This window comes from Stenotrophomonas sp. SAM-B (assembly GCF_013387485.1).
Classification (GTDB): domain Bacteria; phylum Pseudomonadota; class Gammaproteobacteria; order Xanthomonadales; family Xanthomonadaceae; genus Stenotrophomonas; species Stenotrophomonas maltophilia_AA.
This window is the reverse complement of record NZ_JABBXB010000002.1, coordinates 727,469-784,167: the sequence shown is the minus strand read 5'-3', so window position 1 is coordinate 784,167 and position 56,699 is coordinate 727,469. Positions and strand designations below refer to the sequence as shown.

49 protein-coding genes (1 of these 49 cut by a window edge) are annotated in these 56,699 nt (G+C 67.1%); 26 read left to right on the top strand and 23 right to left on the bottom strand.

The genetic code is table 11. The features are described 5' to 3' along the window. Positions 1–535: 535 nt before the first annotated feature. Together HH110_RS07695 and HH110_RS07690 are read right to left on the bottom strand one after the other, a co-directional pair. Positions 536–1,963: an amino acid permease gene (locus HH110_RS07695; RefSeq protein ID WP_176989109.1), complete on the bottom strand. Its 1,428-nt coding sequence runs from the start codon at positions 1,961–1,963 to the stop codon at positions 536–538. Positions 1,964–2,031: 68 nt separating this feature from the next. Then, on the bottom strand, positions 2,032–3,510 hold the full coding sequence (locus tag HH110_RS07690) for an amino acid permease (protein ID WP_176989108.1): 1,479 nt from the start codon (positions 3,508–3,510) through the stop codon (positions 2,032–2,034). A 185-nt stretch (positions 3,511–3,695) separates the two neighbouring features. Between HH110_RS07690 and HH110_RS07685 the strand changes: the two genes are divergently transcribed. Further along, entirely contained in the window at positions 3,696–4,277 is a 582-nt protein-coding gene (locus tag HH110_RS07685; RefSeq protein WP_176989107.1) for an NUDIX hydrolase, read from the top strand. 42 nt (positions 4,278–4,319) lie between these two features. On the opposite strand, the gene serA is transcribed toward HH110_RS07685, so the two are convergent. Further along, complete coding sequence (gene serA, locus HH110_RS07680; protein ID WP_176989106.1) at positions 4,320–5,561, bottom strand: phosphoglycerate dehydrogenase; 1,242 nt, start codon at positions 5,559–5,561, stop codon at positions 4,320–4,322. A 204-nt stretch (positions 5,562–5,765) separates the two neighbouring features. Here serA and HH110_RS07675 point away from each other — a divergent pair, with 204 nt between their 5' ends. The 3 genes from HH110_RS07675 to HH110_RS07665 all read left to right on the top strand — a co-directional run bounded on the left by HH110_RS07675 (position 5,766) and on the right by HH110_RS07665 (position 9,326). Then, positions 5,766–7,154 carry an FAD-binding oxidoreductase gene (locus HH110_RS07675; protein ID WP_176989105.1) on the top strand — a complete coding sequence of 463 codons (1,389 nt, stop codon included), beginning with the start codon at positions 5,766–5,768 and terminating at the stop codon, positions 7,152–7,154. A 61-nt stretch (positions 7,155–7,215) separates the two neighbouring features. Beyond that, positions 7,216–7,509, top strand: coding sequence for a DUF2388 domain-containing protein (locus HH110_RS07670; RefSeq protein ID WP_176989104.1), 294 nt, complete (start codon positions 7,216–7,218; stop codon positions 7,507–7,509). Next, complete coding sequence (locus HH110_RS07665; RefSeq protein ID WP_176989103.1) at positions 7,509–9,326, top strand: DUF4105 domain-containing protein; 1,818 nt, start codon at positions 7,509–7,511, stop codon at positions 9,324–9,326. Before HH110_RS07670 ends, HH110_RS07665 begins: the two co-directional genes overlap by 1 nt. Here HH110_RS07665 and HH110_RS07660 read toward each other — a convergent pair. Beyond that, a complete protein-coding gene (locus tag HH110_RS07660) occupies positions 9,304–10,371 on the bottom strand; it encodes an ATP-binding protein (protein WP_176989102.1) in 1,068 nt (355 codons plus the stop codon). The genes HH110_RS07665 and HH110_RS07660 overlap by 23 nt on opposite strands. After that, a complete protein-coding gene (locus HH110_RS07655) occupies positions 10,371–11,120 on the bottom strand; it encodes a response regulator (RefSeq protein WP_176989155.1) in 750 nt (249 codons plus the stop codon). The genes HH110_RS07660 and HH110_RS07655 overlap by 1 nt, the downstream gene beginning before the upstream one ends. 224 nt (positions 11,121–11,344) lie before the next feature. Here HH110_RS07655 and HH110_RS07650 point away from each other — a divergent pair, with 224 nt between their 5' ends. Further along, a complete protein-coding gene (locus HH110_RS07650; RefSeq protein WP_176989101.1) occupies positions 11,345–11,740 on the top strand; it encodes a nuclear transport factor 2 family protein in 396 nt (131 codons plus the stop codon). Between the two features lie 103 nt (positions 11,741–11,843). Next, a complete protein-coding gene (locus HH110_RS07645) occupies positions 11,844–12,581 on the top strand; it encodes an MliC family protein (RefSeq protein ID WP_176989100.1) in 738 nt (245 codons plus the stop codon). A gap of 45 nt (positions 12,582–12,626) precedes the next feature. On the opposite strand, the gene HH110_RS07640 is transcribed toward HH110_RS07645, so the two are convergent. The 6 genes from HH110_RS07640 to HH110_RS07615 form a co-directional block, all read right to left on the bottom strand. Beyond that, positions 12,627–13,082: a hypothetical protein gene (locus tag HH110_RS07640; protein WP_176989099.1), complete on the bottom strand. Its 456-nt coding sequence runs from the start codon at positions 13,080–13,082 to the stop codon at positions 12,627–12,629. Beyond that, positions 13,072–13,638, bottom strand: a complete 567-nt coding sequence (gene yeiP, locus HH110_RS07635) for an elongation factor P-like protein YeiP (protein ID WP_121036675.1) — start codon at positions 13,636–13,638, stop codon at positions 13,072–13,074. The genes HH110_RS07640 and yeiP overlap by 11 nt, the downstream gene beginning before the upstream one ends. 68 nt (positions 13,639–13,706) lie before the next feature. Next, positions 13,707–14,477, bottom strand: coding sequence for an SDR family NAD(P)-dependent oxidoreductase (locus HH110_RS07630; RefSeq protein WP_176989098.1), 771 nt, complete (start codon positions 14,475–14,477; stop codon positions 13,707–13,709). Between the two features lie 52 nt (positions 14,478–14,529). Then, positions 14,530–17,118 carry an EAL domain-containing protein gene (locus HH110_RS07625; protein ID WP_176989097.1) on the bottom strand — a complete coding sequence of 863 codons (2,589 nt, stop codon included), beginning with the start codon at positions 17,116–17,118 and terminating at the stop codon, positions 14,530–14,532. Continuing rightward, a complete protein-coding gene (locus tag HH110_RS07620) occupies positions 17,115–18,008 on the bottom strand; it encodes a hydroxymethylglutaryl-CoA lyase (protein WP_176989096.1) in 894 nt (297 codons plus the stop codon). The genes HH110_RS07625 and HH110_RS07620 overlap by 4 nt, the downstream gene beginning before the upstream one ends. A 180-nt stretch (positions 18,009–18,188) precedes the next feature. Next, on the bottom strand, positions 18,189–18,977 hold the full coding sequence (locus HH110_RS07615) for an enoyl-CoA hydratase-related protein (protein ID WP_176989095.1): 789 nt from the start codon (positions 18,975–18,977) through the stop codon (positions 18,189–18,191). 114 nt (positions 18,978–19,091) lie between these two features. Between HH110_RS07615 and HH110_RS07610 the strand changes: the two genes are divergently transcribed. Genes HH110_RS07610 through HH110_RS07600 form a run of 3 tightly spaced genes read left to right on the top strand, consistent with a single transcriptional unit; the run spans position 19,092 to position 21,459 of the window. Beyond that, the gene (locus HH110_RS07610; protein WP_176989094.1) at positions 19,092–19,349 is read left to right on the top strand and encodes a FeoA domain-containing protein; all 258 of its coding nucleotides are present in this window, start codon (positions 19,092–19,094) and stop codon (positions 19,347–19,349) included. After that, positions 19,346–21,205 carry a ferrous iron transporter B gene (locus HH110_RS07605; protein WP_176989093.1) on the top strand — a complete coding sequence of 620 codons (1,860 nt, stop codon included), beginning with the start codon at positions 19,346–19,348 and terminating at the stop codon, positions 21,203–21,205. The genes HH110_RS07610 and HH110_RS07605 overlap by 4 nt, the downstream gene beginning before the upstream one ends. Beyond that, entirely contained in the window at positions 21,205–21,459 is a 255-nt protein-coding gene (locus HH110_RS07600; protein ID WP_176989092.1) for a DUF6587 family protein, read from the top strand. Before HH110_RS07605 ends, HH110_RS07600 begins: the two co-directional genes overlap by 1 nt. A 131-nt stretch (positions 21,460–21,590) precedes the next feature. Here HH110_RS07600 and HH110_RS07595 read toward each other — a convergent pair whose 3' ends face one another. The 4 genes from HH110_RS07595 to HH110_RS07580 form a co-directional block, all read right to left on the bottom strand. Next, the gene (locus tag HH110_RS07595) at positions 21,591–22,073 is read right to left on the bottom strand and encodes a DUF4304 domain-containing protein (protein WP_176989091.1); all 483 of its coding nucleotides are present in this window, start codon (positions 22,071–22,073) and stop codon (positions 21,591–21,593) included. An 84-nt stretch (positions 22,074–22,157) separates the two neighbouring features. After that, on the bottom strand, positions 22,158–22,451 hold the full coding sequence (locus tag HH110_RS07590) for a hypothetical protein (protein ID WP_176989090.1): 294 nt from the start codon (positions 22,449–22,451) through the stop codon (positions 22,158–22,160). Positions 22,452–22,665: 214 nt separating this feature from the next. After that, complete coding sequence (locus HH110_RS07585) at positions 22,666–23,247, bottom strand: NAD(P)H-dependent oxidoreductase (protein ID WP_176989089.1); 582 nt, start codon at positions 23,245–23,247, stop codon at positions 22,666–22,668. Between the two features lie 54 nt (positions 23,248–23,301). Continuing rightward, positions 23,302–23,703 (bottom strand): MerR family transcriptional regulator, encoded by a 402-nt coding sequence (locus tag HH110_RS07580; protein ID WP_176989088.1) that lies wholly within the window; start codon positions 23,701–23,703, stop codon positions 23,302–23,304. 187 nt (positions 23,704–23,890) lie between these two features. Between HH110_RS07580 and dapB the strand changes: the two genes are divergently transcribed. From dapB to HH110_RS07540, 8 genes are all read left to right on the top strand, one after another. Further along, positions 23,891–24,631 (top strand): 4-hydroxy-tetrahydrodipicolinate reductase, encoded by a 741-nt coding sequence (dapB, locus tag HH110_RS07575; protein ID WP_176989087.1) that lies wholly within the window; start codon positions 23,891–23,893, stop codon positions 24,629–24,631. Between the two features lie 240 nt (positions 24,632–24,871). Next, positions 24,872–26,002, top strand: coding sequence for a glutamine-hydrolyzing carbamoyl-phosphate synthase small subunit (carA, locus tag HH110_RS07570; protein ID WP_176989086.1), 1,131 nt, complete (start codon positions 24,872–24,874; stop codon positions 26,000–26,002). Then, positions 26,002–26,556 carry a hypothetical protein gene (locus tag HH110_RS07565; RefSeq protein WP_176989085.1) on the top strand — a complete coding sequence of 185 codons (555 nt, stop codon included), beginning with the start codon at positions 26,002–26,004 and terminating at the stop codon, positions 26,554–26,556. Before carA ends, HH110_RS07565 begins: the two co-directional genes overlap by 1 nt. A 54-nt stretch (positions 26,557–26,610) precedes the next feature. Then, the gene (gene carB, locus HH110_RS07560) at positions 26,611–29,853 is read left to right on the top strand and encodes a carbamoyl-phosphate synthase large subunit (RefSeq protein ID WP_176989084.1); all 3,243 of its coding nucleotides are present in this window, start codon (positions 26,611–26,613) and stop codon (positions 29,851–29,853) included. A gap of 8 nt (positions 29,854–29,861) precedes the next feature. Then, positions 29,862–30,326: a transcription elongation factor GreA gene (gene greA / locus HH110_RS07555; protein WP_026069738.1), complete on the top strand. Its 465-nt coding sequence runs from the start codon at positions 29,862–29,864 to the stop codon at positions 30,324–30,326. Positions 30,327–30,331: 5 nt separating this feature from the next. Further along, positions 30,332–31,252: a phosphoglycerate mutase gene (locus HH110_RS07550; protein WP_176989083.1), complete on the top strand. Its 921-nt coding sequence runs from the start codon at positions 30,332–30,334 to the stop codon at positions 31,250–31,252. A gap of 277 nt (positions 31,253–31,529) precedes the next feature. Next, on the top strand, positions 31,530–33,194 hold the full coding sequence (gene recJ, locus HH110_RS07545) for a single-stranded-DNA-specific exonuclease RecJ (protein WP_241696441.1): 1,665 nt from the start codon (positions 31,530–31,532) through the stop codon (positions 33,192–33,194). Beyond that, positions 33,187–33,876, top strand: coding sequence for a hypothetical protein (locus HH110_RS07540; RefSeq protein WP_176989081.1), 690 nt, complete (start codon positions 33,187–33,189; stop codon positions 33,874–33,876). Before recJ ends, HH110_RS07540 begins: the two co-directional genes overlap by 8 nt. A 28-nt stretch (positions 33,877–33,904) precedes the next feature. Here HH110_RS07540 and HH110_RS07535 read toward each other — a convergent pair whose 3' ends face one another. Further along, positions 33,905–34,954, bottom strand: coding sequence for a DUF1176 domain-containing protein (locus HH110_RS07535; protein WP_176989080.1), 1,050 nt, complete (start codon positions 34,952–34,954; stop codon positions 33,905–33,907). A gap of 148 nt (positions 34,955–35,102) precedes the next feature. Here HH110_RS07535 and HH110_RS07530 point away from each other — a divergent pair, with 148 nt between their 5' ends. Continuing rightward, positions 35,103–37,982 (top strand): VIT domain-containing protein, encoded by a 2,880-nt coding sequence (locus HH110_RS07530; RefSeq protein ID WP_176989079.1) that lies wholly within the window; start codon positions 35,103–35,105, stop codon positions 37,980–37,982. Positions 37,983–37,986: 4 nt separating this feature from the next. Here the strand turns inward: HH110_RS07530 and HH110_RS07525 are convergent, their stop codons facing one another. Further along, on the bottom strand, positions 37,987–39,213 hold the full coding sequence (locus HH110_RS07525) for an acyltransferase (protein ID WP_176989078.1): 1,227 nt from the start codon (positions 39,211–39,213) through the stop codon (positions 37,987–37,989). Between the two features lie 175 nt (positions 39,214–39,388). Between HH110_RS07525 and HH110_RS07520 the strand changes: the two genes are divergently transcribed. Then, positions 39,389–40,258 carry a LytTR family DNA-binding domain-containing protein gene (locus tag HH110_RS07520; protein WP_176989077.1) on the top strand — a complete coding sequence of 290 codons (870 nt, stop codon included), beginning with the start codon at positions 39,389–39,391 and terminating at the stop codon, positions 40,256–40,258. A gap of 50 nt (positions 40,259–40,308) precedes the next feature. Here HH110_RS07520 and HH110_RS07515 read toward each other — a convergent pair whose 3' ends face one another. Further along, positions 40,309–41,058, bottom strand: a complete 750-nt coding sequence (locus tag HH110_RS07515; protein ID WP_176989076.1) for a M48 family metallopeptidase — start codon at positions 41,056–41,058, stop codon at positions 40,309–40,311. Between the two features lie 205 nt (positions 41,059–41,263). Here HH110_RS07515 and prfB point away from each other — a divergent pair. The 4 genes from prfB (at position 41,264) to HH110_RS07495 (ending at position 47,550) form a co-directional block, all read left to right on the top strand. Next, a protein-coding gene (prfB, locus tag HH110_RS07510) for a peptide chain release factor 2 (protein WP_121036696.1) occupies positions 41,264–42,389 on the top strand; the annotation gives its coding sequence in 2 pieces (ribosomal slippage) (positions 41,264–41,338 and positions 41,340–42,389; 1,125 coding nt in all). Positions 42,390–42,515: 126 nt separating this feature from the next. Then, positions 42,516–44,033 (top strand): lysine--tRNA ligase, encoded by a 1,518-nt coding sequence (gene lysS / locus HH110_RS07505; RefSeq protein ID WP_176989075.1) that lies wholly within the window; start codon positions 42,516–42,518, stop codon positions 44,031–44,033. 201 nt (positions 44,034–44,234) lie between these two features. Then, complete coding sequence (locus HH110_RS07500) at positions 44,235–45,374, top strand: two-component system response regulator (protein WP_176989074.1); 1,140 nt, start codon at positions 44,235–44,237, stop codon at positions 45,372–45,374. A 1-nt stretch (position 45,375) separates the two neighbouring features. Beyond that, positions 45,376–47,550, top strand: a complete 2,175-nt coding sequence (locus HH110_RS07495; protein ID WP_176989073.1) for an ATP-binding protein — start codon at positions 45,376–45,378, stop codon at positions 47,548–47,550. Positions 47,551–47,600: 50 nt separating this feature from the next. On the opposite strand, the gene HH110_RS07490 is transcribed toward HH110_RS07495, so the two are convergent. The 5 genes from HH110_RS07490 to acnA all read right to left on the bottom strand — a co-directional run bounded on the left by HH110_RS07490 (position 47,601) and on the right by acnA (position 54,515). Next, positions 47,601–48,470: a crotonase/enoyl-CoA hydratase family protein gene (locus HH110_RS07490; RefSeq protein WP_176989072.1), complete on the bottom strand. Its 870-nt coding sequence runs from the start codon at positions 48,468–48,470 to the stop codon at positions 47,601–47,603. A 158-nt stretch (positions 48,471–48,628) separates the two neighbouring features. After that, complete coding sequence (locus HH110_RS07485) at positions 48,629–50,305, bottom strand: long-chain fatty acid--CoA ligase (protein ID WP_176989071.1); 1,677 nt, start codon at positions 50,303–50,305, stop codon at positions 48,629–48,631. Positions 50,306–50,486: 181 nt separating this feature from the next. Then, on the bottom strand, positions 50,487–51,152 hold the full coding sequence (locus HH110_RS07480) for an AAA family ATPase (protein WP_176989070.1): 666 nt from the start codon (positions 51,150–51,152) through the stop codon (positions 50,487–50,489). Then, on the bottom strand, positions 51,152–51,523 hold the full coding sequence (locus HH110_RS07475) for a type II toxin-antitoxin system prevent-host-death family antitoxin (RefSeq protein WP_176989069.1): 372 nt from the start codon (positions 51,521–51,523) through the stop codon (positions 51,152–51,154). Before HH110_RS07475 ends, HH110_RS07480 begins: the two co-directional genes overlap by 1 nt. A gap of 235 nt (positions 51,524–51,758) precedes the next feature. Then, complete coding sequence (gene acnA, locus HH110_RS07470; RefSeq protein WP_176989068.1) at positions 51,759–54,515, bottom strand: aconitate hydratase AcnA; 2,757 nt, start codon at positions 54,513–54,515, stop codon at positions 51,759–51,761. A gap of 283 nt (positions 54,516–54,798) precedes the next feature. Here acnA and HH110_RS07465 point away from each other — a divergent pair, with 283 nt between their 5' ends. The 3 genes in view from HH110_RS07465 to acnB are tightly spaced (at most 49 nt apart) and all read left to right on the top strand, a layout consistent with a single transcriptional unit that may run on beyond the window. After that, entirely contained in the window at positions 54,799–55,023 is a 225-nt protein-coding gene (locus HH110_RS07465; RefSeq protein ID WP_019182937.1) for an AbrB/MazE/SpoVT family DNA-binding domain-containing protein, read from the top strand. Positions 55,024–55,030: 7 nt separating this feature from the next. Beyond that, on the top strand, positions 55,031–55,429 hold the full coding sequence (locus HH110_RS07460) for a type II toxin-antitoxin system VapC family toxin (RefSeq protein ID WP_176989067.1): 399 nt from the start codon (positions 55,031–55,033) through the stop codon (positions 55,427–55,429). A 49-nt stretch (positions 55,430–55,478) separates the two neighbouring features. After that, positions 55,479–56,699, top strand: partial view of a bifunctional aconitate hydratase 2/2-methylisocitrate dehydratase gene (acnB, locus tag HH110_RS07455; RefSeq protein WP_176989066.1) — the 5' portion only. 1,365 nt of this gene lie beyond the right edge of the window; 1,221 of the gene's 2,586 nt are visible here — the first part of the coding sequence; its start codon is at positions 55,479–55,481; its stop codon lies beyond the right edge, outside the window.

The window sequence follows — 56,699 nt, the reverse complement described above, 5'->3', positions numbered from 1 at the left end:
TCGGGCGGATCAAGGGAGATTCCGGCGTGGGCGCCAAGCTACATGGCGATCGCTCAGATCCAGGCTCGTACGGCGGCCCACGCCGGCTCTCGGCACCTAAGCTGCCAGATTCCGAACAGATAAGGCTTATGTCGCCGCATCCATGCGGCTCATACCCCCTCAAACCCCACCCCGTCCGGCCCTCCACACATCTATGCGCGTGCAGGCATATCAAACCGTGCAAAAAGGGACAGTGGCTATTGGGCGTGGCATTTGCCTTCGGTACCGTCACCTGCCGACTGTCAGAGGCGGGGTGGTGTGGGTTGGAGGGGGTATGAGCCGCATGGGTCGGGCGCATGCGCCCGACGGGCTGGGCAGGAGCCCAGCCCCGGTCTAGCCATATGCGCAGGAAAGCGCATATGAGCGAGCGGCGACATAAGCCTCCAGGGATGGATTCACGGCGTCCCCCGCGAACCCACACCACCCCGCCAAACCGACCGAAACAAGATAGCCGTTGCTTCAGCCGCCGCTTCGGCCGTGGCCTTAAGTGTGATCCTTACTTCCCGCGCAAGCGGCTATGGCGATAACCGTAGCTGAAATAGATCGCGAAACCGCCCAGCGTCCAGAAGCCCATCAGCATCCAGTTGTGCGCCGTCATCGCCGTCAGCAGCGCGATGCAGCTGAGCACGCCCAGACTGCAGATCAGCCACGCCATCGGCATCCGGAACGGACGCGGCAGGTCCGGCTGGGTGCGGCGCAGGATCAGCACGCCCGCGCAGACCGCCGCGAACGCGATCAGCGTGCCCATCGAAGTCAGCTCGCCGAGGACGTCGAGCGGGAACACCGCCGCCAGCAGCGCGATGCCGATGCCCGTGATCACCGTGTTGATGTGCGGCGTGCGGTACTTGGGGTGGATCTTGGTGAACAGCGGCGGCAACAGCCCGTCGCGGCCCATGATCATGAAGATGCGGGGCTGCGCGATCACCATCACCAGCACCACCGACGACAGCCCGATCAGCGCGCCGATCTCCACGACCACGCGCAGCCAGCCCAGTTGCGGATGCGCCGCCACCGCGGTCACCACTGGCTCGTCCGTGCCCAGCAGCTGGTACGGCACCAGCCCGGTCATCACCGCCGCCATGGCGATGTACAGCACCGTGCAGATCACCAGCGAGAGCATCATGCCGATCGGCATGTCGCGCTGCGGCTTGTGCGATTCCTGCGCGGCCACCGAGACCGCCTCGAAACCGATGTAGGCGAAGAACACCATCGCCGCACCGCGCAGCACGCCATCGAAGCCGTACTTGCCCGGGCCTTCGTTGTCCGGAATGAACGGCGTCCAGTTGGCCGGATCCACGTACTTCCAGCCCACCACGATCACCAGCAGGATCAGCGCGGTCTTGAGCACCACCATCGCCATGTTCATGGCCGAGGATTTGCTGATGCCCACGTAGCACAGCCAGGTCAGCAGCAGCACCAGCACGGCGGCCGGGATGTTGGCGATGGCGCCGGTCGGGCGCAGCTGGCCATCCAGTGGCGCACTGACCAGCGCGGCCGGCAGATGGATGTCGAAGTGACTGAGCAGGCTCAGGAAATAGCCGGTCCAGCTGACTGCCACCGCCGAGGCGGAAACGCCGTATTCGAGTACCAGCATCCAGCCGATGAACCAGGCCGAGAGCTCGCCGAACGTGGCATAGGTATAGGTGTAGGCACTGCCGGAGACCGGCACCATCGCCGCGAACTCGGCATAGGCCATCGCGCAGAACGCGCAGCAGATCGCGGCCAGTACGAACGACAGCATGATCGCCGGGCCGGCATGGTTGGCAGCGGCCTGGCCGGTGATCACGAAGATGCCGCCGCCGATCACCGCGCCGATGCCCAGCGCGGTCAGGCCCCAGGGGCCGAGGGTACGGCGCAGGCTCAGCCCGTTGGCGTCTTCATGGGCGGCGTGCGGATGCTTGGTGGCCCACAGTTGCTTGAACATGGTTTGGACTTCTTCTCAGGCGCGACGTATCAAACGACCGGGCCGGCGCTGGGCCGGCCTGGCAGCATTCAGGCGTTCTTCTTGTTCAGCTTGCTGTGGCGGATGCCGTAGCCGAAGTAGATGCACAGACCCAGCAGGGTCCACGCCACGAACAGGTGCCAGTGCACCACGAAGGCCTGGTAGAACAGGAACAGACAGGCCAGCGCGCCCAGCGGGCAGATCACCCACACCAGCGGCACGCGGAACGGCCGTTCCAGCTCCGGGCGCGTGTAGCGCAGGATCAGCACGCCGATGCATACCGTGGCGAAGGCCAGCAGGGTGCCCATCGAGACCAGCTCGCCGAGCACGTTCAGCGGCACGGTGCCCGCCAGGGTGGCGGCGACGGCACCTACCACGATCGTGCTCCAGTACGGGGTGCGGAATCGCTTGTGCACCTTGCCGAATATCTTCGGCAGCAGGCCGTCTCGGGAGATCGTGTAGGCAATGCGGGTCTGGCCCATCATCATCACCAGTACCACCGACGACAGACCGGCGATCGCGCCGATTTCCACTGCGGTCTTGAGCCAGGACAGGGTCGGGTAGGGCTCCAGCGCCGTGGCGACCGGCTTGTCGGTGCCCAGCAGGTGGTACGGCATCATGCCGGTCAGCACAGCACAGACGATGATGTAGACGATGGTGCACACGGCCAGCGAGCCGAGCAGGCCGATCGGCATGTTGCGCTGCGGGTCCTTGGTTTCGCCGGCAGCGGTGGAGACCGCATCGAAGCCGATGTAGGCGAAGAACACGATGGTCGCCGCACGGAACACGCCGCTCCAGCCGAACTCACCCGGCACGCCGGTGTTCTCCGGAATGAACGGGGTCCAGTTCGCCGGGTCCAGATGCGCCGCACCAAAACCGATGAACAGACAGATCACGGTGACCTTGATCGCCACGATGATCGCGTTGACGAACGCCGACTGGGTCACGCCGACGTACAGCAGGCCGGAGACGGCCGCCACGATCAGCACCGCCGGCAGGTTGAACAGCTTGCCGGAGGAGATGAATTCATGGCCGGTCCAGGCGATGGGCGCGGCGCTCAGCGCGTCCGGGAACGGCATGTTGAGCGTGGTGGTGATGAAGCTGATCAGGTACGCCGACCAGCCCACCGCGACCGAGGCCGAGGCGAACAGGTACTCCAGCACCAGGCACCAGCCGATGAACCAGGCCATGCCCTCGCCGAGGGTGGCGTAGGAGTACGAGTAGGCGCTACCGGAGACCGGCATCATCGCCGCGAACTCGGCGTAGCACAGGCCGGCCAGTGCGCAGGCGAAGCCGGCGAACACGAACGACAGCATCACGGCAGGGCCGGCGTGGTTCGCCGCCGCCTGGCCGGTGAGCACGAAGATGCCGGCACCGATCACCGCACCGATGCCCAGCAGGATGAGGTGTTTCGCTGTGAGGGTCCGTTTCAGTGTTGGCTCGCCGTCCAGGCTGCCTTCGATGGGCTCGCCGGCATCGACGTGCGGTGCCGGTGCGACCGGTTTGACCCTCAACAGAGACTTCAGCATGCAGTGCTTCCCTAAATGAACAAAGGTGAGGCGCGCGGTACATTGCCGCACGCCCTGATGGCGACTGGGCGCCCCAGCGGTGCGGGGCCCGCTGTACCTTAGCCAAAGCTGAAGCCGCTGTACAAGCACAATTGCAGCATGGCCGAGCGATAATCGGCCAAATCCGCACGATGCCCGCGCCTGCCATGTCGTTGAACCCCGAATCCATTGCCATTCCTGACGCTGCCCTGCGCAGTCAGCTTGACGCCTACGCCCGCCGACACCCCGGGGACGCGGCGCTCGCTGACGAATTCAGCACATTGCTGGACGATCCGGAAAACCCGTTCCTGCGCGAGCGCCTGGCCGGGCACTTCACCGGCAGTGCGTGGCTGGTCAGTGCGGACGGGCAGCGCGTGCTGCTGACCCACCACCGCAAGCTGGACCGCTGGCTGCAGCTGGGCGGCCATGCCGACGGCGAGCGCGACCTGGCCCAGGTCGCGCTGAAAGAGGCCGAGGAGGAATCCGGGCTGACCGCGCTGGTGCTGGAGGATGGCGAACTGTTCGACATCGACAAGCACTGGATCCCCGAACGCAGGGACGTGCCCGGGCATTGGCATTACGACGCCCGCTACGTAGTGCGGGCGCTGGGCGGCGAGCAGTTCGCAGTCAGCGAAGAGTCGCTGGCGCTGGCCTGGCGCGATATCCGTGACGTGGCCAACGCGGCGATCGAGACCCCGGATGGCGACGATTCCCTCCCGCGCATGGCCAAGCGCTGGCTGGCGCGGTGATTTAACAGGGACGGGGGTAGTTATTAACTACCTCCGTCCCTGTTAATAAAGAACGCGGGTGCGCAGCGTGCCCGGGATGGCCGCCAGCTCGTCGCGCACGGCGCCGGCCTGCGCTTCGCTGGCGGTGATGTCGATCACCACGTAGCCGACCTTCGGATCGGTGCGCAGGAACTGGCCGTCGATGTTGACGTTGTGGCGCGAGAAGATCTCGTTGACCTTGGACAGCACGCCCGGCACGTTCTGGTGGATGTGCAGCAGGCGCAGGCTCTCGGCATGCTCGGGCAGGGTCACTTCGGGGAAGTTCACCGCCGACAGGGTGCTGCCGTTGTCGCTGTAGCGCACCAGCTTGGCCGCTACTTCCACGCCAATGTTGTCCTGCGCTTCCAGCGTGCTGCCGCCCACGTGCGGGGTCAGGATCACGTTGTCATGGGCGGTCAACGGGGAGACGAAAGCATCGCCGTTGCCCTTGGGCTCGACCGGGAACACGTCCAGCGCCGCGCCGCCGAGATGGCCCGAGCGCAGCGCCGCATCCAGTGCATCGATGTCGACGACGGTGCCGCGTGCCGCGTTGATCAGGTGCGTGCCGGGGCGCATCCGCGCCAGTTCATCGGCGCCGATCATCCACTGCGTGGCGGGGGTTTCGGGTACGTGCACGGTCACGATGTCGGCGCGCGCCAGCAGGTCGTCGAGGCTGAGCGCCGCGCGGGCATTGCCCAGCGAGAGCTTGGTTTCCACATCGTGGAAGATCACCTGCATGCCCATCGCCTCGGCCATCACGCCGACCTGGGTGCCGATGTGGCCATAGCCGATGATGCCCAGCGTCTTGCCGCGCACCTCGTGGCTGCCCGCTGCTGATTTGGACCAGCCACCGCGGTGGCACTCGGCGTTCTTCTGCGGGATGCCGCGGGTCAGCATGATCGCCTCGGCGATCACCAGCTCGGCCACGCTGCGGGTGTTGGAGTAGGGCGCGTTGAACACCGGGATGCCGGCCAGTTCCGCCGCCTCCAGGTCGACCTGGTTGGTGCCGATGCAAAAACAGCCGACCGCCATCAGGCGCTTGGCATGCACCAGCACATCCGCGCTCAGCTGGGTGCGCGAGCGGATGCCGACGATGTGGGCCTCGGCGATCCGGGCCTTGAGTTCGTCTTCGGGCAGCGCCTTGCTGTGCAGTTCGATCTGCGAATAGCCGGCCGCGGTGAACACGTCGATCGCGGTCTGGCTGACCCCCTCGAGCAACAGTACGCGGATATCCTGCTTCGGGAACGAGGTCTTTTTCGGCGACATGGGCGGCGTGCGACGTGTGGCGGCGGGAGCCCCCAACTATGCCAGAAGCCGGCGTCGATGGTGCGGTGCGCCAATCGATGGCCAGACAGTTTCAGATGCACCTAATTGGACGGGGCTGGTGGGGGTGATCGATGCCCCGGCGACTGGACGCGGCCCGTAGCGGCTGGCAGGCTTGCGGGCTCCCCCGGCACTGCCAGACGCCCCATGACCGATCCGCGCCTTGATTCGCTGTTGCACGATTGCCCCGGGCTGCGCCTGAAGACCGATCCGGCCGATCTGGAGCACTACGGCCGCGACTGGACCCGCCGCTGGACGCCGGCGCCACTGGCGATCGCGCTGCCGGGCACGGTCGAGGAGGTGCAGGCGATCCTGCGCTGGGCCAGTGCCCGCAACGTGGCGGTAGTGCCTTCCGGCGGCCGGACCGGCCTGTCCGGTGGCGCCGTCGCAGCCCATGGGGAACTGGTGCTAAGCCTGGAACGGATGAACAAGCCGTTGGCCTTCGATGCTGTCGACCGCACCCTGACCGTGCAGGCCGGCATGCCGCTGGAAGCGGTGCACAACGCGGCGCTCGAGCAGGGTCTGATCTACCCGGTGGATTTCGCCGCGCGCGGGTCGTGCTCGATCGGCGGCAACATCGCCACCAACGCCGGCGGCATCCGCGTGATCCGTTACGGCAATACCCGCGAGTGGATCGCCGGCCTGACGGTGGTGACCATGGCCGGTGAGCGGGTCGAGCTCAACAAGGGCCTGATCAAGAATTCCAGCGGCTACGACTTCCGCCAGCTGCTGATCGGCTCGGAAGGCACGCTGGGCGTCATCGTGGAAGCGACCCTGAAGCTCACCGACCCGCCGCCGGCCAGCAACGTGATGCTGCTGGCGCTGCCCTCGTTCGAGGTGCTGATGCAGGTGTTTGCCGCGTTCCGCGAACGGCTGCAGCTGCAGGCCTTCGAATTCTTCACCGACCGCGCGCTCGAGCACGTGCTGGCGCACGGTGCGCAGGCGCCGTTCGATGAGGTTCATCCGTATTACGTGGTCACCGAGTTCGCTGCCGGCGATGAGGCCCAGGAAGCCGCCGCGATGGCCGCCTTCGAAGACTGCATGACGCACGGCTGGGTCAGCGATGGTGTGGTCAGCCAGAGTGATGCGCAGGCTGCGCAGTTGTGGCGGCTGCGCGAGGGCATCACCGAGGCAGTGGCGCGCTACAAGCCCTACAAGAACGACGTCTCGGTGCGGATCTCGGCGATGCCGGCGTTTCTCGCCGAAACCCAGGCGCTGATCGGGCAGGCATACCCGCAGTTCGACGTGGTCTGGTTCGGGCACATCGGCGACGGCAACCTGCACATCAACGTCCTCAAGCCGGACGACACCGCTGACGCCGAGTTCCTGACCCAGTGCGAGCATGTCACCAAACTGCTCGCCGGCGTGCTGAGCCGGTTCGATGGCAGCATTTCGGCCGAACACGGGATCGGCCTGGTCAAGAAGGGCTATCTGGACAGCACCCGCAGCACCGCGGAAATCGCCTTGATGAAGGCGGTCAAACGCGCGTTTGATCCCCAAGCGCTGCTGAATCCCGGCAAGGTCTTCGACCTCTGAGACAAGACAGGCTTTCACGCAGCCTATACGCTCTGTGCTTTCCACCACGAACGACACCCTGATGATGCGTCCGATCCTGCTTCTTGCCGTGCTTGCCCTGCCGCTGTCTGCGATGGCGTCCAGTTTTGCCGGCAGCTCCGCCGGCTCCGCATCCGGCGCGTCTTCGGCCGGTTCGTCCAGCTCGGGCGATGACAAGATCGTGCTCGATGCGCGTGATGATGCCGCAGCCTTCGTGGCCAGCGACGGCGCCATCCGTGGCGCACGCCTGGAAGCGGCACTGCTGCACCTGCGCGAGCAGGGTGCCGCGCAGCAGGCAAGTGACATGGCGCTGGCCAGGACCCTGCTGGCGCGCTGATGCAACCCACCGGTCAGGTCCGCCGCTGGCGCTGGGCGGTCCTGATCGCGTGGCTGGCCGCGCCTTGTGCGCACGCTGCGCTGCAGCTGGAGCTGCAGCCGCAGGGACTGAGTGCGACGCAGATCGTCGCTGCCGAGCGCACCCTGCAGCAGGTGCGCACGCGCCTCCCTTCCGGATGGCAGGCACGGTTCCAGCAGCTGGTCCTGGTCCGCTGGTCGGACACGCTGCCGGCCCACGTGCACGGCCGTACCCGCAACGGCACGATCACCCTGCAGCGCGCCCTGCTCGACAGCGTGCAGGAGGATCAACCACTGCCGCGCCCGCCCGAGGCGGCGCTGATCCATGAACTGACCCACGTGCTGGACCGTTCGCCGCAGGGCGGTTGGTCGCGCGATCCGCGCCTGCGCGATCTGGCCGGCTGGCAACGGCGCCCGTGGAAACTCGGCCGCACCGCCAACGCCTTCAGCGGGCGCAGCCCCGATGATTACGAGCGTGCCAGCCCGGCCGAGTTCCTGGCGGTCAACGCCGAACACCTGCTGCTCGATCCCGATTACGCCTGCCGTCGACCGGCCGTCGCCGCGTGGTTTGCCGACCATCTGGGGCCGACCGCGCACGCGGTCGACTGCGACACCCGTCTGCCGTTGATGCAGGCCGAAGAGGAGGCGGGCGCTGCCACGCTGCTCGAGCTGGATCCAGCGCGGGTTTATGGCGTCGACTACCTGCTCGCCGAGGGCAATGACCAGCTGATGAGCCGCTGGGGCCACAGCATGCTGCGGCTGGTGATCTGCGCACCGGGGCGGCCGCGCGGGCCGGCCTGCCGGATGGACCTGTCCCATCACCGCGTGCTGTCCTACCGCGCCTTCGTCGGCGATGTGCAGATCTCCAGCTGGCGCGGGCTGACCGGTGCGTATCCCTCGCGCCTGTTCGTGCTGCCGCTCAACCAGGTCATCAACGAATACACCCAGCTCGAACTGCGGGGGCTGTCCTCGGTGCCATTGGCGATGGATGAGCAGGAGATCGCCAGCCTGCTCGAGCGTGTCGCGCAGGTGCATTGGAGCTACGACGGTCGCTATCTGTTCGTCAGCAACAACTGCGCGGTGGAGACCGGCAAGCTGCTGCAGGAAGGCGTGCCGCGCCTGGCTTCGCCCGGTTTGAACCGGATCACCCCGCGCGGCCTGCTGACCCGTCTGGAGCGCCTGGGCGTGGCGGATGCCAGCGTGCTGGCCGATCGCGGGCAGGCGACCCGGCAGGGCTACTACTTCGCGTCGGCGGAAGCGCATTACCAGCAGCTGTTCGATGTCGCCCGCCGGCAGCTGCCGCTGGGCACGGCAGACGTCGGCGACTGGTTGCGGCAGCCGGCCAGTCAGCGGGCACGTTGGGTGGAGCAGGGCGATCTGCGCGCCACGGCGGCCCTGTTGTTGCTGGAGCAGGCGGCATTACGCCGCGAAGAACTCCGCGCGCGCGATGTCCTGAAGCGGCTGCTCGGCGATCCGGACACGGGCGATGCCGCGGCGCGCGACACGCTGCGCGCATTGCTCGAGGACACCGGGCAGCTGGTCAGCCCGGCCGCCTTGGTGAAGGGTGGGGGCTACGGGCTGCCCTCCGCCGGTGAGCGCGCCATGGCGACCGAGGCTGCAGCGCAGCTCAGTGTGCAGGGCGCGCCGGCCTGGAAGGCGCTGCAACGGCAGTTGAAGCAACGCCTGCCGGTCCGGCAGCAACGCGAACTGGCCACGATCGACAGCACGCTGGCCCGGCTCGGCGCGCGGATGCGCGAACTGGCCCGCGAAGACGGCGTTACTGCCGCGGCAGTTCGATGACGAAGCGCGCACCGCCCAATGTGCTGGCTGTGCAGGCCACATGGCCGCCATGCGCATCGGCGATCGCCTTGACCACCGCCAGCCCCAGCCCGCTGCCACCGCGCTGACGCGAGCGCGAGCCGTCGCCGCGCAGGAAGGGATCGAAGATATGCTCACGCAACGCCGCATCGATGCCGGGGCCTTCGTCGTCGATGGCGATCTGTACGTGGGTGGCGGTGTCGTGCACGGCGATGCGGACCCTGCCGGGCGTGGCGTAGCGCCGCGCATTCTCCAGCAGCGCCATCAGCGCCTGGCGGACCCGGGTCGGGTCGCAATGCGCCGGATGCTCCTCGCGCGAGGTTTCCAGCTCCAGCACGAAGCCGCTGCCGCGGAAGCCCGGGTCGACCAGGGTCATCACCGACTGCACTTCCTGCACCACATCGTTGCGGGCGCGGCGGACATCCAGGCGGGCGCTGTCGGCCAGGCTCAGTACGCGCAGGTCCTCGATGAGCCGCGACAGCCCTTCGACCTGCGCCAGCAGGCTGCGGAACTGGCTTTCATCCGGGGCGAACACCCCTTCGGCCAGCCCCTGCAGGCGGCCGCGCAGGATGGTGACCGGCGTGCGCAGCTCGTGCGCGATCGCCGCGTGCCACATCACCCGGTCGGCCTCGATGTTCTGCAGCCGGCGCGCCATCGCGTTGAAGTCGTCCACCAGCAGCGCCACTTCGCCGAGCGAGCGATCGCTGACCGTGGCGCGCGCGCCCAGGTCACCATCGGCAAGCCGGCCGATGCTGTCCACCACCGCATTGAGCGGGGTCAGGATGCGCTGGGACAATCGCACCGAGGCGGCGACCGCCAGGGTCAGCCCGATCAGGGTCACGCCCACCATCCAGACCAGCTCGGGGCCGCTGGGCACCCAGCTGACCGGCTCCTCGGCGCCACCGGGGTAAAACGCCACCAGCACGGCATACAGCAGGTAGGAGCTGAGGATCACCATCACGATGACCGCCAGCACCATCATCGACATCGACAGCACGATGTGCCGGCTCAGGCCGGAGCGGCGCATCAATGGTCCGCCGCCAGCCGGTAACCGACGCCGCGCACGCTGGCCGGCACGTTGGCCAGGCCGACATCATCGAGTTTGCGCCGCAGCTTGCTGACGTGGCTGTCCACGGTGCGCTCCAGCGCTTCGCTTTCCGGCAGGCACTCGTGCATGAGTTCGCTGCGGCTGAAGATGCGCATCGGTGCCAGCGCCATGCAGTGCAGCAGCTTGTACTCGGTCAGGGTGAGCAGCAGTTCGTGGCTGTACCCATCGCCTTCGACGTGCACGGTGTGGTGCTCCGGATCGATCACCAAGCTGCCCACGCGCAGGATCTCCGGTGCGCGCGGGCGCGGTGCATTCAAGGTACGGCGCAGCACCGCACGCACCCGCGCGGCGACTTCGGCCGGGTTGAAGGGTTTGACCACGTAATCGTCCGCGCCCATCCGCAGCGCGGTGAGCTTGTCCAGGTCCTGGTCCAGCGCGGTCAACATGATCACCGGCGTATCGCCGCGCTGGCGCAGCGTGCTGAGCACGGTCCAGCCGTCCATGCCCGGCATCTGCACGTCGAGCAGGACCAGGTCCGGCCGCGCGCTGCGATGCAGGGCGAGCGCGCTGAGGCCGTCCTGCGCACGCAGCGTGCGCAGGCCTTCGCGGGCCAGGTAGGCCGCGACGATGTCGGCGATCTCGGGTTCGTCCTCGACGATCAGGACCAGGGCGTTGAGCGAATGATCCCAGCGCGTGGTGGGGGCGCCGGGTGAATCGGAGGCGGGCATGCAGGGCAGGGCCGGAAGGTGCTTGTGCTCCATCGTATCTCCACACTTCCTCCATCGAAACCCCACCGAGGCCGCGCAGACTGCCGCCATCGTGATTTCGGCCGGTGTTCCGGCCCTGTGCTGCGGATGAAGAACTCCAGATGGATGCCCGCCCTTGGGGCGGCGAACGAGACACGGCGCGCGAGCGGCGGGCGTAGGACGCTGCGACGATGGCGGGTGTACCCATGAAGACGCTACTGCAATCGGCACACGTCGAGGCAGCCGAGGCGCGGCTCTGGGATGCGCTGGTCCAGTGGCAGCCGCAGCAGTTGCATGCGCTGCTGTCGCCGGCGCTGTTCCTGACCGACCACGAAGGCCAGCGCCAGGATGCGTCCCCGCTGCTGGCGGGCTGGAACGCGCGGCGCATCCGCATCGCTGCGATCGAGCGGCAGCAGACCGAGCAGCTGGCCTGCGGCGCGATGGTTCTGGTCACCGGCGAGCTGCGCATCCACCTCGATGGCGAGCACGGCAGGCAGCTGCACACGATGCGCCTCCTGCGTGTCTGGACGCGCAGCAGCACCGCGCCCGGCGTGCATCTGCTGTCGATGTGCGTGCTCCCTGCATCGCCACCGCTGCACTGAACCGCGCGTTCAGCAGGGCGGGCGGGGTCAGCGCCGCTTCACCTGTTCCCACGGCGCGGCAGGTACGATCAAGTGTTGTCGACGTTATCGCAAGGAGTTCCTCATGCGCGCATCTCCCTGGTTGTTGAGCCTGGCCGTTACCGGCGTACTCGCCGCCTGCCAACCGGCCACCGAGAGCAGCCCCGCCGCCGACGGCAGCGAAGCGCCGCCCCCCCTCGATGCCTCCACGGCCGATGAGCGCAGCTACGCCTTCCGCTGTGGCGAGCTGGAAGTGCATGCGACCTACCGCGGCCAGGATTCGGCGACGGTGGTGGTGGGCGACCGCACCTTCCCGATGTCGTCGCAGCCGGCCGCATCCGGTGCCAAGTATGGCGATGGGCAGGGCAACGAATTCTGGACCAAGGGCACCACCGACGGGATCCTGATCCTCAAGGGCGAGCCGGACCGCACCTGCACCGGCACCGGCGAGCAGGGCGGCGAAGCGCCGCCGGCGAACGCCACGGCCAATGCGGATGCCGATGCCGCGGGCGGGTTCCGCGCGACCGGGAACGAGCCCGGCTGGCTGGCCCAAGTCGGCCCGGGCGCGACGCCGACGCTGCACATCGAGATGGATTACGGCGAGCGCAAGCTCGAAATTGCCAGCCCCACGCAGGGCCGTGACGGCTGGTCCGGTACCGCTGCGGATGGCACCCCGGTCAAGCTGACCTTCCAGCGCACGGTGTGCCAGGACGACATGAGCGGCCAGGCCTTCGGGGCCACCGCGATGCTGACCGTCGGTGCGCGCCAGTACCATGGGTGTGGCGATTTTGCCGGTGCGCCGTCGCTGGCCGCCAAGCCCTGATCGATCCGTCGTCACCGGATGCGCGTGTGCGCGTCCGGTAAGGCATCACATGCCGCGCGGGCAGGGATTGGGCAGCGCGCGGCTGCGCGTATCCAGGACCAGTTCGTTGCGGGTGCCGAGCAGCATCAGCTCGGTGTGCACCAGGCAATTGTCCGCATGGCGCTGCAGAAGTTGATTGAACAGCGCGGCGCGGTCGTCGCAGTACTCGTGGATCGCATACGCCAGTTCGCGGGCGCGGTCCTCGTCGTAGGCTTCTTCGCCGGCGAAGTGCTGGCAGGCGCTTTCGCGGCCCAGGAACGCCTGGACGTCGCCCGGCATCGCGCAGTACATGCGGATGTCTTCGGCCACGAACAGCTCTGCAGGCACGTCGCAGCGCGCATTGCCGGTGGTATCGACGGCTGCCGGGGCCTGGGGGTCCAGCGTTTCGCTCTCCACTGCCCGCGGCGAGCACGCCGCGAGCAGCAGGAGCAGGACGGTCGGTGCCGACCGCTTAGTCGGCACGGCCGGCGAATTCACCGGTGGTGGTGTTGACCAGCACGCGCTCGCCGTTGGCGATGTACTCCGGCACCATGATCTCGATGCCGGTGCTGAGCTTGGCCGGCTTCGGGCGCTTGGTGGCGGTGCCGCCCTTGAGCTCCGGCGGGGTCTCGACCACTTCCAGCACCACGCTGGTCGGCAGCTGCACGCCCACCGGGGTCTCGTCGATCACCTGCACGTAGATGCCGGTCAGGCCATCGGTGATGTAGCCGGCGTCATCGCCGAGCACGTCCGCGTCGACCATGTACGGGGTGTAGTCCTCGTCGTCCAGGAAGACGAAGGCGTCGCCGTCCATGTACGAGTAGGTCGCCTGGCGGCGCAGCAGTTCGACTTCCGGCAGGTTGTCGTCGGCATCGAAGCTGGAATCGAGCTTGTTGCCGCCGGGCACGCTGTACATGATGAAACGGAAGCGGACATTGCCGCCGCGGCCCTGCGGGGAGCTGCGTTCGATGTCGCGGATCTGGTAGACGCCGTTGTTGAATTCGACGACGTTGCCTTTCTTGATGTCGCTGGCTTTCATGGGAATGAAGGTCGGTTCGTGGAGGTGGCGGGTGCCGGAACCGGGCACCCAGCGGGTTGCGTGCTCGCTTACTTCGGCGCCAGACGCACGGCGCCGTCAAGGCGGATGGTCTCGCCGTTGAGATAGGTGTTGCCCAGGATGTAGGCGACCAGGCCGGCGAAGTCGTCCGGCTTGCCCAGGCGCGGCGGGAATGGGATGGAGGCGGCCAGCGATTCCTGCACGGCCGGCGGCATGCCGTCGACCATCGGGGTCCAGAAGATGCCCGGGGCGATGGTCATCACGCGGATGCCGAAGCGCGACAGCTCGCGGGCCATCGGCAGGGTCATGCTGACCACGCCGCCCTTGGAGGCGGCATAGGCGGCCTGGCCGATCTGCCCTTCATAGGCGGCCACGCTGGCGGTGTTGATGATCACGCCGCGCTCGCCGTCCTCGCCCGGGGTGTTGTGCTGCATGCGGTTGGCGGCGGCCTTGGCGACGTTGAAACTGCCGACCAGGTTGACCATCACCGTGCCCTGGAAGTTGGCCAGCGGCATCGGCGCCTCTTTGCCCAGCACGCGGCCGGCGCCGAGGATGCCGGCGCAGTTGACCGCCACGTTCAGTCCGCCCAGGAAGTCGCAGGCGGCCTCGATCTGCGCGGCCACGGCGGCTTCATCGCTGACGTTGGTGCTGTAGTAGCGCGCATTGGCCTGGCCCAGTTCGGCCACGGCCGCCGCACCCTTCTCGTCATTGAGATCGAACAGGGCCACCTTGGCGCCGTGGGCGACCAGGTGCTGGGCCACGGACAAGCCAAGGCCGGAGACACCGCCGGTGATGACGGCGCGGACAGAAGACAGCTGCATTGCACGATCCCGCTGGTTCAAGAACCGCCGATTCTAACGGAAGCGGTCGCGATCACTGTTGTGCACTGCCCACGGCGACCCTCGCGCGCAGCGCCAGCCGCCGGGCGAACTCATCCGGTGCCAGCCCCGGCGCGAACAGGAAGCCCTGGCCGACCGACACCCCCAGGGTCTGCAGGAACTGGCGCTGGGCCTCCGATTCGATGCCCTCGGCCACCAGTCCCAGCCCGAGGCTGCGGGCGATCCCGCAGACGGCTTCGCAAACGGCCACATCCGAGCGGTTGCCCGGGACCCCCTCCACGAACAGCTGGCTCAGTTTGAGCCCGTGGATCGGCAGCCGGCGGAGGTAGTTCAGTGCGCTGTAGCCTTCGCCGAAGTCGTCGATGGTGAGCAGCACGCCCATCTCGCGCAGCCGCGCGAAGGTGCGCAGGGTGTCCGGTGCGTCCTCGATCAACACCCGTTCGGTGAATTCCAGTTCCAGCGCGCTGCCGGGCAGGTGGAACTCATCCAGCACCGCGCGCACGTGCCGGGCCAGGTCCTCGCCGACGAACTGCCGGTAGGAGACGTTGACCGCCACCCGTACGATGCCGAGCCCGTCGTCCTGCCAGCGGCGTACCTGCTGGCAGGCCTCGCGGAGCACCCACAGGCCGATCCGGACGATGTCGCCAGTGTTCTCGGCATGGCCGATGAAGATATCCGGGCGCAGCTCGCCCAGCTGGGTGTTGCGCCAGCGGATCAGTGCCTCGGCGGCGATCAGCTGGCCGCTGTGCAGGTTGACCTGCGGCTGGTACACCAGATGGAACTCATCGTCGTCCAGCGCGCGGTGCAGGCGGCTCTCGATCTGCAGGCGATCGTGCTGGCGCTGGGCCAGCTCGGGCGAGAATACCTGCCAGCCGTTGCGGCTGCGCCGCTTGCAGTCGTACATGGCGATGTCGGCATTCTGGATCAGCTGCTGCGGACGCAGTCCGTCCTGCGGCGCGCGCGCGATGCCGATGCTGGTGGTCACCGGAAACTCGTCGGCGCCGAAACGGAACGGCGTGCTGAAGGCGCGGGTGATCGCCTCGGCCAGCTGCTCGGGCTGGTCGGCCTGGTCGCGGGTATCGCAGACCACCAGGAATTCGTCGCCGCCGAACCGCGCCAGTAATCCTTCGGTGCCGATCGCGGTGGCGATGCGGCGGGTGGCATCGATCAGCAGTTCGTCGCCGGCGTTGTGGCCGAGCAGATCGTTGACGATCTTGAACCGGTCCAGATCGATGTACAGCACGGCAACCCGGCAGTGCGTCGGGTTGGCCATGCGCGTGGCCAGATCATTGAGTACCGCATCGCGATTCATGATCCCGGTCAGGGGATCGGTGCGCGCCTGGATGCGCAGCGTCTCCTCGGCCTGCTTGCGCGCGGTGATGTCCTGCACGGTGCCGGCGATGCGCGCGGCATCCACATCCCCGGCCTCGGCCTCGCCGATCATGCGTACCCAGAACGAGTGACCGTCGCTGCGCTGGCCCTGCAGTTCCAACTCGAAGGAGACCTGTTTGTCGATCACGTCCAGCAGTGCCTGCTGCAGCTGCGAACGGTCATCCAGGCGCAGGCATTCGAGCAGCTCGGCCATGTCGCGCATCGGCAGCGCCTGGCCGAGGATGCGGGTCGCCTCGTCGGTCAGGTACAGGCGCTGCAGGCCACGATCCCACTCCCAGCCGCCGATATGCGCCAAGGACTGTGCGCGGTCGAACAGGGTGTTGTTCCGTTTGAGTTCGGTGATGTCACTGAACAGCGCGAACACATGGTCCGGTGCATCGCGCCCGTTGCCGTACACCGGCACGTTGGTGGTGGAGATCCAGATCATCCGTCCGCGCGGGCGGTGGTACAGGCCGACGATGGTGCTGCGCACGATGCGGCCGCTCTGCAGCGAGACGCTCGCCGGCCACTGCTCGCGGGTGAGCGGATGTCCGTGCTCGTCCACGCTGATCCAGTCTTCCGGCGCCAGCATCGCCTGCAGGCTGCCGCCATTGCCGGCCGTGCCGAGGATACGGTGCGCGGCCGGGTTGGCCGAGACCACGCGCAGCTGGCGGTCGAACAGGATCACGCCCTTGTCGATCGACTCCATCAGCAGCCGGTAGCGCGATTCGGCCTGCCAGCGGCTGCTCAGGTCCCGGGCGACCGCCACGATGCAGTGCTCGCCCTGGTGCTCGAAGCCGGCCGAATGCACCTCGACGGGGAACCGGCTGCCGTCGCCGCGCATGTTGGTGACTTCGATGACATAGGTTTCGCCACGGTGCAGGGCCTCCCAGACGGGGTCCAGATGGTCGCCGGGCAGGTCGGGGTTCAACAACTCGATCGGCTGGCCGACGATCTCCTCGCGGGGGCGGCCGTAGGCGCGCACGCCGGCCTTGTTGAGGTCCAGCACCACGCCGCTTTCGCTGAGGATGCTGACCGGGTCGGGAACCGCATCGAACAGGGCGGCATAGCGACGCAGGGCCAGCTGGCGCTCGTCCATGGCTTCCTGCAGGGCCTGCTGGACGTTTTCCAGCAGTGCGCGCAGCTCGCCGGGCGAGTGGGCCAGTGCATGTTCCAGGGCGGCCAGCGCGTGGACGTGGGCGGTGAGGTGATCACCGACCGCAGCGTCCTTGCGCCGGCCGCCGCTTTTCATGTCGTCGCCAGCGCCTTGCCGGCCTTGCTGCCGGTCTCGCGCCCCAGGCGCGCGGCCAGCCAGCGCCCGGTGGCGGCCAGTGCCGGCAGATCGATGCCGGTGCGCATGCCGATGCCGTGCAGCATGTAGACGACATCCTCGCTGGCGACGTTGCCGCTGGCGCCCTTGGCATACGGGCAGCCACCGGCGCCGGAGACGGCCGAGTCGACCACGCGCACGCCTTCTTCCAGGCAGGCATCGATGTTGGCCAGCGCTTGGCCATAGGTATCGTGGAAATGCACGGCGAGCGCGGCCATCGGCAGCTCACTGGCGACGGCCTTGAGCATCGCGCGGGCCTTGCGCGGCGTGCCGACGCCGATCGTGTCGCCGAGCGAGATTTCGTAACAGCCCATCCCGTGCAGCGCACGGGCGACGCGCACCACCTCGCTCACCGCGACCTCGCCCTGGTACGGGCAACCGAGCACGGTGGACACATAGCCACGCACCTTGACCCCGTCGGCCTTGGCCCGCTCCAGGATCGGAGCGAAGCGCGCCAGCGACTCTTCGATGCCGGCGTTGGTATTGGTCCGGTTGAACGTCTCCGAGGCGGCGGTGAACACCGCCACTTCCTGGACGCCCACCGCGCGGGCACGATCGTAGCCCTGTTCGTTGGGCACCAGCACCGGGTAGTCGATGCCGGGACGGCGGTCGATCCCGGTATAGACCTCGGCGGCGTCGGCCAGCTGCGGCACCCAGCGCGGGCTGACGAAGCTGGTGGCCTCGATGGTGCGCAGCCCGGTGAGCGAGAGCTGGCGGATCAGCTCGATCTTGTCGGCGGTGGCCACCGGCTGGGCTTCATTCTGCAGCCCGTCGCGCGGGCCGACCTCGACGATGCGGACGAAATCATCCATGGGCCAGCGCTCCGCGGACGGAGCGACGGACGACCAGCAGGGGACGGAGCGGGGTAGAGATCACGGAGATTCCTGTCAGACGGAAGGCGGCCCACGTTCCCCGGCGGGCCACGAAAAGGGGATACGCGGGATGGGCGACAAAACGGCCATCCCGCGGGCGTAGGCGGTCAGCCTTGGGGCTCAGTCCGGGGTGACCCAATGCGGGGCGCGTTTATCGAGGAAGGCCCCAAGGCCTTCCTGACCTTCGGCCGAGACCCGCAGGCGGGCGATCAAGGCCGCATTGTCGCGGTCGGTGGCGTCGCGGTCGCGGCCCAGCGCGACCCGGCGGACCAGATCCTTGGCCGAGGACGAGGCCACCGGGCCGGCCTTGTCGAGCAGGCCAAGCTGGCGCTGGACCGCCTCGTCGATCCGCTCGGGCTCGATCAACTGGTGGACCAGGCCGATGCGCAGGGCGGTCTCGGCATCGAAATGCTCGCCGGTGGCGAACCAGCGCCGCGCCTGGCGGGGTCCGATCGCATCGATGACATAGGGCGAGATCACCGCGGGCAGCAGGCCCAGGCGGCTTTCGGTCAACCCGAAGCGGGCGCTGGTGCTGGCGATGGCGATGTCGCAGCAGGCGACCAGGCCGACCCCGCCACCGAAGGCGGCGCCCTGGACGCGGGCAATGGTCGGCTTGGGCAGCTCGTCCAGGGTCCGCATCAGGCGGGCCAACGCCAGGGAGTCCTGGCGGTTGTCTTCCTCGCTGGCGGCGGCCATGCCACGCATCCACTGCATGTCCGCGCCCGCCGAGAACGAGGCGCCTTCGCCGGCGAGCACCACCGCGCGGACGTGGTCGTCGCGGCCGGCGGCCTCCAGGGCAGCCGTCAGCTGGGCGATCAACGAGGCGTCGAAGGCGTTGTGCAGGGCCGGGCGGTTCAGCCACAGGGTCAGCACCGAGGCGCTGCGTTCAATCCGTAATGCATCACTCATGGGTCGGCTTGCTCCATAACATGTACAGATCATAGCGGGCCATCGGTCACGGGCAATGACGCGGTGCGCCGATGGTACAATTGATAACCATTCCTATCATCGAGAAGGCGCTCCGTGACGTTGTCCGATCTGGCGCTGTACAGCTCCGCCGTGGTGGAGTCCGTGCAGGAACTACACGCAAACGATGCGATCGCCCGCCGACTGAAGGAGCTAGGCTTCGTCAAAGGGGAAGAGGTGCGTCTGGTCGCCCGTGGTCCGGTCGGCGCCGAGCCGCTGCTGGTGCAGGTCGGGTTCACGCGCTTCGCGCTGCGCCGCAGTGAGGCCGCCCGTATCGTGGTCACCGCATTGCAGGCGCGGGAGGCCAACGCATGAGCGCCGCGACCAACGCCCTGCGCATCGCCCTGGTCGGCAACCCCAACAGTGGCAAGACCGCGCTGTTCAACCAGCTGACCGGCAGCCGCCAGAAAGTGGCCAACTACACCGGCGTGACCGTCGAGCGCAAGGAAGGCCGCCTGCGTGCGCCGTCCGGCCGCGAGTTCGCCGTCCTCGACCTGCCCGGCGCCTACAGCCTGCAGCCGGCCAGCCTGGACGAGGCGATCACCCGTGATCTGTGCCGGGGCTTCTACCCCGGCGAGACCGCCCCGGACGTGCTGCTGTGCGTGATCGATGCGACCAACCTGCGCCTGCACCTGCGATTCGCGCTGGAGCTGCGTGAGCTGGGCAAGCCGATGATCGTGGCGCTGAACATGGTGGATGCGGCCGAGCGCCGCGGCATCAAGATCGACGTCCAGGCGCTGGAACAGGCGCTCGGCGTGCCCGTGGTCGAAACCGTGGCGGTGCGCCGCAACGGCGCGGCCAGGCTGGTCGAGCGCCTGGATGCGATGGTGCCGCACCTGCAGGCGCCGGTGGCGGTGCCCGCAGTCGAGACCGATTACCACGCCCAGGTGCGCGACATCCTCTCCGCCTCGGTGAGCATGCCCACGCGTACGGCGAAGATCGACGACGCGCTGGACCGCTGGCTGCTGCACCCGGTGTTCGGGCTGCTGACCCTGGCGGTAGTGATGTTCCTGATCTTCCAGGCCGTCTACGCCTGGGCCACCCCGGTCATGGACCTCATCGAGGCCGGCACCGCTGCGCTGGGTGGGTGGATCGGGGGCGCGCTGCCGGAAGGCCCGCTCAACAGCCTGCTCACCGACGGCATCATCGCCGGCGTGGGTGGCGTGATCGTGTTCCTGCCGCAGATCCTGATCCTGTTCGCCTTCATCCTGGCGCTGGAGGAGTCGGGCTATCTGCCGCGCGCCGCGTTCCTGCTGGATTGCATGATGGCCGCGGCCGGCCTGTCCGGGCGCTCGTTCATCCCGCTGCTGTCCAGCTTCGCCTGCGCGGTGCCGGGCATCATGTCCACCCGCAGCATCCAGGACCCGCGCGACCGGCTCGCCACGATCCTGGTCGCTCCGCTGATGACCTGTTCGGCGCGCCTGCCGGTGTATGCGCTGCTGATCGGCGCCTTCATCCCGCAGAAGCAGATCTGGGGCGTGTTCAACCAGCAGGGCCTGGTCCTGTTCGGGCTGTACGCGGCCGGCATCGTCAGCGCGCTGCTGATGTCCTGGACGATGAAGAAGTGGCGCCGCGACAAGAGCGAGCACCCGCTGATGCTGGAACTGCCGTCCTACCGCATTCCGCACCCGCGTGATCTGGCGGTCGGGCTGTACGAGCGCGGCATGATCTTCCTCAAGCGCGTGGGCGGCATCATCCTGGCGCTGACCATCCTGCTGTGGTTCCTGCTGTCGTTCCCGGGGGCGCCGGAGAACGCGACCATGCCGGCGATCGACTACAGCTTCGCCGGCCAGATCGGTCATGCGATGGCGGTGTTCTTCGCGCCGCTGGGCTTCAACTGGCAGATCTGCATCGCGCTGATCCCGGGCCTGGCCGCGCGCGAAGTGGCGGTGGCCTCGCTGGCCACGGTGTACGCACTGTCAGCCGCCGATGACGATGCGGCCAGCCAGGCACTGACGCCGCTGATCAGCGATGGCTGGTCGCTGGCCACCGCGCTGTCGCTGCTGGTCTGGTACATCTACGCCCCGATGTGCATCTCCACGCTGGCCACGATCAAGCGCGAGACCAACTCGTGGAAGCAGATGGGCTTTGCCACGTTCTATCTGTTCGCGGCCGCCTACATCGCCTCGCTGATCACCTACCAGGTGACCGTGGCATTGGGCGGCGGCTGATGGAGACCGGCCTGCTGCTGCAGTACGCCGTGATCGCGCTGGCCGTGCTGGTCAGCGCGTGGGTGGTGATGAAGAAGCAGTTCCCGGGCACCGTGCGCCGGGCGCGCGGGGCGATCGCGCTGGGGCTGGTCAAGCCTCAGCGCGCCGCCTGGCTGCAGGCACTGGGCCGCAGGATCGCGCCACCGGCCACGGGTGGCGGTGGTGCGTGTGGCGGCTGCGACAGTTGTGGACCGACGCCGCCGAAGCAGCACTGAGGGGCGGGATCCACGCGGCGTCTGGCACGATCGCTCGGGACGTTCGCCTGTTTGATGCGCTTAGGCTTGCTGCATTTCGCGCCGACACGGTGGGAGCATCGGCGGCAAGCGTCTGTGCAACGCTACCGGGGCTACACTTCTTTCAGGATCATCGCGCTGAACAGGCGAGCGTCGCTCAGTTGGCGGAGCGCCTGGCGATCAGCGTGCGCGGCGACGAATGTCAGTAGAATCCCCAGTGTCAGGCTCAGTGTTCCGCGAAGCTCGTCAGCATCATTCTGCACGACCAACGAATCCAAACGCTCCTGCGTGATGGCGGCGGGCATCCCCGGCGTGTTTTCTATGCGCCAGCTAACATGGGGGTGGGGAGTTGTAGTGCGAACTTTGAACGCTCCTCTTATCGCGGTCTCGTCCAGTGGTTCGTCCAGCATTTCGCGGAAATAGAGGCCCACGTTTACGTAGAAGAGCCTCCCAAATGCGGATTTCTGATGGTTGATGACAAGCAGAAACTTGTCATGATCGCGATATCGAGTGACTGTGTTTCCCAGAAAACCCGCGTCCTTGGCAGCAGCGCCGAATATCTTTGCTGTATTGACGTTCTGTGATGGCATCGACATTGGTGGGACGGCTTCTGGCGGTGCGCCATTGTGTGACTGTCGCGTAGAGCCCACCAGAGCCGAATGCGACAAGTTGGTTCCGACTCAGATCCTCGAACGTTCGAAAGTCCTTATGTCGGTCTGGCGGGAGGTCGAAGGCAATCGGTGGCGGTTTCGCCAGCGCAGCAAGACGGAGTCGGTGCCAGCTAAGGTCATGAAGCCCCTTGCCTGGGCGTTTTTGTTGAAGACATCCAGTAGGTCTCCCTGGTTGACTTCGTTGTCGAATGTGGCAATGAAGTCGCGGGAGAGAGGACCCGGGAAATGGGTTCCATCCAGAGTGCCCAGAATTGCCGAGGCGGTGTCGAGGATGACGATGTCGATGACCGTGGTCCCTTTCATGGGGAGAGAGCTTGGACAACGCACGCTGCGCTTTTGGGCAAACGGTGTTCAGTTCGTCCACTGGCAAACTCAGAAGACTTCTGTATCTGGAGCTGCCTTCCTCCACCAGTTCCTGGAGATGGCGCCCATGACTTTTTCGGGCGTGGTGTGGTCGTTGGTCATTGAGTCACCACTGCCAGAGCAATCATAAACGCAACCGGCGCAGCGCCAGGCGCTACTCCGCCGCCCGCCCGAGCGCAGCTACCTTGCGCAACCAGGCCTCACGCTGCGCCAGCGTGGTGCTGCGCACCGGGCCGAATCCGCTGATCCTGACCGGCTTGATCCCGCAGAACGCCAGGATCGTGCGGCGGATCTGCTGATATCCCGGCATGCGGTACACCCAACGGTAGTACCAGGGCGGGGTGTCCAGGGTGGTGATCACCCGCGCGCTGCGCCCACTGAGCAACCGGTCCCACCACACCGAATCCTTGCGATAGCGGAACGCGACGCCAGGCAGCAAGGCACGGTCAAAGAAGCCCTTCAGCAGCGCCGGCATGCCCCCCCACCAGGTCGGGTAGACCAGCACCAGGTGATTGCACTGGGCAATGGCGGCCATGATCTCCTGCAGGTCTGGCTCCAGCGGCTGGATCTGCCGGTAGCCATGGCGCAGGACAGGATCGAAATCGGCCTCGCCCAGGGCGAACAGGTGGACGCAGTGCCCGGCCGCCTGCGCGGCGTCCCGGTAGCGCTCGGCCATTGCGCCGCACAGGCTGTCACGGTCGGGGTGGCCAAGCAGGATGACGATGGAGCGGGACATGGGCGAACTCGCAGGAGGGGAGCGCAAGCCTGCGGTCTGCCCCATGGGGCAGAGTCAAGCGGCTCGGCAGTCGCCAGCAGCCATGCAGCTTTCCAGTGCGCCGGTATCCCCGTGAACGACGAGTTCGGCCACCTCATCGCGTAGAGCGGTGAGTGCCTGGTCAAGCTGGTGGAGGCGCTCCATGTCTGCGCGCACCGCCTGTTGGCGCGTCACCAGCAGTGTCTGCACGCGTGGCCAATCGATGCCGCCATCGGCACGACGCAGGCAGGCCACGTCGGCAAGGCGGAACCCGAGCGTCAGCGCCTGGCGGATTAGCTGGACCAGGTGGAGATCCTGCTCGCTGTAGTCGCGGTAGCGATTGAGCCGCGGGATCGGCGCCAGCAGGCCCCGTGCTTCATACAGGCGGATGGCCTTCTGGCTCGCGCCGCTGCGTCGGGCGATGTCGGAGATGCGCATGGATCAATCCCGCATCAGCCCGCCATGCACCGCCAGGTGATGGCCGAGGTCGGGTGCGCTGCGGGTGACGGGAAGGCGCTTCGAACGCTGCATGGAGAGGCTGCCAGAGGGACCGGTCGGCCAGCGTAGCAAGCCGCGGGTGGTTTTCCTCTTGTACATCGTCGTTGCCACCCGCTAGCCTGCGGGCATGACTACCACTCCCCTACGTTTGCTCATCCACGGTGCCTCCGGCCGCATGGGCCAGGCGCTGCTCCGCCTTGCCGCCGACACTCCCGCCCTGCAGGTCGTGGCCGCGGTCACCCGCCGCTCGCCGGCCCAGCGCGTGGTCGAGGGCGTGCCGCATTTCGCCAGCAGTGAGCTGGGCGGTGCGCCCCAGTTCGATGTCGCCATCGATTTCAGCCTGCCCGAGGGGTTCGATCCGGTGCTGGCGCTGTGCGTGGAGCGCGGCGCCGGCTTCGTCTCCGGTACCACGGGCATCAGCGAGGCGCAGCGCCAGGCGCTGATCCAGGCGGCGGGCCGGATTCCGCTGGTCTGGGCCTCCAACTTCAGCCTGGGCGTGGCGGTGCTGGACGAGCTGGTCGAGCGTGCGGCCGCCGCCCTGAAGGGCTGGGACTGCGACATCGTCGAATCCCACCACACCCAGAAGAAGGACGCGCCCTCGGGCACTGCCCTGACCCTGGGCGCGGCGGCGGAGAAGGGCGGGGCCGAGCCGCACTACGCAAGCCTGCGCGCCGGTGACATCGTCGGTGAGCACCTGGTCCAGTTTACCGGGCTGGGCGAGCGCATCGAACTGACCCACCGCGCCACCAACCGCGACATTTTCGCCCGAGGGGCGCTGTTTGCCGCCCGCCAGCTGCCGGGCCGTGCGCCGGGCAGCTGGCGCGTGCGCGACCTGCTGGATGGGGCCACGCCGCCGCCTGCCGTCTGAATGGGGCCCGCGGAGCCAGCCGGGCGGGCGCCTGAACCGGCGCTGCGCCCTTTATCGGCCTGAACAGGGCAATTGCACGCGGATACTGGCGTCGCACCCGGCTTCCCTTTACAATTCCCGCTCGCCGAATCACGACAGCCGGACCGGTCCAGAACCGCAGTCCGCGCTTTTTTGCAGCCGCTTTTTCGTGAAGCGCAGGCGTGACTTCGGCGACCCCTCGGTAGCCAAAGTGAGATTTCCGTGACCCAAGCCGCAATCCTCGTCCTCGAAGACGGCACCGTATTCGAGGGCGAATCCGTAGGCGCGCCCGGCCTGTCCGTCGGTGAGGTGGTGTTCAATACCGCCATGACCGGCTATCAGGAAGTGTTGACCGATCCTTCCTACGCCCGGCAGATGGTCACGCTGACCTACCCGCATATCGGCAACACCGGCATGACCGACCAGGACGATGAAGCGGCCAAGGTATGGTCGGCCGGCCTGATCGTGCGCGATGTGCCGCGCCGCCCGAGCAACTGGCGCAGCCAGGTGTCGCTGCAGGATTGGCTGCTGCAGCGCGGCGTGGTCGCCATCTCCGGCATCGATACCCGCAAGCTGACCCGCATCCTGCGCGAGCGCGGCGCCCAGAACGGTGCGCTGATGGCTGGCGAAGGGCTGAACGTGGACACGGCGCTGGAAGCGGCGCGCAAGTTCCCGGGCCTGAAGGGCATGGATCTGGCCAAAGTGGTCAGCACCGACAAGAGCTACACCTGGACCGAGGGCCAGCTGGATCTGGACAGCAACGCCTTCGTCAACGCCGCGCCGCGCTTCAAGGTGGTGGCCTATGACTTCGGCGCCAAGTTGAACATCCTGCGCATGCTGGCCGAGCGCGGCTGCGAGCTCACCGTGGTGCCGGCGCAGACCCCGGCCGCCGAAGTGCTGGCGATGCATCCGGACGGCGTGTTCCTGTCCAACGGCCCGGGCGATCCGGAACCGTGCGATTACGCGATCGGCGCGATCAAGACCTTCCTGGAAAAGAAGGTGCCGACCTTCGGCATCTGCCTGGGCCACCAGCTGCTGGCGCTGGCCTCCGGCGCGAAGACGGTGAAGATGGGCCATGGCCACCACGGCGCCAACCACCCGGTCCAGGACCTGGACAGTGGTCGCGTCATGATCACCTCGCAGAACCATGGTTTCGCGGTCGATGAAGCGTCGCTGCCGGCCACCCTGCGCGTGACCCATCGCTCGCTGTTCGATGGCACCAACCAGGGCATCGCGCGCACCGACGTGCCGGCGTTCTCGTTCCAGGGCCACCCGGAAGCCTCGCCGGGCCCGCACGATGTCGGTCCGCTGTTCGACCGGTTCGTGGCGCTGATGGCCGAGGCGAAAGCTTGATGCGCAGCCTCGCGCTGCTGCCGTTGCTGTGGGGTGTGGCGGGTGTGGCGCAGGCTGCGCCCGCCGCCGATGCCGACGTGGCGGCGGTGGTGAAGACGTTGGGCCTGGGCACGCTGGGCACCACCATGGCCAGCCTGGTGATCGACACCACGCCGGCCCTGAAGGCGCTGCCGGACCCTGATCAACAGTGCGCGCAGGCGCCCGTGCGCGATCTGCTGGATGCGCAGTTCCGTGGTTCCATCATCACGGGTCTGGGCAGCGATGGCGACGCGGTGATCGCCGAGTGGTCGCGCTTCCTGGCCACGCCGGCGGGCAAGGCGCTGGCGAGCGGCTTCGCCAATTCCACGCCCGAGAACACCGAGGCCAAGGCCGCTGCGGGTCTGGCTGGGCCGGACCGCGCACAGCTTGCGGCCTTCATCGGCAGCCCGGCCTATCGCCGGCTGGTGGCGTCGTTCGAGAGCGGGCCGGCGATGCCGGAGGATCTGGGCGCGCAGTTGGCCAAGCCGCTGCAGGACCAATGCCGGATCGTGCTGAACCCCGACGATATTTCCTGATCGACAGCGTGCGATCACCCCCATCTGCCTCGCTGTCCAGACTTAGAGAAGACAATGCCCAAGCGCACTGACCTTAAAACCATCCTCATCATCGGTGCCGGCCCGATCGTCATCGGCCAGGCCTGTGAGTTCGACTACTCCGGCGCGCAGGCCTGCAAGGCGCTGCGCGACGAGGGTTACCGCGTGGTGCTGGTCAACAGCAATCCGGCCACGATCATGACCGACCCGGAGATGGCCGACGCCGTCTACATCGAGCCGATCAACTGGCAGACGGTCGAGAAGATCATCGCCAAGGAAAAGCCCGATGCGCTGCTGCCGACCATGGGTGGCCAGACCGCGCTGAACTGCGCGCTGGACTTGGCCGACAACGGCGTGCTGGAGAAGTACAACGTTGAACTGATCGGCGCCAAGCGCGATGCCATCCGCATGGCCGAAGACCGCGAGCTGTTCCGCGTGGCCATGGGTGAGATCGGCCTGGAGTGCCCGTCCGCGGCGGTCGCGCACACGCTCGAAGAAGCGATCGATATCCAGACCCGCGTCGGCTACCCGACCATCATCCGCCCCAGCTTCACCCTGGGCGGCAGCGGTGGCGGCATCGCCTACAACCGCGAAGAGCTGGTCGATATCGTGACCCGCGGCCTGGAGCTGTCGCCGACCACCGAAGTGCTGGTGGAAGAGTCGGTGCTGGGCTGGAAGGAGTTCGAGATGGAGGTGGTGCGCGACACCGCCGACAACTGCATCATCGTCTGCTCGATCGAGAACCTGGACCCGATGGGCGTGCACACCGGTGACTCGATCACCGTGGCCCCGGCCCAGACCCTGACCGACAAGGAATACCAGCGCCTGCGCGATGCTTCCATCGCCGTGCTGCGCAAGATCGGCGTGGATACCGGCGGCTCGAACGTGCAGTTCGGCATCAGCCCGACCACCGGCCGCGTGGTCGTGATCGAAATGAACCCGCGCGTGTCGCGTTCCTCGGCGCTGGCCTCCAAGGCCACCGGCTTCCCGATCGCCAAGGTCGCGGCCAAGCTGGCCGTGGGTTACACCCTGGACGAATTGAAGAACGAAATCACCGGCGGCCTGACCCCGGCCTCGTTCGAGCCGTCCATCGATTACGTCGTCACCAAGATCCCGCGCTTCGCCTTCGAGAAGTTCCCGGCCGCCGACGCGCGCCTGACCACCCAGATGAAGTCGGTGGGCGAGGTGATGGCGATGGGCCGCACCTTCCAGGAGTCGCTGCAGAAGGCACTGCGTGGCCTGGAAACCGGCAAGATCGGCCTGGACCCGACCGGCCTGGACCTGTCCAACGAAGACGACATCACCACGATCAAGCGCGAGCTCAAGGCCCCGGGCCCGGAGCGCCTGTTCTTCGTGGGTGATGCATTCCGCGCCGGTTTCAGCGTGGAAGAGGTGTTCGCCCTGTCGCACATCGACCCGTGGTTCCTGGACCAGATCGAAGAGATCATCCAGGCCGAGGCCGGGGTGGCCGCCGATGGCATCGATGCGCTGGACGCCGTGCGCCTGCGCAAGCTCAAGCGCGCGGGTTTCTCCGATGCCCGCCTGGCCGAGCTGACCGGCACCAACGAAGCGGCCGTGCGTGCGCTGCGTCGTGCCCACAAGGTGCGCCCGGTGTACAAGCGCGTGGATTCCTGCGCGGCCGAGTTCGCCACCAGCACCGCGTACCTGTATTCGACCTACGAGGACGAGTGCGAAGCGGCGCCGAGCAACCGCGACAAGATCATGATCCTGGGCGGCGGTCCGAACCGCATCGGCCAGGGCATCGAGTTCGACTACTGCTGCGTGCACGCGGCACTGGCGCTGCGCGATGATGGCTTCGAAACCATCATGGTCAACTGCAACCCGGAAACCGTCTCGACCGATTACGACACCTCCGACCGCCTGTACTTCGAGCCGCTGACGCTGGAAGACGTGCTGGAGATCGTCGAGCTGGAACAGCCGAAGGGCGTGATCGTCCAGTACGGCGGCCAGACCCCGCTGAAGCTGGCGCGCGCGCTGGAAGCCAATGGCGTGCCGGTGATCGGCACCTCGCCGGACTCCATCGATCTGGCCGAAGACCGTGAGCGTTTCCAGCAGCTGGTCGACAAGCTCGGCCTGAAGCAGCCGCCGAACCGCATCGCCCGCAACGACCAGGAAGCCCTGCTGCTGGCCCGCGAGATCGGCTACCCGCTGGTGGTGCGCCCGAGCTACGTGCTGGGCGGCCGTGCGATGGAAATCGTCTACGGTGAATCCGATCTGGCCCGCTACGTCCGCGACGCGGTGAAGGTCTCCAACGATTCGCCGGTGCTGCTGGACCGCTTCCTCGACAACGCCGTGGAAGTGGACGTGGACATCATTGCCGACAAGGACGGCAACGTGCTGATCGGCGGCGTCATGGAGCACATCGAAGAAGCCGGCGTGCATTCGGGCGATTCGTCCTGCTCGCTGCCGCCGTACTCGCTGTCCGCCGAAACCCAGGCCGAGCTGCGTCGCCAGGTCGTCGAGCTGGCCAAGGCCCTGAACGTGGTCGGCCTGATGAACACCCAGTTCGCGATCCAGGCCGGCGAAAACGGCGAAGACATCGTCTACCTGCTGGAAGTGAACCCGCGTGCCTCGCGCACCGTGCCGTTCGTCTCCAAGGCCACCGGCATGCCGCTGGCCAAGATCGCCGCGCGCTGCATGGCCGGCAAGACCCTGGCCGAGCAGGGCGCGACCAAGGAAATCGTGCCGGGCTACTACTCGGTCAAGGAAGCGATCTTCCCGTTCGCCAAGTTCCAGGGCGTCGATCCGATCCTCGGGCCGGAGATGCGCTCCACCGGTGAGGTGATGGGCGTGGGCCGCAGCTTCAGCGCCGCCTTCGCGCGTGCGCAGGAAGCCGGCGGCATCAAGGCGCCGCCGCTGGGCAAGGCCTTCGTCTCGGTGCGTGATCCGGACAAGAAGCGCGTGCTGCCGGTGGCCAAGGCCCTGCTCGAGCGCGGCTACACCCTGGTTGCCACCCGTGGCACCGGCGCGTGGCTGCAGGAGCACGGCATGGACTGCGAGATCGTCAACAAGGTCGTCGAAGGTCGTCCGCACATCGTCGATTCGATCAAGAACGGCGAGATCGTCTACATCGTCAACACGACCGAAGGTCGCGCGGCGATCAACGACTCGTTCTCGATCCGTCGCGAAGCGCTGCAGCATCGCGTGACCTATTCGACCACCATCGCCGGCGCCATGGCGCTGGTGCAATCACTGGAATTCCGCGGGACCGGCCCGGTCTGGTCGCTGCAGGAACTGCACAAGGAGTTGAACGCATGAGAGCACCGATCACCCTGAAGGGCGCGCAGCGTCTGCGCGAAGAGCTTGACCACCTGAAGTCGGTCAAGCGCCCGAAGGTCATCGCGGCGATCGCCGAGGCCCGCGAGCACGGCGATCTCAAGGAGAACGCCGAGTACCACGCCGCGCGCGAGGAGCAGGGCTTCATCGAAGGCCGCATCAAGCAGCTGGAAGGCGAGCTTTCGCATGCCGAGATCATCGACATCACCAAGCTCAACGCCGGCAGCAAGGTGGTGTTCGGCGCCACCGTCGAGCTGTCGGACGTGGAAAGCGATGAAGAAAAGCGCTACCAGATCGTGGGTGACCTGGAAGCGGACATCAAGCTGGGCCTGATCGCGATCTCCTCGCCGCTGGCCCGTGCCTTGATCGGTAAGCTGGAGGGCGATGCGGTCACCATCGACGCCCCGGCCGGCCAGCGCGAGTACGAAATCGTCAGCGTCCAGTACCTGGACTGACGGCGATGGCCACGGCGACGTTGTTGCTCCCGGCGCGCAGCCGGTTTCCGGCGGCGCCGCTGCCCGATGACGTCGCCAAGGCGCTGGGGCGTGCGGAACGCCGCAGCGCCGAGGCGGGCGAGCGCGCCCAGTTGCGTCGGCATTTCCAGACGCAGCCGGACGCGTGGTCCGCCGCAGCCCTGACCCGCCAGCTGGATGTCGGCGATGCCGACGGAGCGGTGTGGCTGCGGGCCGATCCGGCCAATGTGGTGCCGGACATGCATGGCGCTCGCCTGATGGGGCACGGGGATACCCTGCGCCCGGATCTGGCCGATGTGATGCATCTGCTGCCGGCCTTGCAGCCGTTGTTTGCCGGCTACGGTTTCGTGCTGGATGCCCCGGTGCCGTCGCGGTGGTATCTGCGCCTGCCGCCCGGCACCACGCTGCCGTTATTCGCCGAGCCCGATGAAGTGCTCGGCGATGATCTGTTTGCCCATCTGCCCGAAGGCGATGCGGGCCGCCGCTGGCGTGCCCTGTTGACCGAAGCGCAGGTGGTGTTGCACCAGCACGCGTGGAACCAGCAGCGCGTGGCCGACGGCAAGCGGGCGATCAACTCGTTGTGGTTCTGGGGCGGCGGTGAGCTGCCCGAACGCGTGACCACCGCGCATGCCCAGGTCCGCAGCCGCGATGCGCTGCTGCAGGCGCTGGCCAAGGCGGCAGGCCTGCACGCCGATGGCGAGCAGACCGTGGATGCCTTGGTGGACCTGCGCCAGCTGCGTTCGCTGGAGCAGTTGGGCAATGAGGCGATCCGGCCGCTGCTGGCGGCGATCGCGCGCGGGGAATTGACGCGGCTGGTCCTGGATTTCGAAGACGGCACCCGCGTCGAGATCGACAAAGGCCAGCGTTGGCGGTTCTGGAAGAAGCCGGTGCAGCTGCACGACCTCTGAGTTCGTCGAAGGAGAGCCGGCCGGCGGCTGGCTCCAGCAAACAGGGTGCGCCATCCACGCATGGCGTGGATCTACCTCGTGCTGCTGGTATCCACGCATGGCGTGGATCTACGGTTGTCCTGCCGGTATACCGGGGTAGATCCACGCCATGCGTGGATGCATTCCCCGGGCAGTATCATGGACGCGCACGTCATCGATCGAGCCCGTTTTGACCCAGTCTGAAGCACCCCGTATCCAGCGCCGTCCTGCCGCCGCCGTCAGCGAGTGGCCGTCATCCATGTTGCCGTTGCTGCAGCGGTTGTACGCCGCGCGCGGGGTTACCGATGCCGCGCAGGCCCAGCCAAAGCTGGCCCAGCTGCATGCGCCGGATCTGCTGGGCAGCATGCAGGCCGCGGTAACGCTGCTGGCCGATGCGATCGCCAACAACGAACGCATCCTGATCGTCGGCGATTTCGACTGTGATGGCGCCACCGCCTGTGCGGTCGGCGTACGCGGCCTGCGCATGCTGGGCGCACGCGACGTGGTGCACGCGGTGCCCAACCGCATGCTGCACGGCTATGGGCTGTCGCCATCGCTGGTGGCCGAACTGGCCCCGCTCAATCCCGGCCTGCTGGTCACGGTCGATCACGGAATCGCCTGCCACGCCGGCGTCAACGCGGCCAAGGCACTGGGCTGGAAGGTACTGGTCACCGATCACCATCTGCCCGGCGAGCACCTGCCGCCTGCGGATGCGATCGTGGACCCCAACATCAGCGGCGATGCCTTCCCGAGCAAGGCGCTGGCCGGCGTCGGGGTGATCTTCTACGTGTTGATGGCGCTGCGCCGCCACCTGCGCGAGCAGGGCGCGTTTGCCGCGACGCCGGAGCCGGACCTGCTGACCCTGCTGGATCTGGTCGCGGTGGGTACGGTCGCCGATCTGGTCGCACTGGACGACAACAACCGCGCCCTGGTCTCGGCCGGCCTGCGCCGGCTGCGCAGCGGCAAAGGCTGCGTCGGGCTGCAGGCGCTGATCGAGGCCAGCGGGCGCGATCCGGCACGGCTGAGCGCCACCGACATCGGTTTCGCGCTCGGCCCACGCTTGAATGCCGCCGGCCGGCTGGAAGACATGGCGTTGGGCATCGAGCTGCTGCTCACCGAAGACCGCGCCCACGCGCGTGAGATCGCCACGACACTGGAGTCGATCAATACCGAGCGCCGCGCGGTCCAGCAGTTGATGACCGACGACGCGGAACTGGCGGTGTCCCGTGCGGTGCTGAGTGCCGAGGGTGTGCGCCCGGTCGCGGCCTGCCTGTTCGATGCCGAGTGGCATCCGGGCGTGGTCGGGCTGGTCGCCTCCAAGATGAAGGATCGCCTGCATCGCCCGGTGATCGCGTTCGCGCCGTCCGAGCCGGGCGGCGATTCGCTGCGTGGCTCGGCGCGCTCGATTCCCGGCTTCCACATCCGTGATGCGCTGGCCCTGGTCAACGCCGCGCACCCGGGCCTGATCGACAAGTTCGGTGGCCACGCCATGGCCGCGGGCCTGAGCCTGCCGCACGCGAAGCTGCCCGCGTTCGAGCAGGCCTTCGTGGATGTGGTCGAGCGCACGCTGGATCCGCTCTCGCTGCAGCAGCTGCTGCTCACCGACGGCGAGTTGCTGCCGCAGGAGCTGGATTTCGCCCATGCCGAGGCCCTGCGTCTGGCCGGGCCGTGGGGGCAGGGCTTCCCCGAGCCGCTGTTCGATGGTCACTTCCAGGTGGCGCGCTGGCAGGTGCTCAAAGAGAAGCACCTCAAGCTGAGCCTGCGCGTGCCGGGCCGCCCCGAGCCGGTCAGCGCGATCCACTTCAGCGGCTGGACCGGCAATGCGCCGGCCAACCACGTCCACATCGCCTATCGGCTGGTCAGTGATGACTACCGGGGAGGCGGCGCGATCCAGCTGATCATCGAGCACTGCGCGGATGCCTGACCTGCGCCGAAGCCTGTTGTTGTCGGCCAGCCTGCTGCTGTCCTCGTTCTCCTTTTCCGCAGACGCCCACATGCTCCCATCGCCCACCGAACGTTTCGACCTGCAGAGCCGCATCGTGCTGCAGGGTGACGAGACCGCCCGCACCGAACTCTCCGCCCGCGAGGGCTTCGAATTCCCGGACCTGGACGGCTCGCGGCAAAGCGTGGCGTGGCTGCTGCGGCAGGAACTGGCCGCCCGGGTCGAGAGTGGAGATGGCACAGCCAGCGGCCCGGTCACGGTCGACGACGCGGTTGCCGCGGTGATGGCGCGACTCAGCCGGACCCGCTGCGTGGCCACGGGCTACCAGCCTTCGGACGACCCGGACGATTACCGGGATGCCGACGATCAGACCGGCGCGCTGGCGTATACCTGCGCGCTGCCGGATCCCGAAGCGCTGCGTCCCGTGCATGCAGCGCTGCGCGCTGCGCAGGAGGGAACGGATCGCCAACAGGCCGCGCAACGCCTGCTGGCCGCCTACGTTGAACACCTCTCCAGCGCACCGGACAGGCCTGTGCACGCACATCACGCCGTCTTCTCGCGTCCCTGCACGGCGGACCAGGCCGTCGTGCAGAGCATGGCGATCATGCAGACGATCCTTCCCGCGCTGTTCCCGTTCGATGGCTGGGAAGACGACGACGGCTGAGGATCGCCGCGCGTGGCAGCGTAATGGTTTACTCCTGGACCTCGGTCACCAGCGTCGGCATTTCCCAGGCGCCACCGGCGGCCACCAGCCGGCACAGGCCGGTGCTGCTGTCAGCGGTCCTCACGAACGCCGTGCCGGTCCAGCCCCAGGTGGTGGAGTACCAGCAATCGCCGAGGCCACGGCCCTTGTGCGCCTCCTGGATGGTGCGTACGTCATCACCTACGGCTGCCGTGGTGACCAGCCGCGGCTGGTACGGCGCGCGGTCGTTGACCACCCAGTAACCATCACCGGTGTTGTACGCGGCGCGCCAGCAGCTCAGCGAGACCAGCAGTTTGTCCGCGCTGAGCCGCTGCACCGTCAGCGCTTCGGGTTCGCCATCCGGCGACAGGCTGCCGCTGGGTCCCAGCGCTTCGCAATCGTCGGCCGAGGTCACCGCTGCGAGGGCGGCGCGCAGCGCCGGTGATGCGGCCAGCGCCTCGTCTGACGGGCGGGTCGCCACCGGCTTGCCCAGCTGCACGACCGGCACCGGCAGTGCCGGCGGCACCGAGGATTCGGCGAGGGTGCCTTTGCGCATCAGGGCGCCCGGCGTGCCCAGGCGGCCCTGGAACGCATCCATCTTCAACAGCACGGCCGACGCCCCTTTATCGGACACCGTCCAGCGTGCGCCGTCGTCGCCGATCAGCTCGATCCGGCTGTTACGTGCCAGCGAAGCGAGCAGGGCCGCGAGCTGCTTCGCGGAAAAAGCGGCGGTGCCCTCGGCGGCATCGAACTGCATCGGGCCGAGCGAGGCGCCATTGATCTGCAGGCTGAGCCGCTGGGTGGAGGTGTTGTCGTCGTACTGGCCAAGCATCAGTTCGGCATGCACCGGCTGGTCCGGCCCGCCCGGGCGGGTCAGCAGGATCGAGACCGGGTCGCCACCATTCTCATCGGCCTGGTAACCGGCGGCGCGGCAGGTGCGGGTGTTGTCGCAGGCCAGCATCCAGTCGCGGTGGCCGAACGTCACGCCCTCAACGGGGGTGGCGGCGTAGCCGGGCAGGGCAAGCCCCATCAACAGCGGGGCGGTCAACAACAGGCGCATACGGCATCCTTGGTCCATCAATCCGTGGAGGGCGATCTTGGCCCAGCACGGATGAGGCGTCCATGACCGGAACAGGCGGTTGCCAGCGCTCAACCCCGTTGTTGATCGCCATGCGTTCAAGGAAGTGTCATCGGATCAGGAGCGTCACATGGGACTCGCACTGCGCAGTATCGGTCTGCTCGCTCTTCTGTACTGGCAGCTGCCCAGCGTCCACGCCCAGGCGCGGCGTTTCCCGCCGCCAAGGCCGCCCATCCTGCAGGTGGCGGGCGCCGAAGTGCCGGTGCGGCTGACCGAGGCGCGTATCGACAGCCGTGTCATGGCGGGACTGGGCGAAACCACGATCGAGATGACGTTCCACAATCCCAATGCCCGGGTGCTGGAAGGGCAGCTGGCGTTCCCACTGGCCGCGGGCCAACAGGTGGCCGGGTTCGCACTGGATATCGGTGGTGAGCTGCGCGACGCGGTGCCGGTCCCCAAGGCGCAGGGCCGCCAAGTGTTCGAGGCGATCGAGCGTCGCCAGGTCGATCCGGGGCTTCTGGAGCAGACCGCCGGCAATCAGTTCCGGCTGCGGCTCTATCCCATCCCGGCCCGCGGTGAGCGTCGCGTCCGTCTGGTGCTGCGCGACAGCCTGCCGACCGTACCGCAGGGCCTGCAGTGGTCACTGCCCGTGTTCTTCGCACGGCAGTCGGAGCAGGTGACGGTCCGGCTGGAGGCCAGCGGGACGGGCCAGCCGGTCGCCGTGGGCGTCAATCCCCTCGGGTTCACGTTGAAGTCCGGCGCCTATGCGGCGCAGTGGCAAGGGCGGGGCGCGGATCTGCCTGCACAGCTGCAGTGGAGCCTTCCGCTCGTTCGCAGCACTGACGTGGTCACTGGCCTGCATGAGGGGCAGCGCTATCTGCTGGCCAGCGTGCGGGTTCGCGCGTCCACCGCTGCGCGTGTCCTGCCTCGGCGCATCGGCCTGCTCTGGGATGCATCGGGCTCGGCCGGCACACGCAACGGCGCGGCTGAACGCGCTGTGCTGGATCGCTACTTCCAGGCCCTCGGCAGCGGCCAGGTCCAGTTGACCGTGCTGCGTGACCGCAGCGAAACGCCGCGGGAGTTCACCATCAACAAGGGCGACTGGTCAGCACTACGCGAGTACCTGCGGGCGCTGCCCAACGATGGCGCCAGCGCACTGGGCGACTGGACCCCCAACCCCGCCATCGGCGAGTACCTGCTGGTCAGCGATGGCCTGGCCAACTACGGCAGCCAGACGCTGCCCACGCTGTCGCGCGATCAACGCCTGTATGCGCTGAGCAGCGCCGGTGCGAAGACCGACACACCACGCCTGCGCGCCTGGACCAGCGCCCATCATGGCCAGCTGCTGCAGGTGAACAGCGAGGCGGAGGTGCCAGGCGTGATGCCGCTGCTGCTCCAGCAGCCGGTCGAGGTCGCCGAGGTGCGGGCGCGTGGCGTGGAGGACGTGAACGTGGATGCCTCCAGCGCAACGCAGGGGTGGATCCGCGTCACCGGCCGCGTCCTGCGTCCCGATGCGACGGTGCTGCTGTCTCTGCGCGGTGGCGGCAGCGATCCGCAGCCCATCACCGTCGACGTCGCGAACGCACGCGGGGTGGAAGGCAGCCTGGTCGCCCACGCGTGGGCGAATGCGCGGTTGGCCGCACTGGCGGCGGACCCGGCCGGGGCGCCGGCGGCCAAGGCGTTGTCGCAGCAGTTCGGTGTGGTCACCGCCGATACCTCGCTGCTGGTTCTTGAAACGTTGGAGGATTACCTGCGCTACGGCATCCGTCCGCCGGCCCCGTTGCGCGCGGCCTACGACCAGCGCCATGCGTTGACGGTGGCGGATGTGGCAAGCGAGCGGAAGCGCCGCCTGGATGGCATCGCCCGCCAGTTCGCCGAGCGCGAGCAGTGGTGGAATACCCGCTGGCCCAAGGATGCGCCACCGCGGCCCAAGCCTGAATCCCGATCCGTCGCCGCGCCGGTCGCCATGGCGATGGCCGCGCCACCGCCGGCACCGCCCGCACCGATGGCGCTGGACCGTGTCGAGCTGACTGCGTCGGCGGTTGCCGATGAGGCAGAGGCCACCCCCGAGCGCCGCGCTAAATCGGCACCCAAGGCCAACAGCGGCCAGATCACCCTGACGCTGGCGCCGTGGGCACCGGATTCGGCCTATGCACGCCGCCTGCGCGATGCCAAGCCGGCGCAACTGTATCCGCTGTACCTGCAGGAGCGCGAACAGCACGCAGGCAGCAGCGCCTTCTATCTGGACGTGGCCGATCTGCTGCTGGCCAGCGGACAGCGTGATCTCGCGCTGCGCGTGCTCTCCAACCTGGCCGAGATGGACCTGGAAAACCGCCACGTGCTGCGCGTGCTCGGTTATCGCCTGATGCAGGCCAAGGCGCCGGCACTGGCCGTGCCGGTGTTCCGCCAGGTGCTGGCGATGGGCGAGGAGGAGCCGCAGAGTTTCCGTGACCTGGGCCTGGCCCTGGAAGCAGCCGGGCAGTACCAGGCGGCGGTGGCATCGCTCTATGAGGTGGTGGTCCGGCCGTGGGACGGCCGCTTCGACGGCATCTCGCTGATCGCGCTGGATGAACTGACCCGGCTGATCACCCGCGAGCGCGTCGACACCTCGGCCATCGACCCGCGCCTGCGCCGTGCGATGCCGCTGGACCTGCGCGTGGTGCTGAGCTGGGACAGCGACAACAGCGACATGGACCTGTGGGTCACCGATCCCAATGGCGAGCGCGCGTACTACGGCAACCGGCTGACCTACCAGGGCGGGCAGATGTCACAGGACTTCACCGGCGGCTATGGCCCGGAGCAGTTCTCGTTGCGTGATGCCAAGCCGGGCACCTACAGGATCGAAGCGAACTACTTCGGGAGCCGCGAGCAATTGGTTACTGGCGCGACCACGTTGATGCTGCGCCTGAGCACCAAGTGGGGCAGCCGCGACCAGCGCGACCAGCAGGTCACGCTGCGGTTGAAGGACCGGGCGGAGACGGTGCTGGTCGGGGAGTTCGAGGTGAAGTAGCTGCTCAGCTCGTTTCCGGTGATCCCGCCGCTGCGCCACCGGCGGCGGGACGGATCGACGGCAATCGCTGCCGGCGCAGTCCGAACAGCGGGCGCAGCCAACCAACGCGCCGGATCAGCCCTTCGTGCAGCAGCAGACAACCTGCCACCGTCCCGGCCACGACCAGCAGCGGCTCCCGCCACGGCCCCAGGTGCAGCGGTTTGAGCCAGAACAGCAGCGCGATGATCAGGCTCTGGTGCAGGATGTACCAAGGATACACCGCCTCGGTGCAGTACGGCAGCCAGCGGAACGGGCGATCCAGATACACCTTGGCCCAGCCGAGCAGGGTCAGCAGCACGGCCCACAGGTACAGCGACTGGCTGGCCATCACCTGCAGCGTCCAGACGCTCTCCGGCCATTGCCGCAGCAGCGAATCGGCCGGCAACACCCGCCCCAGGAGGCGGATGCCGAAGTACCAGCCCGCCGCGATGACCGCCACCCACAACGTGATCCGGCGCAGTTCGACCACGCGTGCCCAGAACGGGGTGGCGCGGGCCAGCAGGTAGCCGGCCAGAAATACCGTGCCGTACTTGGCGTGCTGATACCAATCGCCGAACAGCAGGTTGGTCGAGGGAAACCGGGGATCGAGCCAGGCCACCCAGCCGAAGGAGAGCAGCGTGGGCAGCCCGATCAGGATCGGCGCCGGTGCCCGGGCATAGCGCTCCACCGCGCGGCGCACCGCAGGGGTATCCAGTACCGGCATCAGCAGCGCGAGCACCAGTGTGTAGACCCACAGGTAGGCCAGGTACCACAGGTGGTTCCAGGTGATGCGCAGTTGCCAGCCGGCAAACGTGTCCTGCGGCCATGCCGGCATCTGCCAGTAGCGCAGCAGGAAGGCGCCGAAGCCGGGCTCGATCTGTCCGTTGGTCAGTGCCTCGGCGTAGGGCTGGATCGGCACCACGACGAACATTCCGAACAGCAGCGGCAGCAGCAACCGCCACGTGCGCAGCATGGCAAAGCGGGCGATGCGCTTCTCAGGCCGCATCAGGGCGATGGCGATCCCGGAGAGCAGGAACAGCAACGGCATCCGCCAGCGGTTCACCAGCAGCATCGGCCACTGCAGCCACTCCGTGGTGTAGTCGCTCTTGAGATGAAAGCCCCAGCCATCCACGTAGGCCATGGCGGTGTGATAGAGGATGAGCAGGGCGAAGGCGAGCACGCGCAGGGCGTCGATGTCGTGGCGGCGTGGCATGGACGGGGCAGGCAGGAAAGGAGGCTGCACGGTGCGCAGTCGCCGCGCGGTCCGCCATGGCGGAGGGGCCTGCCGCCGGGGACAAGTGACGAATGGCGGTCGCCAAGGGACGGGTGGGGCGCACTACCATGGCGGGATGAGTCAGGCTGACGACCCTTTGCGAATGGACGATTCAATGGCGAACGGACGTGCCGCGCGGTGGCGGCCGGGTGCGCGGATGCTGGTGTGGTCGGTGATCCTGCTGACCACCGCGGTGGCCAATGCGCTGGTGGAAGTGATGGATGCGGGTCGCCGTGGCGAGGACCTGGGCCTGTGGCAGCCGATGATCTGGGAGCTGAGCAGCGTCACGATGATCCTGCTGACGCTGCCGGTCCTGTGGTGGGGCTGCCAGCGCTGGCCGCTGCACGCCGATACCTGGAAGCGGCGGCTGCCGCTGTACCTGCTGGCCAGCGTGGCGTGGTCGCTGGTGCATGTCACCGGGATGATGGGGCTGCGCCATCTCGCCTATGCCGCGCTCGGCTACCACTACCAGGACGATGCCAGCTGGCCGTTGCGCCTGATGTACGAGTACCTCAAGGATGTCCGTGCGTTCTTCACCTTCGTGGCGATCGAGCACTTCTTCAGCTGGTTCGGGCGGCGCCGGCAGGGCGAGGCGCATCTGCTGGCCGCGCCGGACGATGCTCCGCCGGTGGACGCCGTGGAGCGTCCGGAGCGGTTCCTGGTGCGCAAGCTGGGACGGGACTTCCTGGTGGCGACCGGCGACATCGAATACGCCCAGGCGGCCGGCAACTACGTCAACCTGCGGGTGCGCGGGCACGATTACCCGCTGCGCAGCACCATGGCGGCGCTGGAAGAACGATTGGATCCAGCGTTGTTCGTGCGCGCCCATCGCAGTTGGCTGGTGAACGTGCGGCACCTGGTCTCGATCGAGCCGCTGGACGGGGGCGAGGCCCTGCTGTACATGGACGATGGAGGCCGGGTGCCGTGCAGTCGCCGGCAGCTTCCCTCGTTCCGGCAGGCGCTGGCCGTGCAGGCACCGGCCTGACCCTGCCGGGCTGACCGGCACCCTGGCGGAGCAGGGTGCCGGCAGGGAACTCAGCGCTTGCTGTCTTTCTTGATCATCGCGTCGATGCGCCCGGCGCGGGCTTCCGAGCCCGGGTGCGAGGACATCAGGCCGCCATCGCTGGACAGCTTGCGGAACATGCTGGCCAGTGCGGCGGGATCGTACTGGTGGCGCTTCATGAAGCGGTAGCCGTACTCGTCGGCGGCGCTTTCTTCCTTCTGCGAGAACTGCGCGTTGACGAAGCCTTCGGCCAAGGCGCCGAGCTGGCCCTGGGTCAGGGTGGCGACGTTGGCATTGCCCGAGGCGGCCAGCGTGTCGCGACCGGCCGAGGCCAGCAGCGCGGTGCGCATCTTGGTCTTGGAGTGGCCCAGCTTCACGTGGCCGATCTCGTGGCCGATCACGCCGCGCACTTCGTCGTCCGAGGCCATGTCCATCAGGCCGGAGTACACGCGCACGCAGCCGTTGGCCATGGCCCAGGCGTTGACGTCTTCGGTCAGGTAGACCTTGAAGCTCAGGCTCATGCCGTCTTCATTGGCCAGGCCCTGGGTGATCTTGGCCAGGCGCTGGGCGTACGGACTGTTGGCGGGGGCGACCTTGTTCTGCTGGTCCATGTAGACGCAGGCTTCGTCGGCGGCCTTGGCCACGTCCTGGTCGGACAGGGTGAGCGCCTGGCCGGCTTTGAGGCCGGTGCTGGTCAGCTGCTTGAGGTCGAGGGCCGAGGCGGTGGTGGAAGCGGTCAGGCAGGCGAGAGCCAGCAGCAGGGCGGAGGATGACGTCCTCATCGGGGTGGTGCTCCATGTAGTGCGTTGGGGGAACCGCAGGGCAGGGGGCCGCGCGGCGGGGCGGAAGTCTACCGCCTGGCCGGCCGCCCGTGTTCAGTGATGTCGTTTTCCCCCACCCCCACGCGGCACCCAGCGCCCCGGCCACCGCCGGAAAGCCCCGGATAGGCTATGATGGACAGTCTTTTCGCACGCATTAATCGCCGACATGATCGAGCTCAATCCTGTCCGCCAGCGCATCACCGATCTCACCGATCGCGTGCTCTCGCTCAGGGGGTATCTTTGACTACGACGCCAAGAAAGAGCGTCTGGAAGAAGTAACCCGGGAACTGGAAAACCCGGATATCTGGAACAACGCCGAGTACGCCCAGAACCTTGGCCGCGAACGCGCCAATCTGGAGAAGACCGTTGGCGGCATCGCCACGATCCTCGACGGCCTGGCCGAGTCGGGTGAACTGCTGGAACTGGCCGAAAGCGAACAGGACGAAGAAACCGCCCTGGCCGTTGTCAGCGACCTGGACAAGTACCAGAAGCACGTCGAACAGCTGGAATTCCAGCGCATGTTCTCCGGGCAGATGGATACCGCGGCTGCCTTCGTCGACATCCAGGCGGGCGCCGGCGGTACCGAAGCCCAGGACTGGGCCGAAATCCTGCTGCGCATGTACCTGCGCTGGTGCGAATCGCGCGGCTGGAAGACCGAGCTGATGGAAGTCTCCGGCGGCGACGTCGCGGGCATCAAGTCGGCCACGCTGCGCGTGGAAGGCGATTACGCGTATGGCTGGCTGAAGACCGAAACCGGCGTGCACCGCCTGGTGCGCAAGTCGCCGTTCGATTCGGACAACCGCCGCCACACCAGCTTCACCTCGGTGTTCGTGTCGCCGGAAGTCGATGACAACATCGAAATCGACATCAACCCGGCCGACCTGCGCACCGACGTGTACCGCTCCTCCGGCGCGGGTGGCCAGCACGTCAACAAGACCGAATCGGCGGTGCGTATCACGCACATCCCGACCAACACGGTCGTGGCCTGCCAGACCGGCCGCAGCCAGCACCAGAACCGCGACAACGCGATGAAGATGCTGGCCGCCAAGCTGTACGAGCTGGAAATCCAGAAGCGCAACGCCGAGCGCGACGCGGTGGAAGCCACCAAGTCCGACATCGGCTGGGGCAGCCAGATCCGCAACTACGTGCTCGACCAGAGCCGTATCAAGGACCTGCGCACCGGCATCGAACGCTCCGATACGCAGAAGGTGCTGGACGGCGATCTCGACGAATTCGTCGAAGCCAGCCTGAAGTCCGGCCTGGCCGTGGGTGCCAAACGCACCGACGCCTGACCGTCGGGGCCGCCACGCGCGGCCCCGATCCGTTGTGCCCGGGCCGCGCCCGGTTTCGCAATCCGCCCCGACCATCGGCATGATGGCGGGGACCGTACCTCCCCCCGACATACATAGACCCACGCCATGAACGATCAGACCGCCGCGCCGCAGCCCCCCGTCGACGAGAACAGCCTCATCGCCGAGCGCCGCGCGAAACTGACCGCCCTGCGCGGGCAGGGCATCGCTTACCCGAACGATTTCCGCCGCGAGCACTTCGCCGGCACCCTGCAGGCCGAGTTCGCCGACGCCGAACAGTGGACCGCCGAAGCGCTGGAAGCCAGTGACCGCCAGGTCAAAATGGCCGGCCGCCTGATGGCCAAGCGCGTGATGGGCAAGGCCAGCTTCGCCCAGATCCAGGACGAGTCCGGCCGCATCCAGCTGTTCCTGCAGGGCAGCACCCTGGGCGATGCCTATACCGCCTTCAAGGGCTGGGACGTGGGCGACATCATCGCCGTCGAGGGCGGGCTGACCCGGACCAAGACCGGCGAGCTGTCGGTCAAGGCCACCAGCCTGCGCCTGCTGACCAAGTCGCTGCGCCCGCTGCCGGACAAGTGGCACGGCCTGGCCGACGTGGAGCAGCGCTATCGCCAGCGGTATGTCGACCTGATCGTGACCCCGGAGTCGCGCGAGGTGTTCATCAAGCGCTCGCGGATCATCCGCGCCATGCGCGCCTGGCTGGACAACCGCGACTTCCTGGAAGTCGAAACGCCGATGATGCATTACATCCCCGGCGGCGCCACGGCCAAGCCGTTCACCACCCACCACAACGCGCTGGACCTGGACCTGTACCTGCGCGTGGCCCCGGAGCTGTACCTCAAGCGCCTGGTCGTGGGTGGGCTGGAGCGCGTGTACGAGATCAACCGCAACTTCCGCAATGAAGGCGTCAGCACCCGCCACAACCCGGAATTCACCATGATGGAGCTGTACGAGGCCTACGCCACGTACACCGAAGTGATGGACCTGACCGAAGGCGTGATCCGTGACGTGGCCAGCAAGGTGCTGGGCACCACCACGGTGGAGTGGGATGGCGCCACCATCGACCTGGCCCCGGCCTTCCGCCGCTGGCGCATGGACGAGGCCGTGCGCCACCACAACCCGGAGATCAGCGCGGCCGACTGCACCGACCGCGATGCGCTGGTCGCCCATTGCGAGCGCCTGAAGATCCGCATCAAGCCGTCCTACGGCTGGGGCAAGCTGCTGCTGGAGATCTTCGAGGCCACCGTCGAGCACACCCTGATCCAGCCGACCTTCATCACCGACCACCCGGTGGAAGTCTCGCCGCTGGCCCGTGCGAACGATGACCAGCCGGGCTATACCGACCGCTTCGAGCTGTTCATCAACGGCAAGGAGCTGGCCAACGGGTTCTCCGAGCTGAACGACCCGGAAGACCAGGCGGCCCGGTTCCAGGCCCAGGTCACGGCGAAGGAAGGCGGCGACGACGAGGCCATGCACTACGACGCTGATTACATCCGCGCGCTGGAATACGGCATGGCCCCGACCGGCGGCCTGGGCATCGGCATCGACCGTCTGGTGATGCTGCTGACCGGCAGCAGCTCGATCCGTGACGTGCTGCTGTTCCCGTATATGCGTCCCGAAAACTGAGACCTGCGTCCGGGCGTGCTTGGGGCACGTCCGGATGGGGGTTCCGCTCCCGTGGCCGCGCGAGTATGGTTTCTGCGTGGCCTTAACAGGCGCTATGGCGTGATGGCCACAGACCATGACGGGTCGCAGGGGGATGCCCACATCGGCATCACACTGTGACGACGATCATGAACTGGGGTGTTCATGACGGGAGGCGGACCCATGCAAGGTGCCAGTGTGCTGAGCGGCGGAGTATCCTCTCCGCAGCATGTTCCAGTGTGGTCAAGGAAGAAGGCAGAAGCAGCCTTGAATATTGTCATCGTTGACGACCAGACGTCCGCGCGTACCATGCTGCGCCATGTCATCGAGGACATCGCGCCGGAACTGTCCGTGCACGACTTCGGCGATCCGCTGACGGCGCTGGCCTGGTGCGAGTCGCACGCCGTGGATCTGCTGCTGCTGGATTACCGCATGCCGGAGATGGACGGCTTGGAGTTCGCCCGCCGGTTCCGTCGCCTGCCCAAGCACCGCGACATCCCCGTGATCCTGATCACCGTGGTCGGCGACGAGCCGGTCCGCCAGGCCGCGCTGGAGGCCGGGGTGATCGATTTCCTGGTCAAGCCGATCCGCCCGCGCGAACTGCGCGCGCGCTGCTACAACCTGTTGCAGCTGCGCCAGCAGTCGGAGAACGTCAAACAGCGTGCGCTGTCGCTGGAGCAGCGGCTGCTGGCCAGCATGCACGAGGTCGAGGAACGCGAGCGCGAGACGCTGTCGCGGCTGGCGCGGGCGATCGAGTTCCGTGATGCCGGCACCAGCGCCTACCTCGAGCGCATGGCGCATGTCGCCGGCCTGATCGCCGAGCAGCTCGGGCTGCCGGAGGAGGAGGTCAAGCTGATCGAGATGGCCGCGCCCCTGCATGACATGGGCAAGATCGCCATTCCCGACGCCGTGCTGCTCAAGCAGGGCAAGTTGAACGACGAGGAGCAGGCGATCATGCGCCGGCACCCGCGGATCGGCTATGAACTGCTGAGCGGCAGCCAGAACCGTTTCATCCAGGTCGGTGCGCTGATCGCGCTGCGCCATCACGAGCGTTACGACGGCAGCGGCTACCCCGATGGCCTGGTCGGCGATGCCATTCCGCTGGAAGCGCGGATCGTGGCAGTGGCCGACGTGTTCGATGCCCTGATCTCACCCCGTCCGTACAAGGAAGCATGGACCATGGAAGCCACGCTGGCTTATCTGTACGCCCAGCGTGGTCGGTTGTTTGATCCGCGCTGCGTCGATGCCCTGCTGCGCGGCCGCCTCCAGCTTGACGAGATCTGCGCACAGCACTCCACTGCGTCATCCCGCCCGGGGATGTGATATGCGTCGTCTGTACCCGCGCCTGAAGCAACGTCTGGCGCAGCGCCCGGACACCGAGCACGGCCAGGCGATCGTGCGCATCGTGCTGATCACCCTGATCCTGCTGTATGTCCTGATGCCAGGGCCGCGCCACGATCTGCCGCCGGAGCAGTACCACGGCGTGCTGGCAATCGTGCTGACCGGCCTGACGCTGTCGCTGGGCCTGTTCGGCTGGCTGCTGTGGCGGCCGGGGCGCTCGGATCCGCGCCGCGTGGCCGGCATGCTCGCCGACTACGGTCTCATTGCCGCCGGCATGGTGCAGATGGGCGAGCCGCTGGCCTGGGTCTACATCGTGGTGATGTGGGTGACCGTCGGCAACGGCATGCGCTACGGCAACAACTATCTGTACGTGGCCGTGGCGATGGCCATGGTCAGCTTCGGCAGCACCGCGCTGCTCACACCGTACTGGGAGCAGAATGCCCGGCTGGCGTTCGGCCTGTGGCTGGGCCTGGCGGCGGTGCCGCTGTATTTCTCCACGCTGCTGCGCCAGTTGACCCGGACCATGGCCGAGGCGCGCCGCGCGAACGAGGCCAAGAGCCGCTTCCTGGCCAACATGAGCCATGAGTTCCGCACCCCCCTCAACGGGTTGTCGGGCATGACCGAACTGCTGGCCACCACCAAGCTCGATGAAGAGCAGCGCGAGTGCGTCAACACCATCCAGGCCTCTTCACGCAGCCTGTTGGCGTTGGTTGAAGAAGTGCTCGACATCTCCGCGATCGAAGCCGGCAAGCTGCGCGTCAACGCCGAGGATTTTGCGCTGGCCGATGTGATCCAGGCGATCGGGCTGATCCTGCTGCCGCAGGCCAAGGCCAAGCGGTTGGACTACCGGGTCAAGGTCGCCGATACCGTGCCGCCCTTGTTGCGCGGCGATCTCGGTCACCTGCGCCAGATACTGCTCAACATCGCCGGCAACGCGGTCAAATTCACCGACCACGGCCGGGTCGAGATCCGCGTCGCGGTGCTGCATGCCGAATCCAACGGCGGGGTGCGGCTGCGCTTCGACATCCTCGATACCGGTATCGGCGTCGCGCCGGAGATGCGCCCGCGACTGTTCGAGGCATTTGAGCAGGCCGACGTCAGCATGGCGCGCCGCCACGAAGGCACCGGCCTGGGCACCACGATCGCCAAGGGCCTGGTCGAGGCGATGGGGGGCGACATCGGCTACGAAGAGAATCCGCCGCAGGGCAGCCATTTCTGGTTCGAGCTGCCGTTCGCGCCGCCGCGCGTGCCGCTGGGCACGGTCACCCCGGCCCTGGTCGGCGACGGGCTGCCGGACCGCAACGGCAATGTCATCGCCTTCGCCGATCCATTCCTGCGTCATCGCGCGCGCGTGCGCAGCATGCACATCCTGGTCGCCGATGATCACGAGGCCAACCGGATGGTGCTGCAGCGGCTGCTGCAGAAGGCCGGCCACAAGGTGCTGTGCGTCAACGGCGGCGAAGCGGTGCTGGATGCGATGGCCGAGAGCGATTTCGATGCGGCGATCGTCGATCTGCACATGCCCGGCATGAGCGGCCTGGACATGCTCAAGGAGCTGCGCGTGATGCAGGCCGGCGGTGGTCCGCGCACGCCGGTGCTGGTGCTCAGCGCCGATGTCACCCCCGAAGCGATCCAGCGCTGCACCCAGGCTGGTGCGCACACCTTCCTGGCCAAGCCCGTGGTCGCGGTGCGGCTGCTGGACGTGCTGGCCGACATCGCCTCCAATGGCCAGCTCAAGGCCAGTGCGCCGATCGTGCGCACGGCCACCGTACTCGATGGCGTGCTGGATCCGGGCGTGCTCGACGAGCTGGCCTCGCTCGGCATGGGCGATGGCTTCGAACGCGAGTTCATCCGCCAATGCCTGGCCGATGCCGAGCAGTGCGTCGGCGTGGCACTGGCCGATGGCGAGCGCAGCGACTGGGTGCATTTCCGTGAGCAGGCGCATGCGATCAAGGGCGTGGCCAGCAATCTCGGCCTGGTCCGCGTCGCCAATCGTGCCGGCGACCTGATGCGCATGGCCGACTGGCAGCTCAAGAGCGAATGGCGGCAGCGCGTGACCCTGCTGCAGGCGGGGATCAAGGAAGGCCGGCAGGCACTCGACGCGCGTGCGCAGCGCCGGACCCAGGGCCAGGCGGACGACGGCGGCGACATGCGCTGAAAAAAAGCCCGGCGGCAGCCGGGCTTGAACAACACAGGGGAGGGGGTGACTCAGGCGACGTCGAGGGTGGCGCGGCGGGTCTGGGCCTTGATCAGGCGATCCATGGTGCGCAGCGACTTGTCGCCCAGCGCGAGCGCGGAGTCCACCCACACCTTGGTGATTTCCAGCAGCTCGTCGTAATGCACGGCCTGGGCCAGGTTGCGTGCGGCATTCATCGCCAGGTAGGAATGCGGAATGCGCTGGTGCTGGCGGATCAGGTCCTCGACCGCCTTGACGCCCTGGCCCTTCGGCACCAGCACGTCGACCACGCCCATCGCATGCATCTCCTCGGACGAATACACGCGGCCGTCGAGGATGATCTTCTCGGCCAGCTGCGGCGCCACGCGCTTGCACAGGAACGAGTACGCGCCCATGCCCGGGAACAGCCCGAACAGGACTTCCGGCAAGCCCATGCCGCAACCTTCCTCGGCCACGATGGTGTGGCAGGCCAGCGCCATCTCCAGGCCACCGCCCAGCGCGTCGCCCTGGATCAGCGCGATCGAACGGACGTCGCCGCCGAAGCCGGTGTGCAGGTGGTGGACGCCTTCCACGCAGCGCTGCGCATAGGTCAGCAGGCGGTCGCGGTTGCCTTCGCGGATCAGGCGGGTGAACAGGTCCAGGTCACCGCCCAGGTTGTACGCGTTCGCATCGGAGGCGAGCACGAAATGGCGCAGCTTGCCGCTGTTGCGCTCGGCCGGGGTACGGGTGATGGCGCTCATGAAATTCCACATTTCATCGAGCATGTCCTTGCGGCAGCACGGGCGGATGCCACTGCCGGCATCGGCATGCATGTACAGCCAATGGGCGTCGTCGTTGCCCGTGGTCTCGGTGCGGATGGTGGCGTAGCGGCGGTTGACGGGCAGCTTTTCAATGGTGCTCATGGCGATTTCCTCGGAGGCTGGCCCGCTGGGAGGACGGTGGGCGGCGGGCCTGACGGGTCCACACGCCGCGATCCTACACCCCGGGCATCTCAGGCAATGCAAAAGGCCCCCGCCGTTGCCGGCAGGGGCCCTGTGAAGATGCCGCCGTTGGGGAACCGTTACGGCGCGGGCGTATCGCGCAGTTCGCGGCGCAGGATCTTGCCCACGTTGGTCTTCGGCAGCTCCTTGCGGAACTCCACGATCCGCGGGTGCTTGTAGCCGGTCAGGTTGGCACGCGCGTGCTCCTTGACCATCTCGGCGGTGAGGTTGGGGTCCTTCTTGACGATGACCACCTTGACCACTTCGCCGGACTTTTCATCGGGCACGCCGACCGCCGCGACTTCGAGCACGCCCGGCATCATCGCGATGACGTCTTCGACCTCGTTGGGGTACACGTTGAAGCCGGACACCAGGATCATGTCCTTCTTGCGGTCCACGATGTAGAAGAAGCCCTGCTCGTCCATCCGCGCCATGTCGCCGGTGTGCAGCCAGCCCTCGGCATCGACCGCTGCGGCGGTGTCTTCCGGGCGCTGCCAGTAGCCCTTCATCACCTGCGGGCCCTTGATGCACAGCTCGCCGACGTCGCCGGCGGGCAGGGTCTGGCCGTTATCGTCCTTGACGCAGGCATCGGTGGACGGAATCGGCAGGCCGATGGCGCCGTTGTACTCGGCCAGGTCCAGCGGGTTGATGCAGGCGGCCGGCGAGGTCTCGGTCAGGCCGTAGGCCTCGACCAGGGTCACGCCGGTGACCTTCTTCCAGCGCTCGGCAACGGCACGCTGCACCGCCATGCCGCCACCCAGGGTGACCTTCAGCGAGGAGAAATCGATCTCGTCGAAGCCGGGGGTGTTGAGCAGGCCGTTGAACAGCGTGTTGACGCCGGTGATCGCGGTGAAGCGGGTCGCCTTGAGCTCCTTGACGAAGCCCTTCATGTCGCGCGGGTTGGTGATCAGGTAGTTGCAGCCACCGAACTTCATGAAGACCAGGCCGTTCGCCGTCAACGCGAAGATGTGGTACAGCGGCAGGGCGGTGATGATCACCTCCTTGCCCATCTCGATCCCGGAGGCGGAGATCCAGGCCGAGGCCTGCTGCATGTTGGCCACCAGGTTGCGGTTGGTCAGCATCGCGCCCTTGGCCACGCCCGTGGTGCCGCCGGTGTACTGCAGGAAGGCGACGTCGTCGTGGTCGATCTCGACCTTGGGCAGGGTGTGGCGGCTGCCGAGCTTGAGCGCCTGGTTGAAGCGGATCGCGCCACGCAGGCTGTAGTTGGGCACCATCTTCTTGATGTACTTCAGCACGAAGTTCACCACGATGCCCTTGGCGCCGAGCATGTCGCCCAGGCCGGTGGTCACCACCTGCTTGATCGGTGTATCGGCGATGACCTGCTGCACGGTGTCGCAGAAGTTGTCGACCACCACCAGCACGGCCGCGCCGGAATCCACCAGCTGGTGCTTGAGTTCGCGGGCGGTGTACAGGGGATTGACGTTGACCACGGTCAGGCCGGCACGCAGGACACCGAAGGTGGCGATCGGGTACTGCAGGCAGTTGGGCATCATCAGGGCGACGCGGTCGCCCTTCTTGAGCTGCAGCTCACCGAGCAGGTAGGCGGCGAACTGTTCAACCAGCGCGTCCGTTTCCCCGTAGGTGAGGACCTTGCCGAAACTGGAGTAGGCGGGGCGGTCGCGGAACTTGGCCACCGAGGTGTCGAAGACGGCCGAAACCGAATGAAACTCGTTGACGTCGATCTCGGCGGGTACGCCTTTGGGATAACTCTGCAGCCAGGGTCGTTCCAGACTCATATTCCCCCTCCAGGAAACGTGGATGATGTGATGCGATGACGGAGAGTATCCGTCGTTTCATGCCTCGGCAGCATACCGTCCCGAATGGAAAACGCGAAGGGTCTGTGAAGAAAGGCGGACGCGTGGCTTCGGGGCAGGGTGGTGCCGACGGTAAATGACGTTTGCAGCCGCATGCGCGCGCTCATCGCGGCGGCTCGCCAGCGCAGGTGTCGTGGCACTGCAGTGCAGCTTCCAGCACGGGCACGGCCCAGTCGGGTGTCTGCCGCAGTTGGGCGGCGTCATCGGCCGCGGGCCAGGTCAAACGGCCGCCGTCCATCTGCAGCACAAGATGCGGGTCGGCAACCGGCTGGCCAGGACCGACCTCTGCACTGTTGTCGTACACCTGCAGCTGTGCCAGTGCTGGCAACAGGGTGATCAGGTTCTGCAGCGCCAACGTATAGCGGCGGTGGATGTCCGCATCGCTGATGGCGTGGCCACCGGCCGCGACGCGTGCGCGCACCCGTGCGATGTGCTGCTCGGGAGAGGCCAGACCGCAGTACCAGACCAGTACGTCATGCGTGGCGCATGCCTCGGCCAGGGTCGCGGCGATTGACTGCCCGCCCAAGGTGGTTTCGAAGGCGTGGCTGCGGTGTTCGGCGATCGCCGCCTGCAGTCGGCCGAAGCCTTCCTTCCACGCCTGGCCATTGGCCTCGCGCTGGCTCATGCCCAGCTCGCGGCAGAGCTGCCCGGCCCAGTCGTCCGGATCGAACCAGTCCAGTCCCGCCTCGCGCAGCAGGTGACCGCCGATAGAGCTTTTGCCCGCACCATTGACCCCTGCCAGCACGAGCAGGAAAGGCCGCGCCGCCATCAGTACCCGCTGCCCGCGACCACCTTGCCCTTGAGCCGTGCCGGTTTACGCAGCAGCGTTCGGGCCTTGTTGCCCGCTGCGGCACTGTCCAGCACGGCAAGGCGATCATCGAAGCGCTGCCGCAGGTGCTGGAGGGCCGGGGTCTGCTCGCGCAGGGAGGCCAGATCACGCTGCAGCGATACCACTTCGGCCTGCATGGCCTGGTATTGCTCGGCGGAGAGGATGACGGCCTGGGGTTCGTTGTGATTGGTCACCAGCACGGCCTGCTGTTCGCGGACGTCCTGCATGACCTTGCGCCAGTGCTCCTTCACCGTCGAGGCGGTGGTACGGGTCAGCTCGGTGATCGGGTCGAACTTGAGCGCATGCAGCATGGCGGCGGTTCCCTGGCGGATGCGGCCAGCTTAGCCCAGTCCGTACGAAATGGGCTAATTATGTGATTTATGAAATTTATGAAAATGAAGAGGCGGCGGCCGGGACGCCTATAGCGGGCACGCCCAGAGCGCCGAATCGCTGGATGCCGGAAAGCAGCAAGGGGGCATTACGCCCCCTTGCTGCCGGTGCCATTCCCTGGTCGGGGAGGGCGTACTTCGCGAAAGCGCCTGACGCTTACTTCTTGCCCGCCAGCTGGCGCAGCACGTACTGCAGCAGGCCGCCGTGCTTGAAGTACTCCACTTCCTTCGGCGTCAGCAGCATCACATGGGCCTCGAAGGTCTTCTTCGTACCATCGGCCCGGGTCGCGGTGAGGGTCGCCGACTTGCTGGCGCCATCCTGCAGGCCGGTGATGTCCACCACTTCAGACCCGTCCAGGCCCAGGCTCTGCGCGTTGTCGCCGTTCTTGAACTGCAGCGGCAGCACGCCCATGCCGACCAGGTTGGAGCGGTGGATGCGCTCGAAGCTCTCGGCGATCACCGCCTTGACGCCCAGCAGGTTGGTGCCCTTGGCGGCCCAGTCGCGCGAGGAGCCGGTGCCGTATTCCTTGCCGGCGAACACGACCAGCGGGATGCCCTCGGCCTTGTACTTGACGGCCGCATCGTAGATCGCCAGCTTCTGCGGCTCGCCCCCGTCCTTCGGGAAGTACAGGGTGTTGCCGCCTTCTTCGCCGCCGAACATCAGGTTCTTGATGCGGATGTTGGCGAAGGTGCCGCGCACCATCACGTCATCGTTGCCACGACGGCTGCCGTAGCTGTTGAAGTCGGCCGGCTGCACGCCACGTTCCTGCAGGAAGCGGCCTGCCGGGGAATCCTTCTTGATGTTGCCGGCCGGGGAGATGTGGTCGGTGGTGATCGAGTCGCCGAACAGGCCCATCACGCGCGCGCCATGCACGTCGTCGATGTGGCCGACGTCCATCGTCATGCCCTCGAAATAGGGCGGGTTCTTGATGTAGGTCGAACTGCCGTCCCACTCATACAGATCGCCGTCGGGCGACTTGATGGTGTTCCAGCGGGTGTCGCCCTTGAACACGTCGGCATAGTTCTTCTTGAACATCTCCGGCCCGATGGTCGCGGCGATGACATCGCCGATTTCCTTGTTGCTTGGCCAGATGTCACGCAGGTACACCGGCTGGCCATCGCTGCCCGTGCCCAGCGGCTCGGTGGTCAGGTCGATGTCGGTGGTGCCGGCGATGGCGTAGGCGACGACCAGCGGCGGGCTGGCCAGGTAGTTCATTTTGACTTCCGGGTGCACGCGGCCTTCGAAGTTGCGGTTGCCCGACAGCACCGAGGCCACCACCAGGTCACCGGCGGCGATGCCGGCGCTCACTTCCGTGGGCAGCGGGCCCGAGTTGCCGATGCAGGTGGTGCAGCCATAGCCGACCACGTAGAAACCGATCTTCTCCAGCTCGGTGAGCACACCGGCCTTTTCCAGGTAATCGGTGACCACGCGCGAGCCCGGGCCGAGCGAGGTCTTGACCCACGGCTTGCGGTCCAGGCCCTTGGCCGCCGCGTTGCGGGCAAGCAGGCCGGCACCGATCATCACCGCCGGGTTGGAGGTGTTGGTGCACGAGGTGATCGCGGCGATGACCACCGCGCCGTCCTTCAGGCGGAACTTCCTGCCCTCCAGTTCCACATCGCTGTAACCCTTGGCCAGCTGTTCGTTGCCGACCGCCGCGCCGCCGCCTTCGTTGACGAACTTGGACACGTCATCGTTGCGCTTGTCGCGGTTGGTGGTCAGGCCGACCAGGTTCTCGCGGTAGTTCTGCTTGACGTCTTCGAGCAGCACGCGGTCCTGCGGACGCTTCGGGCCGGCCAGCGACGGCTTGACCTGGCTCATGTCCAGTTCCAGCGTGGCGCTGTAGCTGGCATGTGCGGTGTTGGCGTCGTGCCACAGGCCCTGGGCCTTGGCATAGGCTTCGACCAGGTCGATCTGCGCCTCGCTGCGGCCGGAAAGGCGCAGGTAGGTCAGCGACTCTTCGTCGATCGGGAAGATGCCGCAGGTGGCGCCGTACTCCGGGGCCATGTTGCCGATCGTGGCCCGGTCGGCCAGCGGCAGGTGCTGCAGGCCTTCGCCGAAGAACTCGACGAACTTGCCGACCACGCCGTGCTTGCGCAGCATCTGGGTGACGGTCAGCACGAGGTCGGTGGCGGTGGCGCCTTCGGGCATGCGCCCGGTCAGCTTGAAGCCGACCACCTGCGGGATCAGCATCGAGGACGGCTGGCCGAGCATGGCGGCTTCGGCTTCGATGCCGCCGACGCCCCAGCCCAGCACGCCGATGCCATTGATCATGGTGGTGTGGCTGTCGGTGCCGAACACGGTGTCCGGATAGGCCACTGCCTTGCCGTCCTTGTCCGCAGTCATGACCACGCGGGCCAGGTTTTCCAGGTTCACCTGGTGGACGATGCCGGTATTGGGCGGCACCACCTTGAAATTATCGAAGGCCTTCTGGCCCCAGCGCAGGAAGCCATAGCGTTCCTGGTTGCGCTGGAATTCGATCTTGCCGTTGAGGTCCAACGCGTCCGGGGTGCCGAACACATCGACCTGCACCGAGTGGTCGATCACCAGCTCGGAGGGAATCTGGGGATTGATCTGTTCCGGCCGGCCGCCGAGCTTGACCACCGCATCGCGCATCGCGGCCAGGTCGACCACGCAGGGCACGCCGGTGAAATCCTGCAGCACCACGCGGGCCGGCATGAAGGCGATCTCGATGTCCGGTTCGGCCTTGGGGTCCCACTGCGCCACGGCCTGGATGTGGTCCTTGCCGACGGTGACACCGCCATCCTCGTACCGGAGCAGGTTCTCCAGCAGGATCTTCATCGAGTAGGGCAGGTGGGAGATGTCGAACGTCTGTCCGAGCTTGGGCAGGCTGAAGTAGTCGTAGGTGGTGCCGCCGACGTCCAGCTGGCTGCGGGTGGAGAACGAATCGCTCATTGCGGGTGACTCCTCTTGCGGATGGCTTGCATTGGCCCGCCCGAGGCAGACCTGCTTGCGTTCGCCGCTGACCGGTAGGCCGGCGATCGTTCTGAGTATGAACGATTCAGCCGGATGCCACCTGCGGCAGTTGGTCTCAGGCTACACGGAGATATGTATCCCTCGTGTCATGGATGAGACAGATCCTTTCTGTGCCAACGGTCTCGCCGGCCAGATCAGTACTCCAGTGGAAGTATGCCCGTGGAAGTATGTATAATTTGTGCATACTTTGGAGGGCGTACCGATGGAAGCTACCGTTGCAGAGCGCGGGCAGATCACCCTGCCCAAGGCGGTCCGTGATGCGCTGGGCCTGACCAAGGGCACGCAGCTGAAGGTGGAGCTCGAAGGCAGCCGGATCATCCTGCGCAAGAGCGTGGACGATGCGATCTCCCGTGCCCGCGGCAAGTTCGCGCTGGATGGTTTCGATTCGGCCGAAGCGGCCGTGCGCGCGGTCCGCGACGAGGAATGAGCGCGTGATGATCGCCGTCGATTCACCGGTCCTGATCGAGCTGCTCAGCAATGGTCCGCAGGCCGACGCGGTCGAAGCCGGCCTGCGCCAGAGCCTTGTCGGCGGCCGCGTGGTCATCTGCGGGGTGACCTTGGCCGAGATCTGCGCATCGCTGCGCGGCGGTGCCGAGGTGCAGGAGGCGCTCGAGGAAATGGGCGTCCACTTCAGTCCACTGGAGGCCAAATCGGCCCTGCGCGCCGGCGAGATGCACCGCCGGCACCGGCAGCGCGGCGCCAAACCGCGCGGGCTGGATGAATTCATGGTCGGGTCGCATGCACTGCTGCAGTGCGACGGCCTGATCACCTGGAACGACAAATTTTACCGCGACTACTTCAAGGGCCTGAAGCTGATCGTGCCGCACGCCTGAGCCCATACTTTTAAACCGCATTCTTTCAGAGAATCACCCGGGAGTTGTCATGTTGGAAGCCTACCGCCACCACGTAGCCGAGCGCGCCGCGCTTGGCATCCCGCCGCTGCCGCTGAGCGCCCAGCAGACGGCCGACGTCATCGAACTGCTGAAGAACCCGCCCGCCGGCGAGGCCGAGTTCCTGCTGGAACTGCTGACCCACCGCGTGCCGGCCGGCGTCGATGACGCTGCCAAGGTCAAAGCCTCGTACCTGGCCGCGATCGCCCTGGGCAGCGAAACCAATCCGCTGATCAGCCGCGAGCGCGCCACCGAACTGCTGGGCACCATGCTCGGCGGCTACAACGTCGCCCCGCTGGTCCAGCTGCTGGACGATGCCAGCGTCGGCGCGATCGCCGCCGATGCGCTGAAGAACACCCTGCTGGTGTTCGACGCCTTCCACGATGTGCAGGAAAAGGCCAAGGCCGGCAATGCGAACGCCCAGGGCGTGCTGCAGAGCTGGGCCGATGCGGAATGGTTCACCAGCCGTCCGCAGGTGCCGGAAAGCCTGACCATTACCGTGCTCAAGGTGACCGGCGAAACCAACACCGACGACCTGTCGCCGGCCCCGGACGCCACCACCCGCCCGGACATCCCGCTGCACGCCCTGGCGATGCTGAAGAACAAGCGTGATGGTATCGAGCCGGAAGAAGACGGCAAGCGCGGCCCGGTCAAGTTCATCGAATCGCTGAAGGACAAGGGTCACCTGGTCGCCTACGTGGGCGATGTGGTCGGTACCGGTTCCAGCCGCAAGTCGGCCACCAACTCGGTGCTGTGGTTCACCGGTGAAGATATTCCGTTCATTCCGAACAAGCGCTTCGGCGGCGTGTGCCTGGGCTCGAAGATCGCCCCGATCTTCTACAACACGATGGAAGACGCCGGCGCGCTGCCGATCGAACTCGACGTGTCGCAGATGAACATGGGCGATGTGATCGAGCTGCGCCCGTACGACGGCAAGGCCCTGAAGGACGGCGCCGTCATAGCCGAGTTCAAGGTCAAGTCCGATGTGCTGTTCGACGAAGTGCGCGCCGGTGGCCGCATTCCGCTGATCATCGGCCGCGGCCTGACCGCCAAGGCGCGTGAAGCGCTGGGCCTGGCCCCGACCGATCTGTTCCGCCTGCCGATGGACCCGCCGGATACCGGCAAGGGCTTCTCGCTGGCGCAGAAGATGGTCGGCCGCGCCTGTGGCCTGCCGGAAGGCCAGGGCATGCGCCCGGGCACCTACTGCGAACCG

Coding starts and splice junctions, on each gene's coding strand:
- HH110_RS07695 (WP_176989109.1), bottom strand. CDS start 1,963: ATGTTCAAGCAACTGTGGGCCACCAAGCATCCGCACGCCGCCCATGAA.
- HH110_RS07690 (WP_176989108.1), bottom strand. CDS start 3,510: ATGCTGAAGTCTCTGTTGAGGGTCAAACCGGTCGCACCGGCACCGCAC.
- HH110_RS07685 (WP_176989107.1), top strand. CDS start 3,696: ATGTCGTTGAACCCCGAATCCATTGCCATTCCTGACGCTGCCCTGCGC.
- serA (WP_176989106.1), bottom strand. CDS start 5,561: ATGTCGCCGAAAAAGACCTCGTTCCCGAAGCAGGATATCCGCGTACTG.
- HH110_RS07675 (WP_176989105.1), top strand. CDS start 5,766: ATGACCGATCCGCGCCTTGATTCGCTGTTGCACGATTGCCCCGGGCTG.
- HH110_RS07670 (WP_176989104.1), top strand. CDS start 7,216: ATGATGCGTCCGATCCTGCTTCTTGCCGTGCTTGCCCTGCCGCTGTCT.
- HH110_RS07665 (WP_176989103.1), top strand. CDS start 7,509: ATGCAACCCACCGGTCAGGTCCGCCGCTGGCGCTGGGCGGTCCTGATC.
- HH110_RS07660 (WP_176989102.1), bottom strand. CDS start 10,371: ATGCGCCGCTCCGGCCTGAGCCGGCACATCGTGCTGTCGATGTCGATG.
- HH110_RS07655 (WP_176989155.1), bottom strand. CDS start 11,120: ATGCCCGCCTCCGATTCACCCGGCGCCCCCACCACGCGCTGGGATCAT.
- HH110_RS07650 (WP_176989101.1), top strand. CDS start 11,345: ATGAAGACGCTACTGCAATCGGCACACGTCGAGGCAGCCGAGGCGCGG.
- HH110_RS07645 (WP_176989100.1), top strand. CDS start 11,844: ATGCGCGCATCTCCCTGGTTGTTGAGCCTGGCCGTTACCGGCGTACTC.
- yeiP (WP_121036675.1), bottom strand. CDS start 13,638: ATGAAAGCCAGCGACATCAAGAAAGGCAACGTCGTCGAATTCAACAAC.
- HH110_RS07630 (WP_176989098.1), bottom strand. CDS start 14,477: ATGCAGCTGTCTTCTGTCCGCGCCGTCATCACCGGCGGTGTCTCCGGC.
- HH110_RS07625 (WP_176989097.1), bottom strand. CDS start 17,118: ATGAAAAGCGGCGGCCGGCGCAAGGACGCTGCGGTCGGTGATCACCTC.
- HH110_RS07620 (WP_176989096.1), bottom strand. CDS start 18,008: ATGGATGATTTCGTCCGCATCGTCGAGGTCGGCCCGCGCGACGGGCTG.
- HH110_RS07615 (WP_176989095.1), bottom strand. CDS start 18,977: ATGAGTGATGCATTACGGATTGAACGCAGCGCCTCGGTGCTGACCCTG.
- HH110_RS07605 (WP_176989093.1), top strand. CDS start 19,346: ATGAGCGCCGCGACCAACGCCCTGCGCATCGCCCTGGTCGGCAACCCC.
- HH110_RS07600 (WP_176989092.1), top strand. CDS start 21,205: ATGGAGACCGGCCTGCTGCTGCAGTACGCCGTGATCGCGCTGGCCGTG.
- HH110_RS07595 (WP_176989091.1), bottom strand. CDS start 22,073: ATGTCGATGCCATCACAGAACGTCAATACAGCAAAGATATTCGGCGCT.
- HH110_RS07590 (WP_176989090.1), bottom strand. CDS start 22,451: ATGAAAGGGACCACGGTCATCGACATCGTCATCCTCGACACCGCCTCG.
- HH110_RS07585 (WP_176989089.1), bottom strand. CDS start 23,247: ATGTCCCGCTCCATCGTCATCCTGCTTGGCCACCCCGACCGTGACAGC.
- HH110_RS07580 (WP_176989088.1), bottom strand. CDS start 23,703: ATGCGCATCTCCGACATCGCCCGACGCAGCGGCGCGAGCCAGAAGGCC.
- dapB (WP_176989087.1), top strand. CDS start 23,891: ATGACTACCACTCCCCTACGTTTGCTCATCCACGGTGCCTCCGGCCGC.
- HH110_RS07565 (WP_176989085.1), top strand. CDS start 26,002: ATGCGCAGCCTCGCGCTGCTGCCGTTGCTGTGGGGTGTGGCGGGTGTG.
- carB (WP_176989084.1), top strand. CDS start 26,611: ATGCCCAAGCGCACTGACCTTAAAACCATCCTCATCATCGGTGCCGGC.
- HH110_RS07550 (WP_176989083.1), top strand. CDS start 30,332: ATGGCCACGGCGACGTTGTTGCTCCCGGCGCGCAGCCGGTTTCCGGCG.
- recJ (WP_241696441.1), top strand. CDS start 31,530: ATGTTGCCGTTGCTGCAGCGGTTGTACGCCGCGCGCGGGGTTACCGAT.
- HH110_RS07540 (WP_176989081.1), top strand. CDS start 33,187: ATGCCTGACCTGCGCCGAAGCCTGTTGTTGTCGGCCAGCCTGCTGCTG.
- HH110_RS07535 (WP_176989080.1), bottom strand. CDS start 34,954: ATGCGCCTGTTGTTGACCGCCCCGCTGTTGATGGGGCTTGCCCTGCCC.
- HH110_RS07530 (WP_176989079.1), top strand. CDS start 35,103: ATGGGACTCGCACTGCGCAGTATCGGTCTGCTCGCTCTTCTGTACTGG.
- HH110_RS07525 (WP_176989078.1), bottom strand. CDS start 39,213: ATGCCACGCCGCCACGACATCGACGCCCTGCGCGTGCTCGCCTTCGCC.
- HH110_RS07520 (WP_176989077.1), top strand. CDS start 39,389: ATGGCGAACGGACGTGCCGCGCGGTGGCGGCCGGGTGCGCGGATGCTG.
- HH110_RS07515 (WP_176989076.1), bottom strand. CDS start 41,058: ATGAGGACGTCATCCTCCGCCCTGCTGCTGGCTCTCGCCTGCCTGACC.
- lysS (WP_176989075.1), top strand. CDS start 42,516: ATGAACGATCAGACCGCCGCGCCGCAGCCCCCCGTCGACGAGAACAGC.
- HH110_RS07500 (WP_176989074.1), top strand. CDS start 44,235: ATGCAAGGTGCCAGTGTGCTGAGCGGCGGAGTATCCTCTCCGCAGCAT.
- HH110_RS07495 (WP_176989073.1), top strand. CDS start 45,376: ATGCGTCGTCTGTACCCGCGCCTGAAGCAACGTCTGGCGCAGCGCCCG.
- HH110_RS07490 (WP_176989072.1), bottom strand. CDS start 48,470: ATGAGCACCATTGAAAAGCTGCCCGTCAACCGCCGCTACGCCACCATC.
- HH110_RS07485 (WP_176989071.1), bottom strand. CDS start 50,305: ATGAGTCTGGAACGACCCTGGCTGCAGAGTTATCCCAAAGGCGTACCC.
- HH110_RS07480 (WP_176989070.1), bottom strand. CDS start 51,152: ATGGCGGCGCGGCCTTTCCTGCTCGTGCTGGCAGGGGTCAATGGTGCG.
- HH110_RS07475 (WP_176989069.1), bottom strand. CDS start 51,523: ATGCTGCATGCGCTCAAGTTCGACCCGATCACCGAGCTGACCCGTACC.
- acnA (WP_176989068.1), bottom strand. CDS start 54,515: ATGAGCGATTCGTTCTCCACCCGCAGCCAGCTGGACGTCGGCGGCACC.
- HH110_RS07465 (WP_019182937.1), top strand. CDS start 54,799: ATGGAAGCTACCGTTGCAGAGCGCGGGCAGATCACCCTGCCCAAGGCG.
- HH110_RS07460 (WP_176989067.1), top strand. CDS start 55,031: ATGATCGCCGTCGATTCACCGGTCCTGATCGAGCTGCTCAGCAATGGT.